Below are 54,720 nucleotides of genomic sequence, written 5' to 3' on the forward strand. Positions count from 1 at the left end.
CGGTCAAGCAGTTCTGCGGACTCGCCCTGGTGACCATCGGCATCCTCCTGGGCCAGCCGGTGCTCCGACGATGGGGGCGCTCGCACGGCGCGACATCCACGGCTCGGAACCAGGGCGGTCGGCCGGGCGTACGTGCCCCGGAATCCGCCTGCAAGGTGCCCCCTGCGTGATCTCCTCAGGACTTGGGCGACCGAGCCACAACTTGGCGGCGCCACCGTTCGGGTGAAACGACGGAACTACGTCGGCGATCGGTAGTTGAGCAGCATGTTCTTCCCTGTGCTGCCCGCTTCATCTCCAAAGGATTGCAAATGCTCAAGAAGTTCCTCGGCACCGCCGCGGTGGCCGCCTCCATCGTCGGCGTCTCCGCTGCGTTCGTTTCCCCGGCCATGGCCATCGGCAACGACGAAGGCGCGTCCACCACCAACGGCAACGGCGCCGAGCAGTCGTACGGCAACACCCACACCGGCGGCACCCTCAGCCCGCAGGTCGGTCTGGTTCAGGGAACGCTGAACAAGCCGTGCATCGGCCTGCCCGTCAAGGCGAACGTCGGTTCCCTCGTCGGCGCCGTCCCGATCACGGTGCAGGACATCAACGTCCTGTCCTCCCCGCAGAACCAGCAGTGCGCCGAGAACTCCTCGCAGATCAAGGGCGACGAGCCGCTGTCGCACATCCTGGACCAGATTCCGGTCCTGTCCGGCAACGGTGTCGCCAACCACTGACACTCACGTCCGGCAGTACCCCAAGGGCCCCGAAACCGCACAGGTTTCGGGGCCCTTGGGGCGCTTAGGGCGCTTGTGCACGGAGCCGGTCGGCTGGGACCGGAACACCGTCAGGAATCGTCGTCGACCGTTCGCGGCTTCTGCCTGCGCATCAGCACCGCTCCCGCAAGGACGGCCGCGATGACACCGCAGGCCACCGCGAGCGCGGCCGCGCCCGCGAACAGGTTGCCCAGGCTGTCCCTGAGCAGATGCACGGAGTTGCTTCCTGCGGCGATGGAGTGCACCGCCACGATGCCGACGGCAGCGGCCGCGGCGGCCGCCCAGATCCACACCGTGTCCCGCGCGGCCAGCAGGTACGCCAGCGCCAGGCTGAGGACGGCGATGACCGTGGACGCGACTGCCGCCGGTCCGCCGGAACGGAGGCCCGCGATGTCGGTCGGCAGGTGGAGCGCGCCGATCATCAACAGCGCCATGGCGGCGGGCCAGCGCAGCGGGGATCGCAGGGACGACGACGCCGAGCGCTCCGGCGACACACCTTCGAACCCGACGGTGGCCGCCGGGGCTCGTCGGCTGACGGCCTGCGCGGCGCGCGGGACGGCGGCACTTGCGGCAACGGTGGCACTCGCAGCGCTCGGAGTGGCGCTCTCCGAAGCGCCGACGACGGTCCCCTGCCGCTGCGGCCTGTCCTCGACCGGGCCGTACTCCTTACCCGGGCTGTTGTCCTTGCCCGGGCTGTTGTCCTCGCTGGGGCCGTTGTCCTTGCTGGAGCCGTTGTCCTTGTCCGGGCCGAAGACGGCCACCAGCTCGGCCACGTCCTCGATGGGCCGACCCATCGCTGCCGCGAGCAACGCCGTATCGGCGTCGGCGATCGTGTGAGGGGGATTCTTCAGGAGGGTGACCAACTGAAGGACCTCGTCCACCGGGCGGGAGACGGCGGCCATGCGCAACGCCTCGTCCCCCGGGCGTGGCGACTCACCGGTCCGGTTGAGCAGGGCCACCAGTGAGGCGACCTCGTCCAGCGGCCGGGCGGTAGCGACCGCCCGGAGAAGGGTGAGCCTGGGCTCATCGTCTGGGCCTATGTGGCTGGGGTCGTGCTGGGTGGTGCTGAGATCAGATGTCATGACGCGACTTTCTTTGCCGAACCTTCGAGGCCGGGCTCTTTCCCGAAGGTCACCGTGTGTCACAGATGGCACACTGTTGGTCCCATCTCAGCCGATAGGTGCGCCTTCCGCCATTCGGAGCCCCGCACCCGGTCCGATCACGACCGAGGGTGGAAAGCCGGCACCGATGGAGCGCGAGGACACGCACCCTGTCGCGAGATGATGCGGCCGGACCTGGCAGAAGAAAGGCGAACTGCCAGGCCCGACCGGACCTCGATGTCGCACTTGGGCAACGAAGGCGCACGGCCCAGGACACGGACGACGCCCCCACCGCGGACCCGTATTCACCCGGACGGCCCCTCCGGCCGGAGTCCCCGGCGCGCGCGGTACGGAAGGCCGGTCGGCCGTCGGGGCGTCCGTTCGGTGGAACACCCGTGACCTGCCGAGGAGCAGACCCGTTGGTGGGGTCAACGCCGTGATCCCTACGGCGGACTCAACCCTTCCAAGGAGACTTCGATGTCCCGTATTGCCCAGGCAGCCGCCATCACCGCCGCCGCCGGCGCCGTCCTGGCCGCCGGCGCCGGTATGGCCGCCGCCGACGCCGGAGCCCACGGCGCAGCCGTCGGCTCGCCCGGCGTCCTGTCCGGCAACCTCCTCCAGGTGCCCGTCCACGTGCCGGTCAACGTGTGCGGCAACACCGTCGACGTCATCGGGGTCCTCAACCCGGTGTTCGGCAACACCTGCCAGAACATCAGCGGTCACCACGACACCGACGACGACAAGGGCTACGGGGCCGGCGACAACGGCTGACCCGCACCCCACGACCCCCGGGCCGCCGCGGCCAGGACGCCAGCCCGCACATGATCAGGCACGTGAGACGCCCTGATCCTGTGACGCGTCCTCCCGGCGGCCCGGGTTTCGCCCGTACAGGCCCCTGGCGTGCTCGTTCCCCGAAGGGGCCGGGTGCGCGACCATAGTGCGATGCCCGACCACAGCACAGCGCCCGTTCCGCAGCCGGTACAGATCCCTGAACGGGCTGACACGGTGGGGCCTGGCTGGCAGGAGTTGCTGGGCCGCCTGCACCGCCAACTCCGCGCGATGGCCCCCGGATACCGTCTCGTGGACCTCGGGGAGAAATTCGGCGGCCTGCGCATTCACGTCGAGTCCGTGGGCCACGACGGCAACTCGGCGCGCGCCCTGATCACTGCCGCAGAGGCGGAGTCGATGCGCACCTGTGAATTCTGCGGCGCTCCCGGCCGCGTCCGGACCCGCGAAGACACTCCGCGAGGGTGGCGCAAGACCGTGTGCGACACCTGCCACGGCCCGTAGTCCGCCCACCACCTCATGATCGTCAATGGTGTGGTGCGCGGCCGACCGCATGAGGCGTGACCTTCCGGTGCGGCGCCGGGCGCGGAGACAGGAAGTCCCCACCGGGAAATCAGCAGCGTTGTGACAGATTTGCCAAGTTCACAAACCGGGCAGGCGCGCATACTGGGAGGACCTGTCAGTCAGCCTGCCTGAATGCTCGGTCAGTCCAGACCCTGCCGGTCCTGCGATCCGTCTCGCTGATGTCGTCCGTGGCGAGGAGAGAGTCATGACCGAGCTCGGGGTCGCGCCCGCGACCCGATCCCAGGGAAGCGACTACGCGGAACTCATGAGGCAAGTACGGGGCGCCGGACTGCTGGAGCGCCGGACCGCGTACTACTACGTCAAGATCGGTGTGACGGCGGCGCTGCTCGCCGCCGGGATCGCCGTGTTCGTCGTCATCGGCGACTCCTGGTGGCAGCTGGGCACCGCAGCGTATCTGGCCGCGGTCTTCGCCCAGCTCGGCTTTGTCGCCCACGATGCCGGGCACCAGCAGATCTTTCGCCGCCGACCGGCGAACGCGGTGGTCGGCCTCGTCCACGCCAACCTGCTCATCGGGTTCAGTTACGGCTGGTGGGTGAGCAAGCACAATCTCCACCACGCGCATCCGAACGAACCCGGCCGCGACCCCGACGTCGCCCCGGGCGCCGTCGTGTTCACCCCGCAGGAGGCCCGCACGCTGCGGGGCCCGGCCAGGCTGCTGGCCCGCTGGCAGGTATGGCTGTTCTTCCCGCTGCTCCTGCTGGAGAGCGCCAATCTGCACGCGCTGAGCGTGGGATCGCTACTGCGGCGGCGGAACAGGCACAACAGCCTGGAGTTGGGGTTGCTGCTGCTCCACGCCGCGGGATTCCTGGCCGTGGTCCTGCTCGTTCTGCCGCCCGTGAAGGCCCTGGTGTTCGTGGTCGTGCAGCAGGGTCTGTTCGGGCTCTATCTGGGGTGCGCGTTCGCCCCGAACCACAAAGGCATGCCGATGCCGGAGTCGGGCAGCGCGGACTATCTTCGCCGACAGGTCCTGACCTCGCGCAACATCCGCGGCGGCACGGTCACCGACTGGCTCCTCGGCGGGCTGAACTACCAGATCGAGCACCACCTGTTTCCCAGCATGCCCCGACCCAACCTCTCCCGAGTGCAGCCGCTGGTACGGGAGTTCTGCGTGCGGCACGGGATCGACTACCTCCAGTGCGGCGCCGTGGACTCGTACCGCCAGGCGCTGCGCCACCTGCAGAGCGTGGCGAACGCGACGCTGCGCGTCCCCGTCACGACGACGTGACGGTCACGTCGGGGCGCGGGGCCGGCGTCGCGGCATGATCGTGCTTCACATCGCGGTGCCGGCGACGCCATGGGGGATGGCGTCGGTGTCGAAGGTGCCGTCGGTGATGTCGCGAGCCAGGGCGGCGAGCTTCAGGTTGTGGTTGCGGGCGTAGCGGCGGAACGCGGCGAAGGCGTCGTCGACGGAGAGCTGCCAGCGTTCGGCAAGGATGCCCTTGACCTGCTCCAGGACGATGCGGCTGGTCAGCGCGTATTGCAGTTGGCCGCGTTCGGTCTCGCTCTGGGCCAAGGTGCGCTGCTGCAGGATCGCGATGGTCGCGATGTCCGCCATGGCCTGGGCGAGCGAGACGTCCTGATAACTCAGGGGGGCGGGATCGGTCTGGAACAGGCTCAGGGCGCCGATGATGCGCCCACGCAGCCGCAGCGGCAGCGCGTTCGTGGCCACGAAGCCGATGTCCTGGGCCTGGGTGGCGAACTGCGGCCAGTCGTCGGTGATCCGGGAAGCGGTGAGGTCGATGTTGGTGCGGGGCTGCCCGCTCTGGAAGCACTCCACGCACGGGCCCTGGTCGTGCTGCGTGGCGAAGAACTCCAGCAGCCGGGTGCGCTCGTCGGAAGCGGCCAGGACCCGCAGGATGCCGTGTTCGTCCGCGAGGAGGATCCCCACGGCGGCCACGTCGAGGAGTTCCATGCAGCGGACGGACAGCTGCTGCAGGAAGTCGATGACGTCGAAATCATCGATCAGGGAATCGGCGATCTCGACGAACACCTGGGAGAGTTGCTGTTCGCGGGGCATGGCGATCAGTCCTTGTCTGCGACAGCAGGCTCAGTGCCGTCGGTGTTGGGGTCCAGGCGCAACCGCCGGGCCACGATCTCTCGGGAAATGTCGGTGATGGTGCGGCCACTGCCATAAGCATGACCCCGCAGTCGCAGCAGAGCTTGGGGCAGGGACAGGCTGAGCTGGACGCTGATCATGCCGGTCGCCTGGTGCACGACGGCCTGCTGCAGTTCGTGGGCGGAATCCCGGGAGACGCGGTCGTCGGGGTCCTGTCGGCGGGGTTCGCCGCCCCCCAGACAGCGGGCGGTCAGTGCGCGGGCCAGGACCAGGGCATCGTCGGCCTGTCCTGAGCTCAGGGGGCCCGGAGTGCGGCGCACCGCGGTCAGCACGCCGACACGGATGGCGCCCAGGCCGATCGGGAAGCAGAACACCGCCCGAACCGCCAGGCCCGCGCTCTCCATGGCCAGGGCGGGCCAGCGGTCGGGGCGCACTCCCGCCAGATCCGGCACCCACACCATGATGCCGGCGCGTACGGTGTCGGGGCCCGGCCCTTCCCCGAGGGTGAACTGCAGATCCTCGAAGGTCTGCGCGCTCTCGTCCGAGCAGGCCACCAGTTCGATACCGGAGTCCTCCATCAGCAGGGACACCGCGAGGCCGTCCACACCCAGCGCGACCGCACCCGCCGTCATGGCATGCGCGATCCCGCCGGGCCCGTCGTCGCGCAGCCGGCGCAACACGTTCGCCATGCGATCACTGATCACCCGGGGTCACCTGGCGCCGTGCCGCCCAGGCCGGAGTCGCCCGCTTGCCGGCAGGACAGGTCGCCTGAGGGTTGGTGCGCGTTCCACGGTGCTGATGTGGTCACAAGACCGACTTTAGAGGTATGGAGAGTGCTCTTTGCGGAATCCGCCGGACCACGCAGCAGATGGCTGCTGCCGGCCAGGGGTCACCCCGGACGTGGGGTGGTTCAGGCGAAGTTGCTTTCCGGCCGCTGTGGCGTACTGGCTGACGGCGAGGAAGAGGTTCAGACCGCTGACGTCGCAGAAGGAGACCGCCGTCAGGTCGATGTCGGCATGCCCGCGAAGGCGAACACCACGGGTGCGCAGCGGCACCTCAGGACGACTGCGGTCGCTGCAGTCCCGCAAGGAGCAGTCCGACCAGTCGTCGGGGGTCGTAGCGGGGGTCGCTGTCCCGACCGATGCAGAGGTTGCCGATGCCGCGCATCAACTCGTAGGCCTGCATACCGGTTCTGATCTCGCCGGCGTCGGCCGCGGCGTCGAGCAACTGCGCGCAGACGGGTACCAAGCGGTCGAGGAAGTAGCTGTGCAGCGCCTCGAACCCGCTGCTGTCCGATTGCAGCGCGTTGGCGAGTCCGTGCTTCGTCACCAGGAAGTCCACGAAGAGGTCGACCCACTGGCGGAGTGCCGTGAGCGGGGAGTCGGCACCGGCCAGCAGGCTCGGTCCGGCCTCGGCGCATGCCTCGACCTGGTGGCGGTAGACGGCGACGACGAGATCCGCCCGGGTCGGGAAGTGGCGGTAGATCGTCCCCATCCCGACGCCCGCTCTGGCCGCGATCTCGCGGATCGGCGCATCCACGCCGGAGGTGACGAACACCGCGGCGGCGGCGGTGAGCAGCGTCTGACGGTTGCGCTGCGCGTCGGCCCGCTTGCCTCGGGCCGGCACCTCCCCGGAGGGGCTTGTCGTGGGCACCGCGCTCTCCTTCCGGCCGCTGTTGACAAAACGGAACAGCGCTCCGTATATTAATCGGAACGTCGCTCCGTTTTCAGTGTAGCTGAATCGGACGCTCCCGACCGCCTCCCCCGCCGCTGTCCGAAGAGACCGGCGGCAAAGGCCATAGAAGGGACCTACGCAGCATGAACGCATCGGCTCACCCCACCGACACCCTCAGCTCACCCACTCCGGTCCTCTCGGTCGCCCCGGTGGTGCTGCCGGCTCCCGGCCGGGTCGTGGACCTGGAACTGCGCGTCTCCGCGCCCGTGACCGGGAGCGAGCTGCCGGTCATCCTCCTCTCCCACGGCCAGGGCTACTCGAACCACCTCTCCTCGCTCAACGGCTACGCCCCCCTCGTCAACTTCTGGGCGGCGCACGGCTTCGTCGTGATCCAGCCCACCCATCTGAGCTCCAGGACGCTGACCCTGGATCCCGCCACCCCCGGCGCACCGCTGTTCTGGCGATCGCGCGCCGAGGACATGAAGCTCGTCCTCGACCGGCTCGACGCGATCGAGGCCGCCGTCCCGCAGCTCCGCGGGCGCCTGGACCACAGCAAGGTCGCCGTTGCCGGGCACTCGATGGGCGGGCACACCGCGAGCCTGCTGCTGGGCGCCCGGCTCACCGATCCACAGGACGGAACGGAGGTGAACCTGGCCGAACCCCGGATCAAGGCCGGTGTGCTGCTTGCCGCGCCCGGCCGGGGCGGCGATGCCCTCACCGAGTCCGTGGCCGAGAATCTCTCCTTCTTCGTGACCACGGACTTCTCCGCGATGACGACGCCCACGCTGGTCGTCGCCGGTGACAAGGACGCCTCTGCCCACCTGACGGTCCGGGGCCCGGACTGGCACGCCGATCCGTACGTCCTCTCCCCCGGCCCCAAGGCCCTGCTCACCCTGTTCGACGCGGAGCACGGGCTCGGCGGGGTCTCCGGATACGACGTCGCCGAGACCACGGACGAGAACCCCGAGCGCGTGGCCGCGGTCCAGCGGCTCACCTGGGCCTATCTCCGCACCGAGCTCTACCCCGGGGATTCCGCCTGGAAGACGGCGTGCGACGAGCTGACGGCCGGCCCCGACCCGCTCGGCCGCGTCGAATCCAAATGAACGGCCACGGCACGAAGCCGTCAGTGGCCGGACAGCGCGGCGCTGAGTGCGGCGTCGAGCTGGGCGGCGGTCGCATCGACATCGGGTCGGTCCGCGGTGAGCCAGGCGTGGACGGACGACTGGAGGACCTGGGTGAACGCGCCGTAGTACGGGGTCCGGGGCCGCTGGACCGCGCCCTGCAGCGCCTTGAGCACGGTCGCCCGGTACGCGGCTCTGTCCTGCGTCGACGGGGTGCGCGCCGGGTCCTCGCCCGCCGTCGCCGCGCGGTGCAACGTCTCGGCGACCTTCGGCCAGCAAGGGCGGGCGCTTCCGTCGTAGGCGGAGACGCGGGTGGCGGCGAACCCGGCGTCGAGCAGGCAGCTTTCGCTTTCCGGGGAGGTCAGGAAGTCGATCAGCGCGCGGGCGTGCGCCGCGCGCGGGGAGTCCGCCGTGACAGCGAGGTTCTGGCCGCCCAGGACCGCATTCCCGGGCAGGCGCGTCACGCCGTACGAGGTGGGCGGCAGCAGCGCGGCCAGTGAACCGTAGCCGTACGGCCAGAAACGCAGGAAAGCCGTCTGGCCCGCGCCGAACTGGGTGAGGCTGGCGCTCTCGTCCGAGGACCTTGCCGCGGGCAGTACGTGCCCCACGCGGGCACCGAGTTCGACGAGCCCGGCCTTGAGCTGCTGCTGGTCCGCCGTGTAATGCCCCTCTTCGTCGGTGAGATGGACACCCACCGACTCGAACGCCTCGATGACGTTGACGGTCAGCCCTTCGTACGCGGCGAGCTGGGTGGTCCAGCCGCCGAGGTACCCGCTCTTGCGGGGGCCGGAGGGCGAGGCACTGTCGAGCTCCTCGATGATGGCGCCGAGGGTGGACCACTGCCATGTCGACACGGCCGACGGGGACAGGTCCACCCCGGCCTGCCGCAGGTAGTCGGGCCGGTAGAAGAGCAGTCCGACGTCGCTGTTGAAGGGCTCGGCGTAGGTACGGCCCTTCCAGTCGGCGGTCTTGGCGACCTGCCCGATCAGGTCCGGGTCCTTGGCCTCCGTCGCGGGGACGGCCCGGATCAGACCGGCCGCCGCGAACTCCGGTATCCAGGTGATGTCCAGGTTCACCACGTCGTAGTGGGCGCTGCCGGACTGCAGCGCGCCGAGCAGCTGGCTGCGCTGCTGATCGGCGGCGCCCGGCAGTTCGACCAGCTCGGCCTGGAGGTCGGCGGAACCCGCGTGCCGCCGATTCCACTCCTCGATGAGGTGCTGGCGCACCCCGCCGGATCCGGTCACGTCCAGACCTGAGGCGACGACGATCGGACCGCTCGCCCCCACGGCGTCGTCGTCGGGCGGCGGTCCTGGTGATCCTCCGGACGAGCAGGCGGCGGCCGCACAGACGAGTAGGGGAAGGAGTGCGGCGAGGGCGCGCCGCCCGGTCCGGCTCATTCGGCGTCTCCTGTCCCGGTCTTCGCGACCTCGGCCGGCAGCTCCGTCGCGAGTTCGACGGCCGGGTCCAAACAGCGGCCACCGGTGGCCGCCGTGATCTGCTGGTTGAGCGGGACCGCGGTGCAACCGCCGCTGTGCAGCGAGACGGTGACGACGCGGCTGGGGGCGCCGGCCACCGCGTCCTGGACCAGCGATGTCAACGCGGCGGGCGGGATGCCCGTCGAGTCCTCGTCGTCCGTGATGAGGACGATCAGCTGGGGCCGGTCGCCGTCCTTCGCCCGGCCGCGCAGTTCGGCCAGTGCCTCGTGCAGCGCGAGGTCCGGTCTGGCGTCCTGGGGGACGGTTCCGGCCTCCGCCACCTTTGCTTCGGCGGCTTTCCGGTCGTGGGTGCCGAACGACAGCAGCTCGCGATGGTGCGCGCTGCCGTCCTCCACGACGGACCAGACCCCGTACTCGTCCTTCGCCCCCAGCGAGCGCAGCGACCGGGCGAGCAGATCCTTGGCGCGGCCCGGGCCGGTCCAGAAACCGTCCATGGACGAGGAGCTGTCGAGCAGGTACAGGACACGGCCGGGACCCAGCGCCTGGCGATACCTCTGCAAGGTCTTGTCGAGCGCGGCGGTGGAGACCTCCGGCGCGACCGACGGCAGGAGGTCGGTGCGGACGGCACGGGAGTTGGCGGGGTCGGTGAGCAGCGATCCGGGGCCGGGGGTGGCGGGATGCCCGTCGCTGACGCCGCGATAGCCGTCGCCGGTGAAGAGTTTCTGGGCGTCGGGCCGTGTCAGCCAGGTGTAGAGATCTCGTACCGCCTGGGCCCGCTCGTCGCTGTGCCGGTCGGCGCCCTTCCATGTGACGTGGATGAACGGCAGATCGGCCATGGGCAGGTCGGCGGGATAGTTGGCGATCCGCTTCGACAGCGTGGCGGACGTGCACGTGGGGTGTCCGGGGTCGGCCGGTCCGAGGTTGAACTGGGCCATGGTCTGCTCGGGGACCAGCACGGCGGCCCGGTCCTCCAGGGCGTTGTTCGTCCCCCGCGCCAGGGCGCACATCAGGTCGTGGGCCGTCGAGGGGGACGGGCTGAGCGCCTGCACCATGCCCTGCTCGATCTCCGCGGGGGACTGTCCCGAGCCGCCGAGCGATGTGTACAGCGCGACCGTGCCGAGCAGTGCGGCGTCGGTGTACTCGGGGTCGGGGCGCAGCAGCGCCGCCTGGGACTGGGGCGCGCGCAGATGGCCGATGATCGCGCTGAGCGCCGTGCCGGTCTGGTCGGCGGCCGGCAGCGAGACGGTCCCGGGGACGGCGAGCACCAGCGGGGAGTAAGCGACCGGGCCGAGCCGGTCCAGGGTGACGGCCTGTCTGCCTGCCTCCCTGGCGCGCTCCCAGGTGCTGCTCGCACCCGGAATCCAGATGTCGGGCTGCGCCCCGAGGTCGCGCTGCGGGCGCAGGCAGTCGCCGGTCGCGGGACAGATGGCGGGCGGGGACTGCCAGACCGCGGAGTTGCGGAAAGCCGTGACGGCGTCCGTGCCCTTCCCCGCGTACACCGTGATGCCGACCGCCCGGCAGCCCCCGGGCCGTTGGAGGTACGCGTCGACGGCCTTCTGGACGGTGGGCAGCGCGTCCGGGTCGGCGAGCAGTCGCAGCTCCGTCGGGGGCGCGCAGGCAGCCGCCTGACCGGAGGTGAGGGCGTACACACCGCCCGCGGCGGCCAGGGCGAGAACCGTGAGGACGACGGCCGCGGTGCGGGTGAACGCACGGTTCTTCAGCCGGTGCCTCAATCGACCGCCGGACCGGGCAGGCGCCGGGACCGGAGGCGGGCCCTGCACCGGCGGCGGGGTGGCCGGGGGCGCAGCTGCCGGGAGATTCGCGGACGCGGCGTGGGAGAGCACCACGTCGTCACCGCGGCGGCGCTCGTCAGGGAGCCAGCGGTGTTCGTCCACCGCGCGGACCGGTTCCATCGCCTCCCGGACGGCGGCCACCAGTCCGGTGAAGGTGACCATCGGCTGCCCGGGAATGCCGTTGGTCAGCAGCCGGTGCACTTCACGGGTGAAGGGGGTGCCGTCCGCCGGACTGCCCTCGGGGATCTCCACCCCGGCCTCGGCGGCGGTGAGCACCGCGAAGTTCTGTTCGCCGTCCGGGGTGAAGTCGCGCAGGGCGTTGCCCGCGTAACAGCAGTCCAGGATGACGACGACCCAGTCGGCCTTGGCGTGGATGAGCGAGCCCATGACGTCGTGCTGCCAGGAGATGGCGTCCACGAAGGGGTGCTCACGGTTATGGGTGACGCGCGAGCCGCTGACCATCAGGTGCAGGTCCGTACCGTTGCTGCGGACCAGGCCGTGCCCCGCGAAGTAGACCAGCAGCAGTCCCTCGGCCTGGTCCCTGGCATCCGAGAGCGCGGCCCGGAACGCGGTATGGCCCAACTCCCCCTCGGGCACGATGAGATCACCCGGATCCAGTACCCCGGTGTCTCCGGCCGTGAGCGCCTGCCGCATCAACTGCACACTGCGCGCAACGGGAAGCAGCGGAGGCAGGTGCTCGTAGGTGTCGACGCCGAGCAGTACGGCACGGTGCCGTTTTCCGCCGGCCCCAGCGTCGTTCCCCCGGCCGCGCGGATCGTACGGCGGCACAGCGGCTACGCCTCCTCCACCTCGTCGGTCGCACCGGAGGTATCAGGATTCTGGTCGCTGTCCAGGCGGATCTCCCGGCCGGGGCCGAGGTCGCCGCCGTCCAGGGTGACACGGGGCTCCTCACGACGGTCCGCGAGCCGGCGGCGGTTGCGTACCCAGGTCAGCACGGACCGCCAGGCGCTCTCGGCGACCGGGCGCACGGCCTCGGCGACCACGACCAGGATGATGTCCTGCAGGATCTCGCCCGCCATGGAGTCGCGCTGGTCACGGGAGGCTCTTCGCACGACGGTGAACTCGCCCCGGTCACGGGCCTCCTTGAGGGAGGAGGACGTGTCCAGCCACTCCTGGAGCGCTTCGAGGTCGAGGTGCCGGTTATGGGTACCGGTGACGCTGATGCGCAGTTCCGTCCGCTCCGCGCCGCCGGAACCGTCCGCGTCACGGGAACCGTCCGCGATACCGTCTGCCATTGCTCTGCCTCCGTCGGGCGCCGTTGCCCATCACCGCAGTGCCGCTCCCTGCCGAAGTGCCCATTCTTTCATGGTCGTTGGCGCCCGGTGGGGGATTGCCGAGGATCCCGGTCACCGCCGGAGACTGTGCGCGCACCGTACGGAGCGCAACCGTCTGTGGCAGCGGGTATGCGAGGGGGTCGCGGGATGGTGCCTGAGGAACCGGAACCGGCGCCGCGGCGGCGGCTCTCGGTTCGGCCCGCGCCGACACTCCACTGCTCCTGGTCACCGCTGTCGCGCTCGGCTGTCTGATCCCGCTGTGGTACCGGTCCACCGTGGTCGCCGTCGACGAATGGGCCGCAGCCGTACGCGCCCTGGTCAACGTCGGGCGCAAGCCGCTCGCGGAATCGCTCGGGCTGGCGCCGCCCTCCGGCCTCGAGGCGGAGCGCACCATGTGGGGGCTGGTCACCAAGCTCTCCCGGCTGCCCTGCAACGAACGCCGCGCCGCCCTGGACCCCTACCGGAGCGGCGGCGGCCCCGGCGCATGACCGGCATCCCGCCGGTCACCCGAGGAGTGGCTGGGGGCAGCCGGTTCGCGGCGACGCCGAGCCGAAGTGCAATCTGCGGGTTGCACGTCATGAGATGTCGTGCAACCCTGGAGTTGCAAGTCAATGGCAGCGATGCAGCGATGAACGGAGTCACCTCATGAGCGAGGACCGGATCGAGCGCGAAACCCTGATCTCGGCACCACTGGGGCGCGTCTGGTCGCTGGTGGCACAACCTGGTTTCTGGGTGGCCGACAAGGCGAGCCTGCCCGGCACCGTGGCCAAGGAAGGTGAGTCGATGGTGGCGAAGAACTCCGAGCACGGCGACTTCCCGGTCCGGGTGGAGAAGGTCCAGCCGCCGACTTACCTGGCGTACCGCTGGACCAGCGCTTTTCCCGGAGAGGAACTGCGCGAGGACAACAGCACCCTTGTGGAGTTCACCCTCACCACGGAAGGCGACCAGACACGGCTGCGCGTCGTCGAGAGCGGGTTCGCGACGCTCGCCGGGTCCGAGGAGCTGCGCAGTGAGAACCACAAGGACCACAGCCAGGGCTGGCCCCTGGAACTCGACGCGCTCAAGAAGCGCGCCGAAGAGCCCTCCGCATGACAGAAGGACCTCCCGGCGCCGCCGAGGTCGTCGACAGCGTCCTCGGGGCGCTGGCCGACCCGACACGGCGGCAGCTGCTCGATCTGCTCGCCGCGCGAGGAGAGGCCACCGCGACGACGCTCGCCGAACGCCTTCCCGTCTCACGGCAGGCCGTGGTCAAGCACCTCGCCGTCCTCGACGCCGCCGGGCTGGTTTCCGGCGGCCGCGTCGGACGCGAGGTGCGGTACACGGTGCGGCCGGCCGCGCTCAACGCGACGGCGCGGTGGATGTCCGCGCTCGCGGCCGACTGGGACCACCGGCTGGCGAACATCAAGCGCGTCGCAGAAGCAGCGGAACGGGATGCGGATTCGGCACGACCCGACTGACGCGGACGACGCCCTCTGTTGTCCGTCGGTCAGTTGTCGACCTGTTGCCCGTCGATCAGCGGTCGACGTTCCGGTAGTGCGTCGTCAACCGTCCGTCGTCGTCCAGGACATGGAAGGCGAGGGCGGGCGGCTGGTCCAGGTGGACGTGGTCCTGGGGGTGCGACCGGTGCTCCCAGGGGAGGCGCAGCGTGGAGACGACTCCTGGTGCCACCAGTACCGGGCGCCCGGCGAAGGTGGTCGCCGCCGGTGTGTGGGCGTGCCCGCACAGGAACGCCGTGATGCCGGGGTGCCGGTCCGTCAGCGCGGCCAGCCGCTCTGCACCGAACTGGCGGATGCCGTCGACGAAGGGGACGTGCAAGGTGGTCGGTGGGTGGTGGAACCCCACCAGGACCGGCACCCCGTCCGGGGTCAGGGTCAGGGTCTCCTCCAGCCACGCCAGCGTCCCGTCGTCCAGGAAGCCCTCGTCCTTGCCGGGCACCGAGGAGTCGCACAGGGCGATGACGACACCGGCGGCGCGGCTCACCTGGTTGACCGGTGCCGCCGAGCCGGGTTGCCCGAGCAGGTGCTGCCGGAACGCGGTGCGCTCGTCGTGGTTTCCGGGGCAGACCATGACGGGGTGCCGGGAGGTCAGCAGCCGGCGGGCCTGCTCGTACTCGGCGGGCAGGGCATGGTCGGCGATGTCCCCGGTGACCAGGACCGCATCGAGGTCGTACGGCAGCTCCTCGAGATAGTCCATGACAGCCCTGGTGCGCTCGACGCTCCGCTGTCCGCTGTCGATGTGGATATCGCTGAGGTGGGCGATCACGATCACGGCTGTGGTCCCTTCGTCGCTGCGTACCGGAGAGGAACGAGAACGGCCAGGGGGTGCTGGCCGGCCCGCCCCTCGAACCTAGAGCGCCATCGGACCAGGAATAAGATCCGGTCTCATGCCGAATTCTTGGTCCAGTTCCCGGCTCGATCTGCACATCGACCTCGACGCCGCCGGTGGGCGGCGCGCCGGCCTGGAGTCGGCTCTCCGGACGGCGATCCGGCAGGGGCGGCTGCCCGCCGGGGCGCTCCTGCCGTCGACCCGCGGGCTGGCCCAGGAACTCGGGATCGCCCGGGGCACCGTCAGCGCCGCCTACGACCAACTGGTCGAGGAGGGCCACCTGACCACCCGCCCGGGATCGGGCACCATCGTCGCCGACACGCCGCACCACACCCCGGCCCCCACGCGCCCCGAACCGGCGCCCACGGCCCCCCCGCCACGACCTCCGCCCCGGGCTCCCCGACATCAGCGCCTTCCCCACCCGGGCCTGGCTCGCCGCCACCCGCCGGGTTCTGACCCACGCCCGCCCCGACGTCTTCGGCGCCGGCGACCCGCAGGGCCGGATCGAACTCCGTAGCGCGCTCGCCGAGTACCTGGGGCGCACCCGTGGGGTGATCACCACCCCGGAGCGCATCGTGATCACCTCCGGGTACTACCAGGGCCTGGGTCTGCTCTGCCGGGTGCTGGCCGCGTCCGGCATCACCACCGCGGCCGTCGAGGACCCGGGCCACAACGTCTTCCGCGCAGTCGTGCAGCGCGCCGGGCTCGCCACTCTCCCGCTGCGCGTCGATGCCCACGGCGCCCGCGTGGAGGCGCTGACATCGCACATCGGGGCCGCGGTTCTCACCCCCTCGCACCAGTACCCGACCGGCGTCCCGCTGCATCCCGGCCGCCGCCAGCAGCTGTGCGGATGGGCCCGCTCCACCGGTGGTCTGATCGTGGAGGACGACTACGACGGTGAGTACCGCTACGACCGCCAACCCATCGGCGCCCTCCAGGGCATCGCCCCCGACCAGGTCGTCCACTGCGGTACCGCGTCCAAGACCCTCGGGCCCGCGCTCCGCCTGGCCTGGATCGTCCTACCGCCCCATCTCGTGTCACCGGTGGTGCGGGCCAAACAGGAAGCCGACCTGTACACCGAGACGCTCGGCCAACTCGTCCTGGCCGACCTGATCACCACCCACGCCTACGACCGCCACGTCCGGGCCACCCGGCTGCGCTACCGGCGCCGACGCGAACTCCTCCTCGACCGGCTGACCGCCACCCCCGGCCTCACGGCCCACGGCGTCCCGGCCGGCCTGCACACCCTCCTCACCCTCCCGTCCGAGGGCCCCACCGAACACGAGCTCCTGACCCACTGCGCCCGCCACGGCCTCGCCCTGCGCGGGCTCACCGAACTCCACCACGAACCGGCCGACCGCCCCCAGGGCCTCCTGATCGGCTTCGCCGCCCCGTCCGAACACACCTACCCGGCCGCCCTCGACGCCCTGTTCACCCACCTGACCACGAGTCGTGGTTCCAGCTGACCCACCGCGTCGGTGAGAGTGCCGCCGGTATCCTGCACGGCATGATCAACTCATCCGCGAGCCTTGACGATGCCGAAGTCGCGATAGCCGCGGCACGCGCCGGCGCGGACGTGGTGCGTGACATGTACGGCCAACGGCTCACCCGCGTCGACAAGGGCGCCGGGGACTTTGCCACCGCCGCCGACATCGAGGCCGAGAAGGCGATTCTCCACGTCATCCGGTCCGCCCGACCCGAGGACGCGGTACTGGGCGAGGAAGGCGGGCAGCAGGGGGCCGCCGAGGCTGCGCGCCAGTGGCTGGTTGATCCCTTGTGCGGGACGCTGAACTACGCCGTCGGCAACATGCTGGTGGCCGTCAACGTGGCGCTGCGTGACGGGGCGGCCGCGGTGGCCGATCCGTTCAGTGGCGAGGTCTTCTTCACCGACGGTGAGACGGCCAGGGTGCGGCACGACGGCGCCGATGTGCGGCTGGCGCCCACGTCCGCCACGCAGTTGGTGGACGTCAACCTGGATCCGCCGTTCCCGAGCGCGCCCGGCTTCCGGGCCGTGGACCTGCTGGCCCACGCCGGGTTCGTCGAGCGGTTCCGGCCGCGGGTCGTGTCCACGACGCTGGCGCTGGCCTGGGTCGCCGCCGGCAAGCGTGCCGCGTACGTCACCGATGGCGGCGACCTGTCGGGGAGCGTGCACTTCGCCGCCGGCATCGCTCTGTGCCGTGCCGCCGGTTGTGTGGTCACCGGGATCGACGGCGCCCCGATCGGTGAGGCGGGCCGCGGACTTGTCGTGGCTGCCGACGCCGGGACCCACGGGCTGCTGATGTCGATGATCCGGAGCCGGGCCGGGGATGCCGGGCAGCGTCCCACCGGCCGGCCGGAGGCCGGGTCATGAGTGTCCACCGCACGCCGTCAGGGTCCGGCCGAGCCCCGACGCCGCAAGCCGCTCCCCCATTCGACCCTGAACTGAGCGTCGCACTGGCCGCCTTGGGCAAGGGGCCGAGGGAGCCGGTCACTCCGGACAATCTTGCGGCCCGGCAGGAGCGGGATGCCGTGACCCGGCCCAGACCGACGGCCGAGGACCTGCGCGCCGACGGCCGTTTCGAGGTGACCGAGTTCTCCGTGCCGGGACCGCCGGACGGACCGGACGTCACGCTCGTGAGCGCGCGGCCGTCCGGACTCGTCGGACCCCTGCCGCTGCTGTACTACCTGCACGGCGGCGCGATGGTCATGGGCAACGCGTGGTCCGTGCTTCCACGGATTCTCCGCGAGTGGGCACTCCCGCTGGAGCTGGCCGTCATCTCGGTGGAGTACCGGTTGGCGCCCATGACGCGCTACCCGGGACCGCTGGAGGACTGCTACGCCGGCCTCGTCTGGGCAGCCGCGCACGCGGCAGAACTGGACATCGACGCGGACCGCATCATCATCGGAGGGAAGAGCGCCGGCGGCGGACTCGCCGCGGCCCTCGCCCTGCTGGCCCGTGACCGGAGCGGCCCCGGGGCACTCGGACAACTGCTGCTGTCCCCGATGCTCGACGACCGCGGCAGCACCTTCTCCAGCCATCAGATGACGGGCCTGGGCGTATGGGACCTCACCTCCAACGCGACCGTGTGGAAGGCGCTGCTGGGTGACCGCTACGGCGCCGCGGACCTGCCGCCCTACGCGGCCCCCTCCCGCGCCACGGACCTCTCCGGACTCCCCCCGGCCTATGTCGAGGTCGGCTCGGCCGAGATGTTCCGGGACGAGGACGTGGCGTACGCGAATGCGATCTGGCAGGCCGGCGGCCAGGCCGAACTGCATGTATGGCCCGGCGCCTACCACGGCTTCGACGGCTTGGCACCGCGAGCGGCCCTCAGTCAGGACGCCCGCAACGCCCGCACCCGCTGGCTCCAGCGTCTTCTCACGCAGTCCGGCACGAGAAACCCGCGGTCAGGGGCGTAACCGGAGGGTGCGGGAACCTCCGGTGGCACGGTTGGACCGAGCGGTTGACCATGGAAGAGGAGCCGGCTGGACGATTCGACTGGATCGGCACGCGAAGGACCCCGGTTCGCAGTCCCGGAACGTCGGACAACGGAGGTTCTGATGACAGCCCAGCCGTCGGGTGGAGTACCCCGCACCAGCGGGCGAACGGACCACGCCAGGGCGCCGGCACCGCGAGGAGCGGCGTTCGCCGGGGTGGTCCTGGCGATCAGCGGCGTCCTCGGCATTCTGCAGGGTGCCTCCGCCATCGCGAAGAACGACCCCTACACAGCGGTCGTCAACTACGCCTACGGGTTCAATGTCACCGCCTGGGGATGGATCCACCTGCTCTTCGGCGCGGCTCTCGTCGTGGTCGGCCTGTGCCTGCTGATCGGGATGCCATGGGCCAAGGGCGCCGGTGTGCTCCTCGCGGCCACGACCATGGCGCTGCAGTTCATCTTCCTGCCGTACTACCCGGTATGGGCGCTGGTTGCGATCGCACTGGATGTCCTCGTGCTGTGGGCGCTGCTCGTCTACTCGAACGAAACCGCCGGCTGACGAGCTGGGCCTTGTGCCGGTAGACGATCAGGTAGGGCACATTGCCCTCTGTGTGGGCGAAGACACCGACCCCGCCGAAGTCCGCGATCGGTACTGACCACTACTGGTGCAGGTCGGCCCGTGGGCGGGATCCCGTCGGGCGTAGGCCACTTGAACCGGGCGGGTCGATGGAGGCGGGCTTCCGCCTGTCCCGGACCGGTTCCATGATCTCGATGTAGCCGCCCTCCGGGGTTCTGACGATCCGTCCGGTCTCGCGGCCGTGCGCGGCCTCGTCGCCTGCTCGCTCCAGCAGTCCGAGGCAGAACCAGCGGGTGAGAACGAACGCGAGTACCGGTCCGGCCAGAACGGCTACCCGGAAGAACTGGGTGACGTCGTTGAGGGACAGATGGAAGTGGACAGCGATCTGGTCGTTGGCAGCGGCAGCCCACAGGAGTCCGTAGAAGGCGAGGGCCCCCGCCCCGACCGCCGTGCGGGTCGCCGCGTCGCGGGGGCGATCCAGCTCGTCGTGCAGTTCCCTGTCACCGGTCAGACGACGTTCGATCAGCGGGTACGCCGCCAGGAAGGTGAAGAACGCGCCGGGGATGATCAGCGCGGGCACCAGCACCGCGAGGGTCAGCGTGCGGCCCGCCACCTCGAACTCCCAGCCCGGCATGAGCCGCACCGCGCCGTCCAGGAAGCCCAGGTACCAGTCCGGAACCGCCCCCGCGGTGATCTCTCCGGGACGATAAGGGCCGAGCAGCCAGATCGGGTTGATCTGGGCGAGTGCGCCGAGCAGCACCAGCACCCCGCAGGTTCCGAAGAACAGCGCCGGTCCGGCGGTCACCGGGAGCGGCCCCAGCCACCGAGGACGGCGGGTGGCTGCCGCCGGCAGCCGGGGGTGGCCGTGCTTCCGCACGAGCCGGTGCCGCAGGACGAACAGGCCGATGATCGCGACCGGCAGCACCACCGCGTGCAGCCAGTAGAAGCGGGGAATGATGGCCTCGCCCGGGAACTCGCCGTCGAACAGCCAGAAGGTCAGACGGGTTCCGATCAGCGGGATCGACTGGAGGATGCCCTGGACGAGCCCCAGGCTGCCGCCGGACAGCATGTCGTCCGGCAGGATCGTGCCGGTCAGTCCGGTTGCCATGGCCAGCACGAGCAGCATCACCCAGATCGACCAGAGCGGCAGGCGTGGCCTGCGGAACGCCCCGGTGAAGAACATGCGAACCAGCTTGAGGCAGATCGCGGCGACGAATATCAGCGTGGCCCAGTGGTGCACCTGCCGCAGCAGGAGGCCGCCGCGCACCTCGAGGCTGAGGCGAAGGGTCGACGCGTAGGCGTGGCTCACGACCACCCCGTGCAGCGGGCGGTAGGAACCTTCGTAGCGACTGCGCGCCATGTCCGGCCGGTAGAACAGGGCCAGAAGGATGCCGGTGACGACGAGTACGACGAACGTGTAGGCGGCGATCTTGCCGAACAGCGTCGACCAGGGGTCCGCCGGTGTACGCCGCCGCGACCACCGCCGCGCCGGCCCGGCCGGGGATACCGCAGCGAGCAGTCTCGTCATGGTGCGTCCTCCGGCGGGTGTCCGCTTGCCCATGCCAGCGCCCTCCTTGGCGGTCGCCGGGCGCCGGCCTCCCGGTCGGCAGCGTCGGCTGTTTTCATGCCTGCGCTACTAAGACACCGGGGGACGAAGAAATGTGACACGACGGCCCGTGAGAAATCCTCGAGTTCTCACGGGCCGATGTCGTGGGTGGCGCGGGGGCTCACTACCGTTCCTGGTGCCGCCCGAAGACCCCGGCCTTCATGGCGTGGGCAGGACGCTGTTCAGCGGCCTTCGCAGGGCGCTGCGGTTGCCGCGCCAAGCATGCAGGAGGTGGGCGCCGAGGCGGTCCTCCAGGAACTTCGTGCTCTCGATACCGAAGGCGATGTCGGCTTCGAGCTGGGGTTCATCGGCCAGCAGACCGCCGATCACGTCGCGGCGCACGATTTGTTCGTGGACGGCGTCGGCTTCGACGTGCTCGTCGTAGAACCGTTCCGCGGCCGGTCCCGCCCCCGTTCGCCGCATCGCCTGGGCCAGGCGGCGGGAGCCCGGTGACGAGGTCGCCTCGACCGCGGCGAAGTGACCTACCAGAGCTCCGCGCAGGCTTCGGTGCAGGCCGAACAGCGACATCTGGTTGACCGTCGCGAGTGCCTCGGCGGGGGCCGCGTCGAGGTAGCGCCCGTATCCGATGTCCAGGGAGAGGTCCTCCATGAGATCGGCATAGAGCCGGGCATGGAGGTCCTGCGCGCGGCCGGCGCCGAACTCGTCGAACTCGACGGCGGCCATCGCTGCCTTGGCACGGCCGTACAACCGGGGAAGCACCCAGGCGTGCGGGTCCGCCTCCTTGAGGTGGTAGAGGGAGCGCAGGGCCGCGTACTCCCGCAGGTTCTCCAGCGAGCCCTCGCGCTGCAGATGGTGGCTGACCCCGGCATCCTCGTGGTCTGCGACGACAGGCTCGACCAGGAGGGCGGCCAACGCTTCCTCCAGGCTGGATGCGGAACGGACCTGGCAGCGAAGGGATTCGAGGAAACGCTGTTCGAGCACGCGCCGGAACTCCAGCAGTTCCGGGTCCCATTCCCGCTCATCGTCCACGCCCGCGAAGCCCTGGTAGTGCAGTTCGTACAGGACGTAGAGGGCGAGTTGCAGATCGTCGCCATAGGGATCCGCCCGCACGGTCTCCGTACCGGCCGCCAGAGGTCGCCCCCCGGCCAACGCCGCGATCACCGCATGGGACAGTTCACCTCGCCCTACCGGCAGGACGGGCCGCACGCTCCGCGACTCCTGATAGGCGGTCATCGCCCGACCCCGCCGGCGGCGGGTTCAGCCGCACCCTCTTGGTCGACCTTCTCGTCCGGCCTGGTGCGGCGCCGGTGACTGGTGTCGCACCAGGGGTAGATCCGGCTGCGCCGACAGGTACAGATCGCGGCGACGAAACGATGTGACGTGGAGACGCTGCCGTCGTCCGCGACGACCTCCACCGGCCCCTCCACCAGGAGTGGTCCTTCCGGGTCGACGGTGATGCGGCGGGGCCGTTCAGGCGTGTTCGGCACGGATGATCACCAGCTCTTCCCGGTCCTGGCTGTCGGCTATCAGTCCCCGTTCGCGCAGCCACGGCAACCGGGAACGCAGCACCGGCCCGAAGGGCACGAGCGCGCGCTCGCTCACCGTTGCCCGCATTCCCGCCAGCGACAGGCGCCGCAAGGTGGCCTCGGTGCCGCACAGATCCGAATGCACCAGGAGCAGCACGCCCTGGGGACGCACGACAGCGGGTGCCACGTCGCAGATGCGGTCCACAAGGGCCCGGCCGTCGCCCCCGGCGTCCCAGGAGCGCGCCTGCCCGCGCCCGGGCGGCAGCCCGCTGGGAGCGGGCACGTAGGGAGGGTTGCTGAGCACGATGTCGTAGGAGCGTCGGGATACCGACGCTGTGAGATCTCCACGCCGGACGGTGACCCGCTGTCGGCAGAGGAAGGCGTTCAGCCGTGCGGTGATCACCGCACGCCAGGCGATGTCGACAGCCGTGACACGCCCGCCCAGTTGTGCGGCCCGCACCGCGAGCGCCCCACTGCCCGTGCCCAGATCCAGGACGTCGCTGCCAGGGCGCATCTCTTCCTGGTCCAGCGCCGCCATCAGGAACTGTGTGTCGTACTGGGGGACGTAGACGCCCGGCAGGGTCAGCATGCGTGCAGGAGGGCCCTGGGCCGGACGTGGCATTTCGACAGTCATGAATATCCTCCGCTCAGGGAGACCACGAGAGCGAAATCCAACTCGCCATCAACTCTCCGCGCACTCATCCCGGACCGCCATGGGAGCCATGACACTCCGTGACGATATGGTGCGCTCGTGCTACGGCGGGGCTCGTGGCCACCGTGATTCCCGGCGCGGAACCCGCGCGGAACCGGCGCGGGGCGGGCCGCCGCCGATCCGGGAGGTTCTCATCCCGGGTACGACGGGAAGGCTCCCCGTGGAGAGGGTGTTCCGTGACGCGGTCCTCGACGTGCGGAGGAGCACCGGCACTGCCCTGTCGGCAGGGCCCGCTCGGCTACCCAAGGGAGTGATCACCATGAGCGTCGCAGAAGAGTCCAACGGCCGGATACGGCAGATGCGAACAAAGGCGCAGGAGCTGGAACAGGCCGCGGAGCGGGCCACTGATCCGGAGCACCGCCAGCGGCTGAAGGACAAGGCCCGTCGGCTGAAGGATCAGAGCGAGCAGGAAAGCAGCATCGCCCGCAGGGACAGCGACCCGATGATGTAGCGCAAGAACAGCGCCTTGCGGCGGCGGCCCCGGACGCGCGGCCACTTCGCCGAAGGCCAGTTCGGTCGGCGGCGTGACGAGCCGGGCTCCCGCCGCGAGGACCTTGTCGACCGCCTCCTGGGCGTCCATGGTGCAGATTCGCAGGCGCGACGGCACGACGAACATGTTCGTTACATGGTCGGGTGACCCCGCGAACCCCCGCACCCCGCAGCCGCCGCGAGCGGCCCGCCAAGCCCGCCCTCACCTACGAAGGCATCGTCGAGACCGCGGTCCGTCTGATGGAAGCCGAAGGGCTGCAGCGCGTCACGATGCGACGTCTTGCCCAGGAGCTCGACACCGGCCCTGCGTCGCTCTACGTGTACGTGGCCAACACCGCCGAGCCGCACGCGGCGATCCTGGACGAACTGCTGGGCTCCGTGGACCTCTCGCCCACTGCCGGCGAAGGCGATGGCGATGGCGACTGGCGCGACCGGCTGACGCAGGTGCTGATCTCCTACACCCGCGTGCTTCTCGAGAATTCCGCGCTGGCCCACTCCGCCCTGGTCGCCCGGCCCTCAGGCAGCAATAACCTGGCCCTGGTCGAGGCCATCCTCACCCTGCTGCACGAAGGCCGGGTGCCCGGACCGCAGGCCGCCTGGGGAGTGGACGTGCTGCTCCAGACAGCCACTGCCACCGCCGCCGAACACTCCACCCGAGCCCACGCCGTCGACAGCGCGGACGAACACAACGCCCTGGTCACCGCAGTGCGGGGGGCCTCCCCGGGCACGCATCCGCGCATTGCCGCACTTGCCGACGACCTCGTCTCCGGAACCCCGGAACAGCGCCTCACCTGGATCTTCCACTCCGTCATCAACGGCACCCTCACCACGGAGCGGCCCGCGCCCTGACCGGCCCGACCGTCCGGCCTCACCCCTCCCCCGAAGAGAATCGAGCTCCGCCATGAGCACCCCTCCGCACCACCCCATCGCCATCATCGGCGCCGGTCTCGGTGGCCTCCCCCTCGCCCGTGTCCTGCACGTCCACGGCATCGAAACGGCCGTCTTCGACCTCGAAGCCTCCTCCCGGACCCGCGCCCAGGGCGGCATGCTCGACATCCACGAGGAGACCGGACAGGCCGCATTGCACGCCGCGCACCTGCACGACGCGTTCCTCGCCAAAGTCCACCGGGGCGGCGAGGCCACACGCGTCTTCGACAAGAACGCCCGCCTCCGGCGCGACGAGGCGGACAACGGCACGAACGGCCGGCCCGAGATCGACCGCGGCGACCTTCGCGACCTGCTGCTCGGCTCCCTCCCGGCGGGCACCGTCCGCTGGGGCACCAAGGTCGCCTCGACCCGCTCCCTGGGCGACGGGCGGCACGAGGTCACCCTCGCCGACGGAACCCTGTTCACCACCGGCCTGCTCATCGGCGCCGACGGCGCCTGGTCCCGCACCCGCCACCTGCTCTCCGACGCGACCCCCGCGTACACCGGGATCTCCTTCGTCGAGGTGGACCTCCTGGACGCCGACGCCCGCCACCCCGGGGCCGCGCAGCTGATCGGCGGCGGCATGTTCTTCGCGCTGGGCGACGACAAGGGCTTCCTCGGTCACCGGGAGACCGACGGCGGCCTGCACATCTACACCGCGCTGCGTGCCGCCGAGGACTGGCTGTCGACCATCGACTTCACCGACACGGCCCCCGCCAAAGCAGCCGTGCTGGAACACTTCGCCGACTGGGCACCCGAGCTGCGACAGCTGGTCGCCGACGCGGACGGCTCACTGATCCCCCGGCTGATCCATGCCCTGCCCATCGGCCACCACTGGAAGCGGGTGCCGGGAGTGACCCCGCTCGGCGACGCGGCCCACTTGATGTCGCCGTTCGCCGGCGAAGGAGCCAACCTCGCCATGATCGACGGCGCGGATCTGGGGCGCTTCCTGGCCGCACATCCGGACGACGTCGAGACAGCTCTCGCCGCCTACGAGGAGGTCCTCTTCCCCCGCAGCGAAGAGACGGCTCAGCAGTCCGCGGAAGGCCTGGACGTCATCTTCAACGACCGCGCCCCGCAGCCGCTGGTGGACATGTTCGCCTCTTTCGACGTCCGGACGGCATGAGCGCCGCCGGTCGCGCCGCCCCGCGGAACCCGTGCCCGGCGATGGCCGGTCCCCGCTCGTAGAGAAGTCTGGCGGCGTGGCCCCGTCCGCCGTGGCAGTGTGGTGTCGTGACCATCGAGGTGCGCCCGGCTTCGGCCTTCGACGATGTCCGCGCCGTGATCGGCCCGAAGTCGCCGACAGCGAACGTCTGCTGGTGCCTGAGCTACCGGATTCCGTCCAAGCTCAACAACGAGCTGCGCGGGCCCGCGCGCGGTGAGTACGTCGCCGAGCTGTGCCGGGCCGAACCCCCGCCCGGTGTCCTCGCCTATGACGATGACGAGCCGGTCGGCTGGGCCGCCGTGGCACCGCGCTCCGACACCTCCTTCGCGCGCAACCGCAAGATCCCGCACGTCGACGAACTGCCGGTCTGGGCGCTGTGGTGCGTCCGGGTCCGCCCCGGCCACCGGAAGAAGGGGATCTCGCACTCCCTCATCGCCGGCGCGGTCGAGTTCGCCCGCGCCCACGGCGCACCGGCTATCGAGGCATACCCTCTCGACAACGGGGATGCCAGGGTCGACCTGACCATGGCGTACGCGGGGATCCGGAAGAACTTCGAACGCGCGGGATTCGCCCACGCCGCCGACACCACCTCGGTACTGGCCGGCCATCCCCGGATCCTGATGCGGCTCGACCTGCGCTGACACGACGCGCTCGGCGTCCTCGACGCCGGGCGTGGGTAGGACACCCACCTGGTGACGACCCCCGTACGTCACCAGGTGGGTAGCTTGTGTGTGCTGTGCCGTGCTGAGCCGTGGACGCGGCGCCGTTCAGGGCGGGCCGGGACCACGCCGGCGACGCCCGGACGAGAGGTCGCCCCCTCGCTCGGTTCGTCGAATCGAAGTTATCTTGATTCAATGAACGGATCAAGTGGTTAAGGTTTTCCTGTCCACGACAACCAGCAGCCGGGGAGCAGCTGAATGCCTTCGCGTCACTTCGACGGCCGCCGCGTCCGCGCGGTGCGCCGTGCTGCCGATCTGACGCAGAGCCAGGTCGCGAAGGCCCTCGGCATAGCCGATCCGACCGTGGCCAGTTGGGAGACCGAACAGTCCTCCCCGGACGGGGACAAGCTGCCCTCCCTGGCCACCGCCCTCAGGGCGGATCTGGACGAGCTGTTCCCGCGTGAGGGGCTGCCCGATCTCGCCGACCTGCGGTGCGATGCCGGCTACTCCCAGTACCAGACCAAGGACATCCTGGGGACCAAGAGCGCCGGGCCCGTCGCCAACGCCGAACGGGGCGTACGCCGCCTTCAGACGGCCTTCGCCGAGGCCCTGGCCGCCGCGTACGGGGTGAGCGTCCAGGAGTTGCTGGCGGCACAGGAACGGTCCTTCGGCAACGACGCCCCCCTCCCCCAGCCGCCGTCGGACGATCGTCGCCGCGACCCGCGCACCCTGTCCGAGAAGATCAGCTTCATGGTCGAGCACACGTACCAGGGTGGGCAGACACCGCCCACCGACGCGGAGATCGCCCGGGTCATCAACGCGCAGGCCGGCAGCACGGTGGTCTCGGAGAGCAGCGTGCGCGACCTGCGCACCGGCGCCCGCACGGACGCGTCACCGCAGATCCTGGACGGCCTCGCGGCGGCCTATCACGCTCCGCCGCAGTTCTTCCGGCCCGACGACGAAGCCGTGCGCGAGCTCGCCGCGAACCTGGAGCTGATCGCCTCGTTCCGGTGCGGCGAAGTCGGCAACATGGCGACACGCGGTGGCGGGGGTGCCCTGAACACCCGGCTGGTGTCCTTCCTCAACGATCTGCTGGACGACATCGAGGACGGCAAACTGCCGGGCGTGGGCACCGACACGGATCTGGACTGACCCGCCGGGCCGACAACGGAAGGGGGGTGACACGGACCCCCGTGGCACCACCCCCTCCGGAATCCGGCCACCGGTCAGACGCTGACCTCCAGGTACGCCACGCCGCCCTCGGTGCGGGCGCGCAGGGCACTCTGCAGGAGGCCGAGCAGATGCGGCGGAGCCACAGCCGGATCGATGTCATCCGTGGGGAAGAAGGCGTGCTCGCTGAGTTCGCTCTCCTGGACGGTGATCGCCGCCTGCTGTTCGGGGCTGAGTTCCCCACCGTCGAAGACGAAGAGCACCTGCTCGCCGCGGCCGGGGACGGTGATCCAGGCGGTGGCGAGCAGCGGCCCGAGCTCCACGTCGATGCCGAGTTCTTCCCGGCCCTCCCGTACCGCCGCGATTGCCGGGGTCTCGCCCTGCTCGACGTGCCCGCCGGGCAGGTTCCAGAACGGCTTGTAGGTCGGGTTCACGAACAGGGCGTGCCCGTGCTCGTTGAAGCACAGCAGACCAGCGGAAACGGTGGGGCGGGCGTTGTTGTCGGTCATGTCGGTGCTGTTCACGCTTTCTCTGACGGTCGGAAGGTCGGCTACACGGTCACGTCGGTCTGGAGCAGGTCCCGGGCGGTCTCCGGGTCGGTCCGGCCGTAGGCCGCCTGGGCCCGCACGAACCGTTCCACCTGGATGTCGAAGTCGTCATCGGCGGGAGGTACGTCGACCGGAGCGCTGTGGGCCACCGCACCGGAGGCCATGGCAACCAGCGCGCTCTTGATCCAGTAGGCGTCGGCGACGGCGCGGGCCTCGTCCTCGGTGTGGCCCTGACCGTCGGCGAGTGCCTTGGCCCGCGTGTACAGACCCGGCGACGCGTAGTGGCTCAAGGTGCGCTGCACGTCGCTGATCTCCGTGATGTAGCGCTCCAGCAGCAGGTAGGGCGGCGGGGAGAGCTTCATGAGGTCCCGGGCCCGGTTCAGACGCGCGGCGAAGCGGTGGCCGGGCAGCAGGTTGCTGGGGGCGCGGAGAACGACCGAGGGGACGGCCAGGGCCAGTTCGCGCCACAGGGGGTAGAGCGCGGTCAGCGTCCGCTTCGCCCTCCTGCGGTCGATGACGGACTGGGTGGCCGGCGCGATCGCGCCTAGGACCCACAGCAGGAACACCAGGTACAGCACGGTGTCCGTCACGTTCTCCTGCAGGTCGACGAAGCTCATGGAGACCGTGTGGACCGTGATGAACGCGCAGTAGGCGGTGCGCAGGAAGGCGTACAGCACGGCCAGGGCCATCGCGACGGCCATCATCGTCAGGCCGATCCTGAGCGTCCAGCGCTGCGCCCGGCGGGCGGAACTGCCCCACTGGTAGGCGCAGACCGCGGCTGCCGCGGCCGTGTAGAGGTAGAACAGGCCCATGTAGAGCGCCAGTCCCACCTCACCGGCATGGCGGGCCATGAAGTACGGGCTCTCGGTGCGCGTGCGGTCCAGGACGATGAAGAACACCGCGGCCATGACCAGCATGGTTGCTATGGAAGCTCTGGTGGCGATGCGGTGCACGGCCGCGGTGATGCGGACGCGTCGCAGGACGGCGCCGTCGGACGCGGCTACGTCGCCGTCGACCGCCGTGACGTATCGGAGCAGCACACAGATACCGGCGATCGTGATGACGTGCTTGAGCAGGGTCGCGAGGTCGACGACACCGAGACGGTCGATGACGGCCCTGCCCAGGCCGGTGCGCAGCAGCCACGCGACGGCGAGCGCCGCGAACGCGCCCCACAGCGACCGTTCCCGGGACTGCCCGCGCAGTGCGGCCGGTACCCGCCACACCGCCTGGAAGAGCAGCAGAGCGATGATTGCGTAAGCGATGACGTCAGTCATGAGGCAGCACCTTCTTGCGGCGCGGGCCCGCGATGGGCCGCGACAGGCTTTCGTCGAGATTTCGCAGGGTCACGTCACCGGTGATCCGGGCGTGCCGGGTCTCGTGATGCAGCAGATCAGCCAGCGTTTCGGCCCGGGCCTCGGCGTGCGTGGCATAGCCGCTGCGGGCCATGACCTGACCGGTGGACAGCAGCCTGTCGATCATTTCCGGGGGCATGCCGGGGAAGAGCAGCGTGAGCTGCTCCCGCTCCGCGCCGGAGCCGTCCTCGCACCACAGATGGCACAGCTCATGGAAGATGATCTTTTTTCGGTGGAACTTCGTCGTCCCCTGCACGTGCAGAATCAGGTCCAGCGGACGCTGACGGTGCTTCACCCACAGGCCGCAGGCTCCGGTCTGGCCCGGCACATCTGCGGGCAACTCGACCAGGCGGATCTCACGGCCGCGCTCCGCCTCGATGTTCTTGATGAACCCGGCCACGGTGAAGGGGTCCGGCACCGGCATCTCCCGCAGGATGCGACGGCACTCCCGGCGCAGCGCGCCCGGCGCCATGGGATCGCGGCGATGCCACCGCATGGCTGCTCCTCCTCGCATGTGCCGTGGGCAGGAGTGGTCGGATCCTGTCGGCGGGCACGCTCAGGTCGCAGCGGCCGTTCGGTTCGCCTGTTCGAGCAGTAACGGTACGCCACCCCACGGACACCCCACGCACCGGCCGCCCTTGCGGCGACTCGGGGATGCGACCCGTCGCGTTCAGATCTTCGGGAAGGCCGGTGCGATCCCCAGCGCGGCGGCGATCGCCCGCCAGACGGCGTCCAGCGCGCTGTCGGAGGTGACCTTCGGATCGCTGAGCATGAGGCGGATGCCGTAGCCGTCGCACAGGGCGAGGACGTGGGTGCTGAGCGCGGCGACGTCGGTGTCGGTGAATTCGCCCGCCTGGATTCCCCGGTTCAACGCGCCGGAGACCCACTCCTGGAGCTGGTCGTACAGGTCGACGGCGAACCGCTGCGTCTCCTCGTCGCGCAGCGCCCGCACCCACAGTTCCCGCCACAGCCGCCAGTCCTGGCGCAGCTCGGGGTCCATGGGGAGCAGACTCCGCACGATGCGGGCCAGGATGACCGACGGTGCCACCGAGTCCGCGTCACGCTCGAGGTCCACAGTGGTGGTGGCGAACGAATGGGTCAGGGCGGACGCCTTTCCGAGCGCGAGTGCGGCCAGGGCGCCGGCGAGCGCCTGCGTACCGGAGACGCAGACGCCGCACTGGCGCGTGCTCTGCGCGGCGAGGAAACCGGCGGCGTCCGCCGCCGCTCCGACCGGGCAGTCCTCTGGGAACAGGAACCGGATCGCGCCGCAGCCGAGCGCCGTGCCCGCTGCCGCGAGTTCGTCGTGGTCGAGCCGCAGGTCCTGCCAGCCGTCGCCGTACAGCCCGCCGAACAGGCCGCCCCAGCCCCGGGCCGCCAGGTCACCGCCTCGCCGGCCCGGGGAGCGCGCGGGCCGCTGAGCCCTGACTCGCCTTCTGAGCGCCGGGTGAACGGGAAACGAACGTTCGTCGCTCAAGGGCGGGTATCCCGCGCGGATGTCGTTCCCGGGCCGTCATCGGCTCCTAAGCTCACGCATGGCCGGCGCCGAAAGCCGCCCTCTACCCGCCGCCAGGAAAAGGTCACTCCCCATGCAACTGCGAAGCGCCGTCGCCACTTCGCCCGTGGGGCTGCAGCCGGAATCGCAGAGAGCGCCGTCGGCCAGGGGGACCGCCGACCGGCTCGCGCGACTGGTGCGGGCGAGCTGGTTCTGGCCGGTCGCCGTCGCGGCCGGCTACGTCGGGCAGGTGGTCTTCCGGCTGGCACTCGTCACCGGCCAGAACTATCCGACGGTGGGCCCCGACGAGCACATGTACCTCGTTCTGGCGCGGCTCCTGGCGGGCGGCTCCGCGACCGAGATCCCCAGCGACATGGTGATCCCCGGCGGCTACCCGCTGTTGATCTCGCCGGCACTGCGGATCACCCACGATCCCGTCCACGCGTACCACCTCGTCCTGGGGATCAACGCGCTGCTGAGCTGCCTGGTACTGCCGCTTGCCTACGTCGCGCTGCGAAAGCTGGACGTACCGCGTCCGGTGTCGTACGTGCTGGCGACCGTGGTGGTGATGCTGCCTCCGGTGGTCTTCTACTCGCAGTTCGCACTGGCCGACACACCGCTCCCGGCGCTGGTCCTGGCCTGGCTGATCGGTGTTCACGGGCTGCTCTCGGAGGGTCCGTTCCGCCGCAGGTGCGGCTCGGGGATCCTCGCCGGAAGCGCGGCCGGATTCAGCATGATGGTCCACGACCGTGGTGGTGTGGTCGTCGCGCTCACGTGCCTGGTGCTGCTGGTGGCCTTCGCGCGGAACTGGGCGCCGCGCCCGGCGACCGCCGCGACGCTGTCGGCCCTCGCGCTCATGTACGCCACACAGCGGGAGTTGGACCGGTGGCTGCTGTCCCGCCTCGACGGCACCCACCCCAGCCAGGTGGGAAACGCCGTATGGCAGACGCTGCGCACCCCGGAGCTGTACCAGCGCACCGTCATGCGGTGGATCGGTCACACCTGGTACTTCGTCACCTCGACCTGGGGCATGGGCGCCCTGGGCCTGGTGGTCTGCTGCGCCTGCCTGGCCGGCACCAAGGCACCGCGCGCGGACCGCGTGGTCGCCTTCCTGACCGTGGCACTGCTGCTCGGCGTATCGCTGGCCGCCGCGGCCGCCCTGCCCACGGACCGCCGTATCGACACGATCGTCAACGCCCGCTATCTGTCACCCCTGGTTCCGGCACTGTTCCTGGCCGGCACCGTTGCTCTCCACCGGATCAAGGGCCGCAGAGCGCTCGTTCGGGCCACGGTGGCGGCGATCGCGCTGACCGTGGCGCTCACCGCGGCGCTGACCGTCCTCGCGGGAGATCGCTTCCACAAGCTGAACTTCATTCTGTGGGCCCTTCCGGACACCACGTTCCTGTCCAGTCGCTGGTCCGGCGACTGGGGTGTCTTCTCGGTGCCGCTGACCACCGCGACAGCCCTGACGGTCTTCACCGCCACCGTCCTGCTGAGAGGGTTGCTGAGCATTCGGCGTCCCGCTGTGGCGATGATCGCGGTCGGCATGGCGCTGACGCTGTTCGCCGGATGGGCGACGGTGACGATCGCCCAGCACGTCTCCCGGCCGACTGCCGCACACGGGTACCCGGACGCCACCGGCTTCATGGAACAGGCACGGATCCGGCCGGGCGACCGGCTGGTGATGGATCTGGGCCTGGGATGGCGCACCCGGTTCACGATGGCGTACATGGTTCTCGACGGCCGGGTCTGGACGCGCGACCTGACCGGCCCCGACACCCCGCCGGACGGCGCGAACGTCGCCGTGACGACCGTTCGCACGGCGTCCGCCCCCGCTACGGACAGCTGGCCGAAGGCTCCATCGGGCTGGCATGTCGCGGTGGTGATCCCTCAGCGCGACCTGGTCATCTGGCGCCGCGACGGCTGACCCTCCACTCGTCCGCCCCACCGATGGCCGTTCAGCTCCGGGGGTAACCGGGTAGTCAGCCGTCCATGAGACGTTTCGAGGGATACGGAGCACTGATCACGGGTGCGGGCCGCGGCATCGGCGCGGCCACCGCCCGCCGGCTGGCCGATGAGGGCGCACAGGTGCTGGTCACCGATCTGGAGGGGGACCGTGCCGAGAAGGTGGCGGCCGGGATCCGGGAGTCCGCAGGCTTGGCCGAGGCGCTGCCCTGCGACGTGGCCGACCGCACCTCGGTCGAGGCGGCCGTCGCCTACGCGGTCCGGCGCTTCGGCACGCTGGACGTGCTGGTCAACAACGCCTGCGCCTGCCATCCGGACGCCCCGTTCTTCGAGGACGAGACGGACGAGGCCTGGCACCAGGACCTCGACATCACCCTCACCGGCGCCTATCGCTGCGCCCGCGCGGCCCTCCCCCACCTCGCGGCCGCCCCCGACCGCCGGGGCGCGATCGTCAGCATCGGGTCGGTCAACGGCGAGCAGGATTTCGGCAACCACGCCTACAGCGCGGCCAAGGCGGGCCTGGCCAGCCTGACCCGCACCCTCGCCGGTCACGCGGCACCCCGTGGCGTCCGTGTGAACCTGGTCGTCCCCGGCACGGTCCACACCGAGGCCTGGGCGGGGCGCGAGTCCGCCTTGCGGGCCGTCGCCCCCCACTACCCGCTCGGCAGGGTCGGTCTGCCCGATGACATCGCGGCCGCTGTAGCGTTCCTGGCGTCCTCGGACGCCGCCTGGATCACGGGCGTGACGCTCCCGGTCGACGGGGGCATCCTCATCGGCCAAGTGGGCCTGCGCCGCGCGCTGAGCGGGGAATGACAGGTCCGCGAGATGGACGTGGCCGGCCGAAATCCAGTTTCGTTGAACGGGTGTGGTGATGATTGACGTGATCGTGGTCGGCGCCGGGCCGACCGGTTTGATGCTGGCCTGCGAGTTGCGGCTGCACGGCGTGCATGTGGTCGTGCTGGAGAAGTTGACCGAGCCGGCCAAGGAGTCCCGCGGACAGGGCCTGCACACGCGCAGCGTCGAGATCATGGACCAGCGCGGCCTTCTGGACCGGTTTCGCGCGGTCAGTGAGACGTTCCAGGCCGGCGGTCTCTTCGGCGGCATCATGAAGCCGTGGCCGCACGGGCTGGACACGGCACACCCGTACGGCCTGGCTACTCCGCAGCCGGTCAGCGAGCGGCTGCTCAGCGAGCGTGCCGTCGAACTCGGCACCGACATCCGACGCGGTTGCGAAGTGGTCGGGCTGAGCCAGGACGAGGACGGCGTGACCGTCGAGATGGCCGGTCGGGGCGCGCACCTTCGCTCGCGCTACGTCGTCGGGTGCGACGGCGGCCGCAGCGCGGTGCGCAAGCTGCTCGGCGTCGGTTTCCCCGGCGAGCCCGCCACGATCGAGACGCTGATCGGTCAAATGGAGGTGACCGAGGATCCGGCCACGATCGCCGCCGCCGTCGAGGAGGTCCGCAGGACCCAACTGCGATTCGGCGTCAGCGCCCCCGACGAGGACGGAGTATGCCGCATTGTCGTGCCCGCCGACGGAGTGCCCGAGGACCGTGCGACCGGTCCGACCCTCGACGAGTTCCAGCAGCAGCTGCGGGCCATCGCCGGCACCGACTTCGGCGTGCACTCGCCGCGTTGGCTCTCCCGGTTCGGCAACGCCACCCGGCAGGCCGAGCGCTACCGGGTCGGCCGGGTGCTGCTGGCCGGCGACGCGGCGCACATCCACCCGTCGGCCGGCGGGCAGGGGATGAATCTCGGCGTGCAGGACGCGTTCAACCTGGGCTGGAAACTGGCTGCCGCGGCCAACGGCTGGGCTCCGGAGGATCTGTTGGACAGCTATCACACCGAACGGCACCCGGTGGGCGCCCGCGTGCTGAACAACACCCGCGCGGGGATCACGCTCCTGGGGACCGATCCGGGTACAACCGCGCTGCGGGAGCTGTTCGGGAAGCTGATGGACTTCGAGGAGGTGAACCGGTACGTGACCGGGCTCATCACCGCCGTCGACATCCGCTACGACTTCGGCGAGGGCCACGAACTGCTCGGCCGCCGGATGCGGGACGTCGAGCTGAAGCAGGGGCGCCTGTACGAGCTGATGCACGACGGCCGCGGGCTGCTGCTCGACCGGACCGGCCGGCTCTCGGTGGCGGGCTGGGCGGATCGGGTCGACCACGTGGTCAACGTCAGCGAGGAACTGGACGTGCCTGCGGTGCTGTTGCGGCCCGACGGCCATGTGGCGTGGGTCGGAGACGATCAGCAGGCTCTGCTCGGCCCGCTGGCCGAATGGTTCGGCACCGCCGCCGACTGAGCGACCGGTTGCGGCTCGATGGAAAGTGGGCCGGCCGCTCGACGAGCGGCCGCTGACCGCCGTCGGCCGGAGGCGCGTGGGGCATCCTCGGCCCGAAGTCCAGCGCGGCCCTGGCCAACACCCGGTGGGCGAAACGGTAGTGGTGCGCCCGTCACCCGATGCGCAGCGTCGCGGCGGCCTTGTAGGTGCGCAGGACCGGCGCGGTCTCGATCCGTGCGATCGCGTCCAACGCCACCTTGCGGGTCAGGTAGTGGTGCAGTTCCTCCGCGTCCCGGCACAGCGCGTGCGCGACCAGGTTCGTCGGTCCGGTCGTCGCCGCGACCACCGCCAGCTCCCGGTGTCCGGCCAGCTCGGTGGCGACCGTGTCCAGCTGCGAAGGGGCGACCTGCATCCAGAGAAACGCCGAGACGGTCACGCCCAGCAGCGACGGGTCGATGTCCACGTCGAAGAACAGCGCGCCGCGAGACCGCAGTTCGGCAAGCCGGCGGGACACCGTGGACGCCGTCGAACCGGTCGCCGCGGCCAGCTCGGCGTAGCTGAGGCGGGCGTCGTCGCGTAGCGCGTCCAGCAGGAGGCGGTCCGCGTCGGTGAGCAGATACGCGGGGTCCTCCGATGCGGTTCCCGTCGTGCTCGTGTCCCTGCCCGGTCCTGTTCCGGTGGCGCTTTCTGCGCGCAGTCGTGCCTGCTGGGCGGCGTCGAGGGTGTCGACGCGTCCGCGCCACGCGGTCGGTCCGCCGAGGTAGGTGTGCAACAGGTAGTGCGCGGACACGGCGGTGATCCCGGCGGTGCGCGGGATGTCGCGCAGCAGCAGCGCGTGCGCGTCGGGGCCGGTGGGCGTGGTGTGGATGATCGCGACGATCTCGGTGCCACCCGAGGTCAGCCGCACCCACGACGTGTCGGGGCGGCGGGCGAGCGCGACCGCGATGTCGTGCGCGGTGCGCGTCGCGGCGGTCAGCCGCACGAACCACTGGTGCGTGCCGGAGCTGCGCGGCGCGGGCAGCGCGACCACGCGAAGGCCCGCTTGTGCGGACAGCCGGCGGTAACGGCGCACCACGGTCTGGGTGGAGGAACCGAGGATGTCGGCGACGAGCGTGAACGACGCCCGTGCGTCCACTTGCAGGGCATGGATCAGGCCACGATCCAGATCGTCCAGTACGAGCATATTCACCACGCTAGCCCACCTCGATGGCAGTAATCAGCGAATCCTGCCGCAGGAATGGAACCCAGCACTGGACGAGCGGGACCTTGGTCACAGGTCGCCCGCTCGGCGGACCCCACACCCCAAGCCGCACACCGCACATCCAGGGGGAGACTCATGTCCCACAACACCGGCCACAGCACGCCGATCGACACCGACCCGAATCAGGCGGCGGGCGGGTCCGCGGCGCCGCCCGCATACCGATGGCGGTGGCCCGCGTTGGCCGCGCTGCTGGTCGCCGAGGCGATGAACCTGCTGGACGCCACGATCGTTCAGGTCGCGGGCCCGGTCATCCACACCGATCTGGGCGGCTCGGCTGCCGCCATCCCGTGGTTCAGCGCCTCCTACACGCTCATGTTCGCGCTCGGGCTGCTGACCGGCGCCCGGCTCGGTGACATCGCGGGACGCCGCCGTGTCTTCCGCATCGGCGTCGCGGCGTTCGCCGTCACGTCCCTGGCGTGCGCGCTCGCGCCGACGGCTGAGACGCTGATCGGGCTGCGCGCCCTGCAGGGCGCCGCGGCGGCGCTGGTCATCCCGCAGACGTTCGGTCTGATCCGGGCGATGTTCGACGGTGACGAACTGCCCAAGGCGCTGGGCACGATCGGCCCGGTCATGGGCCTGTCGGCGGTCCTGGGCCCGGTGCTCGGCGGGGTCCTGACGCACGCCGACCTGTTCGGCTCGTCGTGGCGCGCGTGCCTGCTGGTCAACCTCCCCCTCGCCGTCGTCGTCCTGGTCGTCGCACGGCGGCTGCGCGAGGACCGCGCGCCGGTCCGGCCGCGGCTGGACCCGGTGGGGACAGCGCTGGCGATGGCCGGCACCGCACTGGTGGTGTGCCCGCTGGCGACCGGCACGCCGGGACCGGCGGGTTGGGCGGCGGCGGGCGCGGGTGCGGCCGTCCTGGTGCTGTTCGTCGCCCACCAGCGCCGCACCGCGCGCCGCGGCCGGGCTCCGCTGATCGAACCGGCTCTGCTGCGCGGCCGCGCGTTCCCCGCCGCGCTGGCCACGTCCACGCTGTTCTTCGCGGTCATGAACGGCGTCATGATCACCGTGGTCCTGCATCTGGAACTGGGCCTGCACCGCGGCCCGCTCACCGCGGGTCTGACCCTGCTGCCGTGGTCCGCCGGACTGGCCGCCGGGTCGTGGGCCGCGGGCGCATACCTCGTGCCGCGACTGGGGACCCGTGTCATGCACGCCGGGATCGCCGCCCTCGCCGTCGGGCTCGCCGCCGCGGTCCTCGCCTACCGCACCGCCGCGCCCGACGTGTATCCGACGGCGCTGCCGTTCGCGCTCGTCGTCGCGGGCCTGGGCACCGGTCTGTTCACCCCGCCGTTCTTCACCACCGCGCTGCGCGGTGTCGGCCCCCAGGAGACCGGCTCGGCGGCCGGGCTCCTCAACGCCGTCCAGCAACTCGGCGGCACGCTCGGCGTCGCGGTGATCGGCGGCGTCTACCTCGCCGGAGACGGCACCCCGCGCGGCGCCGCTCAGGCCGCGCTCGGCACGGCCGGGGCGATCCTGGTGGCGACCGCGATCGCCGCGGCGGCAATGACGGCACGGCCCCAGGACCAGGACCGGGACCGGACGTGAAACCGACAGGCGTGACGCGATGGGCCGCCGGTGCCACTCCCCCGGTCGACCGCTACGGGCGGCGGCCCCCCGCGGACACCAGCGGGGCCGTTGCCAGGTCCAGAAGTCCGGTGTTGACGTTGGCCAAGTGACGGTCGATTTCCTCATCGGTCGCGAGGCCGGCCGCCACGAGCTGACCGCGGATCTGCCGCAGGTCGAAGCCGCCGGCGGGTGGCGGGTCGGCCGCGACGTCGTGGCGCAGTACCTCGACGACGTCGTCGGCGATGCCCTGGGCCCAGGAGACACGTCGATGTCGGTGGCGACGACCGTTCCGCCGGGCCCGGCCCGCGCGGCGAGCCCGGCGGCAACGGAGGGGCCACCGGCACCGATTCCTCAGCGCCTTTTCGCTGGTGCCGGCGCGTGCCGCCTGGTCGTCAGCATGCCGACCGCACCACGGTCAGCGGTTGTCGCCGCCCTCGGCCACCCAGCGTCCCAAGGACACCAGCGTGGTCTCCACGCTGTCCGCCATACGCGCGAGCAGCGTCTCGAGGTCTGCGCGATTGCTGCCCAGCACCGGGTCCAGGCCCAGCAATTGCCAGGTCTGCTCCGCCACGGTGCCGGTGCCGAGCGGACGGAACGTCCAGCACCACCGAACGAGCCCGTCCACGACGAAGGCGAACGTGTCGCCGGGCTCGGCCCGCACCACCTGCGAGCGGCTGGTCCACTCCCGATCGCCGCGCCGGTTGCGTCCCGTGAACCAGGCGCCGGCCTGTGGGCCGGCGCCGTCGTCATAGCGCACGTCGCTCACGTTCGGACTCCAGGCGCTGATCATCGACACGTCGCTCACCAGGTCGTAGACCTCCGGTGGGGTGGCCGCGATCCAGGCCTTCCTGCTGAAGTGGAAGTCCTCGGGGTTGAGGTGTTCGAGGGTGTTCTGGTTCGGGGTGGTCATGGCATCTCCCTTGGCGCTGGGGGCCCGGCGACTGCCGGACCCCCAGCTGTGACGGATCGTCAGCAGTGCGGCTGAATGCGCACGGTGAGCAGGTTGGGGTCCTGCTGAGTGAGGTAAGCGGCCGAGGTCACGTACACGGTGTCACCGCGTACGGCGACGGCCGTGGGGTTCTGCAGGCCGTCCTGAGCACTGAGCACGATGGTGTGAGTACCGTCGGGCTCCACCAGGGCGACCTGGTCGGACTGGTCGAGGGCGGCGAGAATCCGGTCGCTGCGCCCGATGAAGGCGAAGTCGTCGATTCCGGGCAGCTGATCGGCCATGATCTCGGCAGGACCCGCCGTGCCGTTCTTCTTCAGCGGGAAGCGGAGCACGGTGCCCTTGTCCATGTTGGACGCCCAGACGGCGCCGTTGTGCACCTTCAGGCCGTTGGCGCCGAGGAAGCCGGTCGAGGCCAGCTCATTGCCGCTCGCCCAGACCGTCGCGTCACCACCGCTGGTCGGTACGCGCCAGATGACACCACGGACCGAGTCGGTGACGTAGAGCCTGCGGTCGTCCAGAGCCAGCCCGTTGGGCAGGCCGTCGGCCGGCAGCGCGGCGATCCGCTCAGGGGTGCCGCCCGGGGTGAGCCGCCAGACACCGGTGAGATCGCTGGTGCCGGTGGCGTACAGGAAGTACAGCGTGCCGTGTGCGTCCCTGACCAGGCCGGTGACCAGCGGAAAGCCAAGAACCGGAGTGTGCACGCCGCCGTCGGCCGGTGCGGGCAGGGTTGCCAGCACACGGACCGCGCCGTGGCGGGTGACCTGGGCTATCTGGCGAGCGGCGGAGAACGACACGTCGACGCTGCCGTTCGGTTCCCAGGCGATGTTCTCCGGCATCTGGCCGCCGGCCAGATCGAAGTGCTGAGCGATCCGGGCGTGGGACAACGGCGCTGTGGCCGCTGTCGCCGAGCCGGGCCAGCCGACGGAGAGGGAGGCCACCGCGATGGCGGCGACCAGGATGTTCCTTGCGAACTTCTTCGACACGTTCTTCCCTGCGTCGTGGGTGGTGTTGCAGGTCTGCCCTGCACGAGGCCCCACTGTGGGTGCGGTCGGCAGTGGGCAACCAGCCCCGGCTCTGCCTATCCCTGGCTGGGGCAGGCTGCATGTGGCGTCGTCGCCGCATACTCGGGGCCATGGACGCACACGGACAGCTCGGCACCTTCCTGCAGGCGCGTCGGGCCCAGCTGCAACCGCAGGACGTCGGCCTGCCGACCTACGGCGACCGCCGCCGGGTTCCGGGCCTGCGACGTGAGGAACTGGCGCTTCTGGCGGGCGTGAGCTCCTCCTACTACACGCGTCTGGAGCAAGGGGCCTCCTGCCACGCCTCCGTGGAGGTGCTGGACGCCATCGCCCGCGCGCTGCGCCTGGAGGAGACGGAGCGGCTTCACCTGCGTGACCTGGCCACTGCCTGCCGACACCGGCGCACGGTCCGCCGCCCTCCCGCCGAGCGGCTCGCCCCGGCCGTCCGCGACCTGGTGGGTGCCCTGGACGAAGTACCCGTCGTCGTCACCGGGCGCCGCAGTGACGTGCTGGCCTGGAACACGCTGGGACACGCACTGCTGGCCGGGCATGTGGACCCGACCGGCCCCGAGCGCCCGGCGGACCGTCCGAACATGGCGCGGCTGGTCTTCCTGGACGCTCACATCCGCGAGCTGTACGTCGACTGGCCGGCGAAGGCCCGAGCCGTGGTCGGCAATCTCCGGCTGGTGGCGGGACGGCATCCGCAGGACACCCGACTCACCTCGCTCATCGGTGAGCTGACCACGCGGAGCACCGATTTCGCGGGCATGTGGGCCGACCACCGGGTGCGCGCCTGCGACACCGCCGAGTACGAGCTACGGCATCCGCTGGTCGGCACCCTGACGGTCAGACAGCAGACCCTGACCGGGGCATCCGAACCCGAGCAGTCCGTGGTCATGGTCACCACCGCCCCCGGCTCGGCCTCCCAGGCCGCCCTGAAGCTCCTCGCCCAGGCCACCGCGGCCGAAGCCAGGGAAGTACCCTCACGGCGAAGCGCCCTCGCGAGCTACCGGCCGGATCCGGACGCCAACAGGTTGGACCCGTAGCCGATTCCGAACTCCCGAAACCAGGCCCCCCACCTGGGTCCGGGTCAGCCCTCCGAGGCCAGGCGGTCCAGCCACTCGCTCAGGAGATGCTGTTCCCCGCTGCTGAGGGTCGTCTGTTCGGGGAGCGCGGCGCGCAGGGCGCGGGCGGCGCCGGCTGGGCCGGCGTCCTGCACGGCCGGCTCCTGGTTGGTCACGGCGGCGACCACGGACTCCCGCAGGGTGGTCAACAGAGCGGGATTGCGCCGGTCTTCGGGCAGGGAGAGCCACGTCAGAACAGCTCCGCGTGCCGTGGCGTGGATGAGTGTGGCCGCGAGTTCCTCATCGACGCGCAGCCAGCCGCCGGCGGCGAGCCGGCGGATCCGGCCCATGAGGATCTCCATACCGGCCTTGAAGGCGGCCGACGTGGCTCTGGTGGGCTCGCTGTACATCAGCGTGTACAGCGCGGGATTGTCCAGACCGAACTCCACCGCCAGGTCCCAGCCGGACCGCAGGTCCTCGATGAGGTCCGGCGGATCGGGGTCGACGTGCTTGGTCGCGAGGAACGCGGCGAAGCCGTGCTCGGCCACCGCCTCGAGCAGCCCGTCCTTGTCGCCGAACAGCCGATAGATGGCCGGTGGCTGCAAGCCTGCCGCGACCGCGACCGCGCGGGTGGTGACCGCGTCGCGGCCCTCGCGCGCCAGCAGGTCGGCGGCGGCCTCGATGACCCGCTGCCGGGGCTCCGCTGCGGCTGCGGTGTCGGGTTCGACGGCGGGAGCGCTGTTCCGGGCGCGTGGAGGCGGTGGCATATATCAACGATACACCACTGATGGTTCCGTCGTTATTATCAGTGATACGCTCAGTGTGATTCCACTGGAACCACATCACACTGGGAGTGCATCATGATCATCGTGACCGGAGCCACCGGACAGCTCGGCCGTCAGATCGTCGAGAGGCTGTTGACGCGCGTGCCGGCGGCCCGGATCGGCGTCAGCGTCCGCGATCCGCAGAAGGCACAGACGTTCGCCGACCAAGGGGTACGGGTACGGCACGGCAGCTTCACCGACGCCGACAGCCTCGCCCACGCCTTCGAGGGCGCCACCCAGGTACTGATCGTCTCCGTCGACAAGATGGGAGAGGAGGCCGTGCGGCAGCACCGCGCCGCGATAGACGGGGCCGTCGCGGCCGGTGCCCGCCGCATCCTCTACACCAGCCACATGGGCGCCGGCGCCGGATCGCAGTTCCAGCCCTGCCGCGACCACGCCGCCACCGAGGAAGCACTGCGCGCCTCCGGCGTGCCGTTCACCTCGCTGCGCAACGGCTTCTACACCGCCAATGCGTTGCAGTTCCTCGGCCAGGCGCTGGAATCCGGCCGCGTCGAACTCCCGGCGGACGGGCCGGTCAGCTGGACCGCGCACGCCGACCTCGCCGACGCGGCCGCCGCGATCCTGGCTGACGAAGGCTGCTTCGACGGCCCGACGCCGCCGCTCACCGCGGCCCAGGCGCTCACCTTCGACGACATCGCCGGCATCGCCACCGATGGCACGGGCCGCACCTTCACCAGGATCACCGCGACCGATGACCAGTTCCGGGAGCAGTTGTCGGGGCACGGCGTCCCCGCCGAGGCGGCGGACCAACTCCTGGGCGTCTTCACCGCCAGCCGCGCCGGCGAATTCGCCGCCGTCGACCCCACATTGGCCACCTTGCTCGGCCGCGAACCCGTCGCCCTGAGCACGGTCCTGCACGAGCAACTGGCCGCCACCGCGCGCTGAGCGCTTCGACGGCCAACGCGAGCCCCTCCGGGTCAGCTCGTGGCCGGGACGGATCCGTCCAGGCCGCCAACGTTGATCGTGCAACTGTTATCGACCGGAAATCTTGTGGCTCATCGCGAGCACCGGGGCACGTCGGTCGGCGACCCCGCCACCGCGCTCTCGCCGCCCGAGCCCTCCTCGGGGCCCGACGTCGTACTCTGCGCTACGAACCCGACTCCCCAGGTTCGCTCTTGGTCCGATCGTCTGAGGTGGACACCATGGGACCGCTCCTCCCCCGGCTTCCGGCCCACTTCTGGACGGTTCCGTACGTGGGCTCCCGCTTCCCGGGATCGACGGCCGTCGCCCGCGAGCCCGGCCTCGCGGCGGGCGCCAACTGCCAGTTGTTCGCCTACGAGGTACTCCGGCACTTCGGCCTGACCCCGCCTGCGCTGCGCTCCAGCGACCTCTGGGACGACACGGAATCCACCGTGCGCGCCCAGATCGCCAAACCGCTCGACCTGCTCCTCTTCAACGGGACCGACGATCCCTACGGCGCCCACGTCGGCGTCTGGATGGACGAGGACACGGTCCTGCACCTCTGCGCGGAGGTCGGCCGTCCGGCCGTTTGGAGCCTGGCCGACTTCGCGGCCCGGGAGCGCTACCGAATCCTCATCGGGGCCAAGTCGGTGACCGCCCCGCACCGCGCTTGAGACCGCTGCACGGCGTTCTTGATGCGACGCGCCGGCAATCGTCGTCGAGTCGGCAAGACACCGTCACCAAGCTGTGAAGGTTCTGCGGGAGGGTTGTTCTCAGCCAAGCGCACACTCGCGCTTCTCATCGGGGGGAACACCACATGAGCACCGTTCGCAGAGCCGCCGTCGTCCTCGTCGCCGTATCCGCGCTGGCTCTGACCGCCTGTGGGCCCAGCGACGACGACGCGGCGGGTGGAGCCGACGGGCCCAGCGCGAGCCCGACGAAGGCCGCGAGCCCGACGAAGCCCGCGACGCCGTCCAAGCCGGCGAAGCCCGTTGCGTCCCCGAGCAAGGGCTCGACCGGCGGCGGCTCGTCGTCCGACCCCGATTACGACGTCTTCCCGTGCAGCACGCACGACCTCAAGTTCACCGCGACCCTGGCGGAGCCCACGACCAGCAGCTACCTGCTGAAGATCACCAACAAGGGCACCAAGGCCTGCAAGGCACTCGGTCACCCGAGCGTGACCTTCGGCGAGCTGGACGGGCAGGCCAACCAGCGCGGCACGGCCCCCGCCATCGAGAAGGCGATCCGGCTCGAGCCGGGCAAGTCCGCCTACGCCGGGCTCATGGGCGGCGCGAACGACGGCAAGGGCAAGACCGTCAACTCGATCGCGATGACCATGGACACCGAGTCGGATGTGGCACAGACGCCGCTCAAGGCAGCGACTCCCAAGCTGTACGTCTCACCCAAGAACTCCGTGACCGCGTGGATGGACAACGCGGAGGACGCGCTCAGTCTGTAAGCACGCCGCGCTCAGGGAAACTCTGTGCGGCGGTGGATTCCACGAGCGGCCGCACCCAACAGCACGCGGCCGGAGCCCCCCGTTGGGGCTCCGGCCGCCGGCCTTCGCGCTGACCGGTCCCGGCCAGGCAGTCCCGACTATCCGAACTGGCCGGGCTGGTAGTCGCCGGCGGGCTGCTGGACGAGCACGTTCACGCGGTTGTAGGCGTTGATGAGGGCGATGAGGCACACCAGTGCGGCGAGCTGGTCCTCGTCGAAGTGCTTGGCGGCATTCGCCCACGCGTCGTCCGGCACGCCTCCGGCCGCGTCGGCGATGCGGGTGCCCTGCTCCGTCAGCTCCAGGGCGGCGCGCTCGGCATCAGTGAACACCTTCGCCTCCCTCCAGGCCGCGACCAGGTTGAGACGGGTCGAGGTCTCCCCGGCGTGCGTGGCGTCCTTGGTGTGCATGTCGGTGCAGAAACCGCAGCCATTGATCTGACTGGCACGGATCTTCACCAGTTCCTGCGTCGCGCCCGGCAGCGTCGAGTCCGAGATCGCCTTGCCGGCCGAGTTGATGTACTTGAAGAACTTGGCCGCGCCCGGGTTGCCGTAAAGGTTCAAGCGAGCATCCATGATGCACTCCTATGCCGTTCCTGCTGGTGACAACTACTTGACGGATCAGCTCGGCCGGATGTGACAGGGCCGAACGTGACGTGCGTCACTTACCTTGTGCGCGGCGAGGGGGCGGCGATGACAGGGGGCCGGCATGCGGTTCAGAGCGCCTGGAGCTGAGTGAGCCAGAGCAGGGTGTCGGTATTGACCCAGTACTCCACGAACTTGCCGTCCTGCATGCGGAGCGTGTCGGTGCCGGTGAAGGTCACCACCGTTCCGGGTTTGGCCTTGGCCCCGGGGAAGCCGCCGGCATAGGTGCCCGTGGCCTTCCAACGCACGGAACCGTAGCGGCCGTCGACCAGCGGGCCGACCTCCGTGGTGAAGCGCAGATCCGGGAACGCCGCGCGCGTCTGCGTGATCCAGTTCACCAGGCCGTCGACGCCTCTGATGGAACTGCCGTCACCGCCGTCGAGCAGGGCGGCGTGCACCCGGAGGCGAGGAGAGATGATGCGCGGCGCCTGTGCGAGATCGCCGTTCCAGAGGCGCAGCCATGCGTCGAGCATCACCTGTGGCTTGTTCGCGGCCCCCCGGTGGTCCTGGGCGGAGACGGTCCGCTCGGCCGCGGTTGTCGGCGAGCTGTCCGCGGCGGCGGCCGTGGCGGTGAAGGCCAGCGCGGCGACCGCCGCGGGTATGAGCAGCCGCGCCCGGCGGAGCCTGGTGGTGGAGATGTGCGTGCGGGTCGGCGTGGTGGTCATGGCGGTTCCTCGCGTTCTCTCTTGGGTCTGCAGGGACGGCGGCGTGCGATCAGTGGCGGCGGACCGGATGCGTCAGGGGTTCAGCACGATCTTTCCGGCGACGGTGCCGGATTCGGCCAGCCGCATCGCGTCGGCGGCCCGGGAGAGGGGCAGTTGGGCGGCGATCTGAGCGGTGATGTCGCCGCGCTGCAGGGCGGCGAAGACCTGAGTGAGGTCGGTGTGCAGCCGGGCCCGGAACCGGTTCTTGGACAGGGCCCGGCCGGCCCAGACGTTGAAGAAGTAGGCGCGGCGGCGGTTCGGCAGCGCGTTCCACAGCCACACCCGGCCGAGCAGCTTGAGCACGGGCCACTGCTTGGATCCCTCGTCGTCCCGGGTGGAGGCACTGCCGTAGGCGACCAGCGTGCCGCCGGGTGCGAGAAGGCTCCAGGAGTCGACAACGCTGCGGCCGCCGATGTGGTCGAAGACGGCGTCGACCCCGCCGGGAGCGAGTGCGCGGACCCGCGTCGCGACGTCCTGGTCGCGGTAGTCGATGGGGGTGACGCCGCGTTCCCGCAGGGCGTCGTGGTGGCGCGCGGAGGCCGTACCGATCACCTTCACGCCTGCGGCGAGGGCGAGTTGGACCAGGACCGAGCCGACACCGCCGTTGGCGCCGTGCACCAGGACGGTCTGTCCTGAGCGGATGCGTGCCGTGCGGTGCAGCATCTGCCAGGCGGTGATGCCGTTGACCACCACGGTCTCCGCCTCCGCCGCGTCGATCCCGTCGGGCACCGGCACCGCGTCCGCCGCGTCGACGAGCACGTGACTGGCCCAGCCGCCGACCTTGACCAGTGCGGCCACCCGGGTGCCGGCCAGGCCCGGCTCGACGCCTTCGCCGGTCGCGAGGACGGTGCCGACCAGGTCGTAACCGGGCACGAACGGGAAGGGAGGCTGGTCGTAGTACCGGCCGCGGCGCATCTGCTGCTCGGCGAAGGAGATCCCGGTGGCCTCCATCCGGATCAGGACCTGGCCCGGACCCACGGTGGGGACGGCTCCGTGCCGGATCTGCAGCCCTTCCGGCTCGACCTTGCCCGGCAGCACTACTTCGACGAGTCCCTGAGCGTTCATGACGACCTCCACTGCGCTTCGGTTGGTTACGCTGTTTCGCGTTCGTTAGACGTTGTAACGCAGATCGAGAGGGAACGTCAAGAGCTTTCGTGATAGGTTCTCACTAAACATTGAACATATAACCTCGGCAGACAGTGCGGACGGTGGCAGGCATGACGGAAACGAGCACGACGACCCCGCGCGAGCGCTACCGCGCCCAAGTGCGTGCGGACATCAAGAAGCACGCGTGGGAACAGATCGCCACGTCAGGCGCGACCGCGCTCTCGCTCAACGCGATCTCCAAACAGATGGGCATGAGCGGACCCGCGCTCTACCGGTACTTCGCCAGCCGCGACGAGCTGATCACCGAGCTCATCCGGGACGCGTACCAAAGCCTCGCGGACACCCTCCGCACGGCCTCCCGCCCCGGCCCCGACGCGGCCACGCTGGCCCAGGTCCTCCGCGGATGGGCGCTCGACGACCCCCACCGGTACTTCCTCATCTACGGCACACCCGTGCCGGGCTACCACGCGCCCGACGACATCACCGCGATCGCGGCTCTCACGATGACGATGGTGCTCGACGCCGTCAGCGCGCTGCCCGCGAACGGCCCCGCGACCTCGTTCGACACGCACCTCGAAGAGCACCGGCAGTGGGCCGACGGCCACCCCGCCCCCGCCGCCGCCCTCCACCGCGGCATGAGGTTCTGGACGCGGCTGCACGGCGTCCTGTCCCTCGAACTCGCCGGCCACTTCACCGGAATGGGATTCGACCCCGCGCTGCTCTACGCCGCCGAGCTGGACGACCTGCTGAACCGCTGAGCACGCCTCCTACCGGCGCGGTCCCGAGCAGAGCGATCCGGTGCGCTGCTCAGTGGGACGACGCGGCGATCCGTACCCGGTCGCTGTCGTCGTCGGAGAGGAACGACGCCAGCGCCTGCCCCTGTTCGGCGACGGCGGTGCGGTCCGCTCGGGCGAAGCGGCCCAGCGGGGTGACGACCACGGTGCCGGCCTCGACGCCCCAGGTCGCTGCGGCCCGGCCGTCGACCAGGACGACGCGAGCGCCGGTGACCGACAAGCCGCGATGGACGTCATCGATGATCCGGCTGCGGTCGTGGTAGCCGAGGATCACGTTGTCGAACGCCGGCAGGAACCGTACCGGGGCCGGTGTGCCGGGATCGGGGAAACGGCACCGACGCGGCGCCCCCGTGGTCAAATGAGTGATCATTTCACTCAGGGGGCAGCTCGATGACCACGTTGCGGACGGATGCCACCGCATCCGCACCCGGCCTGCTCCTGCGCCCCTGGAACGACGGTGACGTCACCTCCCGCGACGCGAACCGAGCACGAGACCGCCCGCAAGAGCGGACCAGCTCACAACGAACGGACACCCCGTGCCCCAGTACCGGCGCCGACGTACCCCCGCCACAGTGGCGCTGCTCCTGAGCGTGCTTGCCCTGGCCTCCTGCTCCGCCGGCCCTGACAAGCCCGCAACTCCCATACCAGCGGCCACCAGCACCGGTGCAGGGACAACCTCGACTCCCCCGGATTCACCGGCCCAGCAGCCGGCCGATCCGGGCACCGCCTCATCGGAACCACAGGCCGAGAAGGTTCGCGACGCCTTCGCGGGACTCCAAGCCACCTTCCAGGACGGCTGCACGCCAGGGAACTGCGCCTACTTCCTGGGCCGCGTGAACGACGAACTCACCCGCATGGAAAAGGCCATGAAGGCGGACCCCCAGGGCCCCGGCCATTTCACCGCACCGCTCGCCCGGACCAAGGAACTCTGGGACACGCTGGGCACGGACCGCTCCTACGCCAACCTCAAGAAGCACCAGGCCCTCCTCCTGGCCACCCGCGACAAGATCAACACCTGGATGCAGGGCCACCCCGAGGACTACCGATAACCCCACTTCCCCACCATCCGGCGGCCCTTCTCAGCGCGGCGCTCCGACCAGTAGGTTCGTTCCCAAGTGTGAGTCGGCAGGTCCTGGACCGGGCGCGACTCCCAACGTCGACTCCAGGGGGATCCCATGCAGCAGCACCATCTCCGACCGGACGGTCTGCCACCGGTCAACGGGTACAGCCACGCCGTCTCTTTCAGCGGGCGCATGGTCGTCATCTCCGGTCAGGTGCCGCTGGACGGGAAGGGGCAACTGGTCGGGGACGGCGACCCGGAGGCCCAGGTACGGCAGGTTTTCGAGAACCTCAGGACGGCTCTCGCTGCGGCCGGCGCCGATATGGAGCAGCTCGTCAAGCTGACGTACTTCTTGACCGATCTCGCGGACCTGGACGTTGTGAGGCGGGTGCGTGACGAGTACATCTCGCTGGAGAATCCGCCGGCCAGCTCGCTGGTACAGGTCAGCGGTCTGGTGAATCCGGCATTCCGGGTCGAGATCGAGGCACTGGCGGCGGCCTGATCAGGCGGGGCCGCCGAGGTTGAGGCCCAGCGCCTGCGACCCTTCCTCGCCACAAGGGCACGCACAACGGGACAGGCCGGCCCGACGCCCTTGGCGCCTGGCCGGCCTGTCCGGTGGTGCGTGCCCCTCACGTGCCGAGCCTTCGGCTCGACGGCCCTCCGCTCGACCGGACCGGTTAGTCCGTGCCGAACTCCATCGCGGCGCGGTCCAGCATCTCGTCGTCGTCGGAGACCTCGCCGCGGGAGGCGATGGCCTCGGCGCCGCCCTCCGGCATGCTGCCGATCAGCCCGGTCGCGGCCGCCTGGGCGGCACCGATGGCGGGATTCGCCGTACCGATCAGACCGAGCGCGGCGTACTGCTCCAGCTTGGCGCGCGAGTCGGCGATGTCGAGGTTACGCATGGTGAGCTGGCCGATCCGGTCCACCGGGCCGAACGCGGAGTCCTCGGTGCGCTCCATGGACAGCTTGTCCGGGTGGTAACTGAACGCCGGTCCCGTGGTGTTGAGGATCGAGTAGTCCTCACCGCGCCGCAGTCGCAGCGTCACCTCACCGGTGACGGCCGTGCCGACCCAGCGTTGCAGGGACTCACGCACCATCAGCGCCTGCGGGTCCAGCCAGCGGCCCTCGTACATCAGCCGGCCGAGGCGCCGTCCCTCGTTGTGGTACTGGGCGACGGTGTCCTCGTTGTGGATCGCGTTCACGAGGCGCTCGTACGCCGCGTGCAGCAGCGCCATGCCGGGCGCCTCGTAGATACCGCGGCTCTTGGCCTCGATGATCCGGTTCTCGATCTGGTCCGACATACCCATGCCGTGCCGGCCGCCGATGGCGTTCGCCTCCATGACCAGGTCGACAGCGGAGGTGAACTCCTTGCCGTTGACCGTCACCGGGCGGCCCTGGTCGAAGCCGATCGTCACGTCCTCGGTGGCGATCTCGACCGTCGGGTCCCAGAACCGCACGCCCATGATGGGCTCCACGGTCTCCACACCGGTGTCCAGGTGCTCCAGCGTCTTGGCCTCGTGGGTGGCACCCCAGATGTTGGCGTCGGTGGAGTACGCCTTCTCCGTGCTGTCGCGGTAGGGCAGGTCGTGGGCGACGAGCCACTCCGACATTTCCTTACGACCGCCGAGCTCGGTCACGAAGTCCGCGTCCAGCCAGGGCTTGTAGATCCGCAGGTGCGGGTTGGCGAGCAGGCCGTAGCGGTAGAACCGCTCGATGTCATTGCCCTTGAAGGTCGAGCCGTCGCCCCAGATCTGCACGTTGTCGTCGAGCATCGCCCGGACCAGGAGCGTGCCCGTGACGGCGCGGCCCAGCGGCGTGGTGTTGAAGTAGGCACGCCCGCCCGAGCGGATGTGGAACGCCCCGCAGGTGAGCGCGGCCAGGCCCTCCTCGACCAGCGCGGCGCGGCAGTCGACCAGGCGCGCGATCTCGGCACCGTAGGTCTTCGCACGACCGGGCACCGAGGCGATGTCCGGCTCGTCGTACTGACCGATGTCGGCGGTATAGGTGCAGGGGACGGCGCCCCTGTCGCGCATCCACGCGACCGCGACCGAGGTATCGAGGCCGCCCGAGAAGGCGATGCCGACGCGCTCGCCGGCGGGGAGAGAGGTGAGGACCTTAGACATAGGAAGATTATGCATCATCCCGCATGGCCATGCAAGAACGGCCGGGATCCCGTCTCCCGACCGGTGTGGCGGCGGGGCGGCGGGCCGGCCATGGGGGTCGGACGAAGATCACCTTCGCAACATTCCCCGCGGGGCGCACGCCCGACCCGAGCGCCGGCGCCCGCCAGGCGCGACCTGGGAGGAAACCGCACAATGGGAAACTGAGCCGAGGGGTGATCATGGTTGTTTCCGGTGCCACGAACGGCGGCAGAAGCAAGAATCTCGTTCTCACAGCGATGATTTTCGCTGTGGCGATGACGTTCATCGACCAGACCATCGTGTCCATCGCGGTGCCCGAGATCCAGAGCGAACTGGGGCTGACCAGCACCGGGGTGCAATGGGCCGTCAACGCCTATCTGCTCTCCCTCGCGGCGCTGTTCGCCTTCGGCGGCCGGCTGGCGGACACTCTGGGCCACCGCAAGATGGTCGTGCTCGGCGTGATCATCTTCGCCGGTGCGTCGGCCATGTGCGGGCTCACGCCGAAGGGCGGGGCGGCCCAGACGTGGATCGTCGTCTTCCGGGCCCTGCAGGGCGCGGGCGGAGCGATCATGTTCCCTGCCGCGCTCGCGATCGTCGTCCAGACGTTCCCGCTGCGCGAGCGCGGGCGCGCGCTCGCGTTGTTCTTCGGCATCGCCGGCGGGCTGACGGCCATCGGGCCGATCCTGGGCGGATACCTCACCGAATGGACCTGGCGGGCGATCTTCTGGGTCAACATTCCGGTGGCGCTGATCGCCCTCCTGCTGATCCTGTGGTCCCGCCCGCAGACCGATCACCGCCCGGCGCCGATGGACTACCGCGGCCTGGTGCTGATCGCGAGCGGTGTGGCCCTGAGCGTGTTCGGCTTCCAGCAGGCGCCTATCTGGGGTTGGGGCAATCCCGGCATCTGGCTGTGCATCGTCGGTGGCGCCGCACTGCTGGTGATCTTCGTCCAGGTGGAGCGTCGGACCGAGTCGCCGCTGATGCAGGTGCGGATCTTCCGCATCCGGGCGTTCCTGGTGGAGAACCTCGTTCTGGGCATCTCGATGCTGGTGTTCGTCCCGGTGTTCTTCTTCGCCAGTGAGTACGCCCAGATCTCGCTGGGAGAGTCGTCGCAGCAGACGGGTCTGTACCTGCTCTACTTCTTCCTCGGCTTCGCGGTCGCCGCACAGCTCGGCGGGCGGATGCTGGACCGGGGCGGCGCCAAGCGCCCGGTGGTCCTGGGGTGTGTGCTGGCCGCTGTCGGCTTCTACTGGTGGGCCGGAAAGGTCGTCGACCTGCACTTCGGCTCGCAGGTGTGGAGCGTGGTCCTGGGGGGCGCGGGCATGGGATTCATGCTCGGCCCGGCCAGTACGGACGCGGTGAACCGCGCATCACGCCTTTCGTACGGCGAGGCGACCGGCATCACGCAGACCGTGCGGAACTACGCCGCCAGCCTGGGCCTCGCCATCCTCGGCACGACCCAGGTCTCCCAGTTCCGCTCGCACATCACGTCCTCCCTCGTCGCGCAGGGCACGCCGCACGATCAGGCGACGGCGCTAGCAACGAAGTACTCGCAGTCCCAGGGCCCGGGCACCGGAACCATCCCGGCCTTCATCCGTCTGGACTTCGCCTACTCCATTCGCACGGTCCTCTACTCCATGTCCGGGATCATGGCCGTCGCGGCAGTCGTCGCCATCCTGGGTCTGCAGCGCGGCCTGCAGCACGACCCGGACGAGGACGTGGCGGCCACGGAGACCTCGAAGACGCCACTGTCCTGACGAACCGCACGGGCGCGGTTCCGGGATGTCTCGTATCGGCGGTGCTGGCAATTCAGTGACCTAGCTTGCTAGCATACTCATGTGGGAGACAAGGATGTGAAGCAGTTCAACGTGTACCTGCCCATCGGGTTGATCAAGCAGGTCAAGCACCGCGCCATCGAGTCGGAGCTGTCGCTGTCGGCGCTGGTGGCCGAGGCACTGCGCGCCTACCTCGATGGCCCCGATCCACGGCAAGAGCGACCGCCCGACAAGGAGAGCTGACATGACGACCGAAGGCATCGAAGCCGTGTTCATCGAGACCCACAACTGGGGCAGGTCGGCGAAGTTCTTCCAGGAACTGGGCTACGAGTTGGACTTCGAGACGGATCACAACTCCGGCCAGCTGCGCAACGGCGACGGTCCCTACCTGTTCATCGCCGAGGTCCCCCAGGACAAGGAGCCCGAGACGCGGCTCGTGCTGAAGGTGCCCGACGCGGAGGCGTTCCAGCCCGCCCCCGGTGTCGAGGTGGTCACCCCGTTCGAGGACACCCACTTCGGGACCAGGGAGATGACCGTCCGCGACCCCGACGGGCGCCTGTGGAGCCTCCAGGCCCCGGCCCAGCAGTGATCATGGGACACGGAGCGGGAGTGCGTCATGGCTGACGAACAGACGGCGGCGCCGGACAGCACGGCAGTGCGGGTGGCTTTGTGGCGGGCCCTGCACGTCCAGGTCGATCCGCCGCCTCATGTCCTGGAGGACGAGATCGGCCTGCAGTTGGCCGACCCCGGAGACGGGTGGCGCCACCGCGGGGACATGGACGCCGACGCGACCAGCTGGTTCCGGGCGTCGATCGTGGCCCGGGCCCGCTTCATCGAGGATCTGGTCGTCGAGCAGGCCGGCAACGGCGTCGGGCAGTACATCGTCCTGGGTGCCGGCCTGGACACCTTCGCCCAGCGCCGGCCGGAGATAGCCTCCCGCTTGCGGGTGTTCGAGGTCGACCGGCCCGAGCCCCAGGCCTGGAAGCGCCGACGTCTGACCGAGCTCGGCTTCGGCGTCCCGGACTGGCTGCGACTCGTGCCGTTCGACTTCGAGGCGGGCGGGTCATGGTGGGACCGGCTGACAGCCGCCGGATTCGACCCGGACCAACCCGCGGTGGTCGCCTCCACCGGAGTCGCCCTGTACCTGACGAAGGAGGCGAACGCGGCCACGCTGCGCCGGCTCGCGTCGCTCGCCCCGGGCTCCACGCTGGCCATGACGTTCCAACTGCCCCTGGAGCTCCTCGAAGAGGAGAACCGCCCAGGACTCCAGGTTGCGGTGAACGGGGCCAGAGCTGCCGGGACGCCGTTCCTCAGCTTCTACGCGCCGCAGGAAATGCTGGCGCTGGCCCATGACTCCGGATTCACCGAAGCCCGGCACGTGTCGGCGTCCCAGCTCAACCAGCGGTACTTCGCCGGCCGGGAAGACGGCCTTCACACGTCGAGCGGGGAGGAGCTGCTGGTGGCGACCACCTGACCCGGCCCCTGACCCTTACCCTTCTCAGCCGGGGCCGGGGCCGGAGCCGGGGCCGGAGCCCGGTCCCAGGTGCCTCAGGCGGTCCGGTCCCGGACGGCCGAGGCAGTCCCCATGCGCCGATCCGAGGGCCACCGATAATGGATGCATGGGTGTCCGGCACTGGTCGGGGAACCGCCTGCTGGTGGAGCCATGGAGCCGCTGCCTGGTGGCGATTCCACTCGCGCTGATCTTCGTGATCACCGTGGTGGACCTCCAGGCTCCGACGGAAGTCCATCTGGGCCCGCTGCTGGTGATCGCCCCCGCCCTCACCGCCTCCCTGGCCGGGGCCCGGCTCACCGCGGTGGCCGGGGTCCTCGCGGTGGCCGCTCAGATCGTCATCGCCGTGTTCCACGGCGGACTGACCACTACGAACCACATCGCCCAGCTCATCGCCCTGACGGCCCTTTCCACCCTGGTGGTCTTCCTCCGCCACATTCGCGAGCGGCAGGAACGTGCGCTGGTCCAGGCGCGCTCGGTGGCGGAGACAGCGCAGCGGGTTCTCCTGCGGCCCCCGCCACGCCGGGTCGGGCCCTTGCGGATCGCGTGGCTGTATCTGTCCGCCGAGGAGGAGACGGAGATCGGGGGCGACCTGTTCGCCGTCGCCCGCGCCGGACATGCCGCGACCCGGGTGGTGATCGGCGATGTCCGAGGCAGCGGTCTGGCCGCCATCGGTGAGGCGTCACTGGTGCTCGGTGCCTTCCGTGAGGGAGCCCACCGCTACGGCACCCTGCCCGAGCTGGTGGCCGTCCTCGAGGACAGCGTGTACCGCAACGTGGACGACGTCGCGGACACCGAGCACGATCCCGGCGAGCACTTCATCACCTGCCTGGTCCTGGAGATCCCCGACGAAGGACCGCAGGGCGAGATGATCAACTGCGGGCATCCCCCGCCGCTGCTGCTGCACGGCGGGCAGGTCACCGCGATGTACGCCCGCCACTCAGCACCCCCGCTGGGCATGTGCGAACCGCCGGTCCCGGTCCACCCCACCGACCCCTTGACCTTCGAGGCCGGCGACATCCTCGTCCTGTACACCGACGGGGTGATCGAGGCCCGCTCACCGGCCGGAGCGTTCTATCCGCTCGCCGAACGCGTCGCCTCCTTCCCCGCCGGC

Annotated in this window: 60 protein-coding genes and 2 pseudogenes (2 of these 62 only partly in view); 35 read left to right on the top strand and 27 right to left on the bottom strand. The window is 70.4% G+C overall.

What is annotated here, in order from left to right:
- Both O3W51_RS03225 and O3W51_RS03230 read left to right on the top strand, forming a co-directional pair.
- Positions 1-170: the final stretch of a DMT family transporter gene (locus O3W51_RS03225; RefSeq protein WP_138352303.1), read on the top strand. 778 nt of this gene lie to the left of the window's left edge; 170 of the gene's 948 nt are visible here — the last part of the coding sequence; its start codon lies off the left edge, out of view; its stop codon occupies positions 168-170.
- A 138-nt stretch (positions 171-308) separates the two neighbouring features.
- A complete protein-coding gene (locus tag O3W51_RS03230) occupies positions 309-719 on the top strand; it encodes a rodlin (RefSeq protein WP_138352302.1) in 411 nt (136 codons plus the stop codon).
- Between the two features lie 110 nt (positions 720-829).
- Here the strand turns inward: O3W51_RS03230 and O3W51_RS03235 are convergent, their stop codons facing one another.
- Complete coding sequence (locus O3W51_RS03235; RefSeq protein ID WP_138352301.1) at positions 830-1,840, bottom strand: hypothetical protein; 1,011 nt, start codon at positions 1,838-1,840, stop codon at positions 830-832.
- Positions 1,841-2,335: 495 nt separating this feature from the next.
- Between O3W51_RS03235 and O3W51_RS03240 the strand changes: the two genes are divergently transcribed.
- The 3 genes from O3W51_RS03240 to O3W51_RS03250 all read left to right on the top strand — a co-directional run bounded on the left by O3W51_RS03240 (position 2,336) and on the right by O3W51_RS03250 (position 4,454).
- The gene (locus O3W51_RS03240; RefSeq protein WP_138352300.1) at positions 2,336-2,629 is read left to right on the top strand and encodes a chaplin; all 294 of its coding nucleotides are present in this window, start codon (positions 2,336-2,338) and stop codon (positions 2,627-2,629) included.
- Positions 2,630-2,800: 171 nt separating this feature from the next.
- Positions 2,801-3,148 carry a TraR/DksA family transcriptional regulator gene (locus O3W51_RS03245; RefSeq protein ID WP_187144712.1) on the top strand — a complete coding sequence of 116 codons (348 nt, stop codon included), beginning with the start codon at positions 2,801-2,803 and terminating at the stop codon, positions 3,146-3,148.
- A 265-nt stretch (positions 3,149-3,413) separates the two neighbouring features.
- Positions 3,414-4,454, top strand: coding sequence for a fatty acid desaturase family protein (locus O3W51_RS03250; RefSeq protein WP_138352299.1), 1,041 nt, complete (start codon positions 3,414-3,416; stop codon positions 4,452-4,454).
- A gap of 45 nt (positions 4,455-4,499) precedes the next feature.
- Here the strand turns inward: O3W51_RS03250 and O3W51_RS03255 are convergent, their stop codons facing one another.
- From O3W51_RS03255 to O3W51_RS03270, 4 genes are all read right to left on the bottom strand, one after another.
- On the bottom strand, positions 4,500-5,246 hold the full coding sequence (locus O3W51_RS03255) for a GAF and ANTAR domain-containing protein (protein WP_187144713.1): 747 nt from the start codon (positions 5,244-5,246) through the stop codon (positions 4,500-4,502).
- A gap of 5 nt (positions 5,247-5,251) precedes the next feature.
- Positions 5,252-5,989, bottom strand: coding sequence for a GAF and ANTAR domain-containing protein (locus O3W51_RS03260; protein WP_138352297.1), 738 nt, complete (start codon positions 5,987-5,989; stop codon positions 5,252-5,254).
- A 114-nt stretch (positions 5,990-6,103) separates the two neighbouring features.
- Entirely contained in the window at positions 6,104-6,340 is a 237-nt protein-coding gene (locus tag O3W51_RS03265) for an STAS domain-containing protein (RefSeq protein ID WP_269283630.1), read from the bottom strand.
- A gap of 1 nt (position 6,341) precedes the next feature.
- Entirely contained in the window at positions 6,342-6,938 is a 597-nt protein-coding gene (locus O3W51_RS03270) for a TetR/AcrR family transcriptional regulator (protein WP_138352296.1), read from the bottom strand.
- 164 nt (positions 6,939-7,102) lie between these two features.
- Between O3W51_RS03270 and O3W51_RS03275 the strand changes: the two genes are divergently transcribed.
- Positions 7,103-8,062 carry an alpha/beta hydrolase family protein gene (locus O3W51_RS03275; protein WP_138352295.1) on the top strand — a complete coding sequence of 320 codons (960 nt, stop codon included), beginning with the start codon at positions 7,103-7,105 and terminating at the stop codon, positions 8,060-8,062.
- A gap of 20 nt (positions 8,063-8,082) precedes the next feature.
- Here O3W51_RS03275 and O3W51_RS03280 read toward each other — a convergent pair whose 3' ends face one another.
- From O3W51_RS03280 to O3W51_RS03290, 3 genes are read right to left on the bottom strand one after another with little or no spacing between them, the layout of a single operon-like run.
- Positions 8,083-9,477: an extracellular solute-binding protein gene (locus O3W51_RS03280; RefSeq protein ID WP_138352294.1), complete on the bottom strand. Its 1,395-nt coding sequence runs from the start codon at positions 9,475-9,477 to the stop codon at positions 8,083-8,085.
- Positions 9,474-12,098: a VWA domain-containing protein gene (locus tag O3W51_RS03285; RefSeq protein WP_138352293.1), complete on the bottom strand. Its 2,625-nt coding sequence runs from the start codon at positions 12,096-12,098 to the stop codon at positions 9,474-9,476. Before O3W51_RS03285 ends, O3W51_RS03280 begins: the two co-directional genes overlap by 4 nt.
- Positions 12,099-12,103: 5 nt before the next feature.
- The gene (locus tag O3W51_RS03290; RefSeq protein WP_198357721.1) at positions 12,104-12,565 is read right to left on the bottom strand and encodes a hypothetical protein; all 462 of its coding nucleotides are present in this window, start codon (positions 12,563-12,565) and stop codon (positions 12,104-12,106) included.
- A 314-nt stretch (positions 12,566-12,879) separates the two neighbouring features.
- Here O3W51_RS03290 and O3W51_RS03295 point away from each other — a divergent pair, with 314 nt between their 5' ends.
- The 3 genes from O3W51_RS03295 to O3W51_RS03305 all read left to right on the top strand — a co-directional run bounded on the left by O3W51_RS03295 (position 12,880) and on the right by O3W51_RS03305 (position 14,061).
- A complete protein-coding gene (locus O3W51_RS03295; protein WP_187144714.1) occupies positions 12,880-13,092 on the top strand; it encodes a hypothetical protein in 213 nt (70 codons plus the stop codon).
- A 157-nt stretch (positions 13,093-13,249) separates the two neighbouring features.
- A complete protein-coding gene (locus O3W51_RS03300) occupies positions 13,250-13,696 on the top strand; it encodes an SRPBCC domain-containing protein (protein WP_138352291.1) in 447 nt (148 codons plus the stop codon).
- Positions 13,693-14,061 carry an ArsR/SmtB family transcription factor gene (locus O3W51_RS03305; protein ID WP_138352290.1) on the top strand — a complete coding sequence of 123 codons (369 nt, stop codon included), beginning with the start codon at positions 13,693-13,695 and terminating at the stop codon, positions 14,059-14,061. The genes O3W51_RS03300 and O3W51_RS03305 overlap by 4 nt, the downstream gene beginning before the upstream one ends.
- 55 nt (positions 14,062-14,116) lie before the next feature.
- On the opposite strand, the gene O3W51_RS03310 is transcribed toward O3W51_RS03305, so the two are convergent.
- Positions 14,117-14,872 (bottom strand): metallophosphoesterase, encoded by a 756-nt coding sequence (locus O3W51_RS03310; protein WP_138352289.1) that lies wholly within the window; start codon positions 14,870-14,872, stop codon positions 14,117-14,119.
- 115 nt (positions 14,873-14,987) lie between these two features.
- Between O3W51_RS03310 and O3W51_RS48390 the strand changes: the two genes are divergently transcribed.
- The 5 genes from O3W51_RS48390 (at position 14,988) to O3W51_RS03330 (ending at position 18,901) form a co-directional block, all read left to right on the top strand.
- Positions 14,988-15,446 (top strand): winged helix-turn-helix domain-containing protein, encoded by a 459-nt coding sequence (locus O3W51_RS48390; RefSeq protein WP_306664978.1) that lies wholly within the window; start codon positions 14,988-14,990, stop codon positions 15,444-15,446.
- Positions 15,382-16,395, top strand: coding sequence for an aminotransferase-like domain-containing protein (locus O3W51_RS03315; RefSeq protein ID WP_306664981.1), 1,014 nt, complete (start codon positions 15,382-15,384; stop codon positions 16,393-16,395). Before O3W51_RS48390 ends, O3W51_RS03315 begins: the two co-directional genes overlap by 65 nt.
- 41 nt (positions 16,396-16,436) lie before the next feature.
- A complete protein-coding gene (locus O3W51_RS03320; protein ID WP_198357720.1) occupies positions 16,437-17,279 on the top strand; it encodes an inositol monophosphatase family protein in 843 nt (280 codons plus the stop codon).
- Entirely contained in the window at positions 17,276-18,325 is a 1,050-nt protein-coding gene (locus tag O3W51_RS03325) for an alpha/beta hydrolase (RefSeq protein ID WP_138354661.1), read from the top strand. The genes O3W51_RS03320 and O3W51_RS03325 overlap by 4 nt, the downstream gene beginning before the upstream one ends.
- Positions 18,326-18,466: 141 nt before the next feature.
- Entirely contained in the window at positions 18,467-18,901 is a 435-nt protein-coding gene (locus tag O3W51_RS03330) for a DUF7144 family membrane protein (protein ID WP_138354660.1), read from the top strand.
- A 100-nt stretch (positions 18,902-19,001) separates the two neighbouring features.
- Here the strand turns inward: O3W51_RS03330 and qcrB are convergent, their stop codons facing one another.
- The 4 genes from qcrB to O3W51_RS03350 form a co-directional block, all read right to left on the bottom strand.
- On the bottom strand, positions 19,002-20,447 hold the full coding sequence (gene qcrB, locus O3W51_RS03335) for a cytochrome bc1 complex cytochrome b subunit (protein WP_187144715.1): 1,446 nt from the start codon (positions 20,445-20,447) through the stop codon (positions 19,002-19,004).
- Positions 20,448-20,684: 237 nt separating this feature from the next.
- The gene (locus tag O3W51_RS03340; protein WP_138354658.1) at positions 20,685-21,719 is read right to left on the bottom strand and encodes an iron-containing redox enzyme family protein; all 1,035 of its coding nucleotides are present in this window, start codon (positions 21,717-21,719) and stop codon (positions 20,685-20,687) included.
- The gene (locus O3W51_RS03345) at positions 21,716-21,973 is read right to left on the bottom strand and encodes a CDGSH iron-sulfur domain-containing protein (RefSeq protein ID WP_138354657.1); all 258 of its coding nucleotides are present in this window, start codon (positions 21,971-21,973) and stop codon (positions 21,716-21,718) included. The genes O3W51_RS03340 and O3W51_RS03345 overlap by 4 nt, the downstream gene beginning before the upstream one ends.
- Positions 21,957-22,601 (bottom strand): HemK2/MTQ2 family protein methyltransferase, encoded by a 645-nt coding sequence (locus tag O3W51_RS03350; RefSeq protein ID WP_306664977.1) that lies wholly within the window; start codon positions 22,599-22,601, stop codon positions 21,957-21,959. The genes O3W51_RS03345 and O3W51_RS03350 overlap by 17 nt, the downstream gene beginning before the upstream one ends.
- A 382-nt stretch (positions 22,602-22,983) precedes the next feature.
- On the opposite strand from O3W51_RS03350, the gene O3W51_RS03355 reads away from it, so the two are divergent.
- The 5 genes from O3W51_RS03355 to O3W51_RS03375 all read left to right on the top strand — a co-directional run bounded on the left by O3W51_RS03355 (position 22,984) and on the right by O3W51_RS03375 (position 27,116).
- A complete protein-coding gene (locus tag O3W51_RS03355; RefSeq protein WP_138354655.1) occupies positions 22,984-23,175 on the top strand; it encodes a DUF6381 family protein in 192 nt (63 codons plus the stop codon).
- A gap of 182 nt (positions 23,176-23,357) precedes the next feature.
- Entirely contained in the window at positions 23,358-24,062 is a 705-nt protein-coding gene (locus O3W51_RS03360; protein ID WP_138354654.1) for a TetR/AcrR family transcriptional regulator, read from the top strand.
- Between the two features lie 52 nt (positions 24,063-24,114).
- The gene (locus tag O3W51_RS03365; protein ID WP_269283649.1) at positions 24,115-25,266 is read left to right on the top strand and encodes an FAD-dependent oxidoreductase; all 1,152 of its coding nucleotides are present in this window, start codon (positions 24,115-24,117) and stop codon (positions 25,264-25,266) included.
- Positions 25,267-25,373: 107 nt separating this feature from the next.
- Positions 25,374-25,946, top strand: coding sequence for a GNAT family N-acetyltransferase (locus tag O3W51_RS03370; RefSeq protein ID WP_164292450.1), 573 nt, complete (start codon positions 25,374-25,376; stop codon positions 25,944-25,946).
- 276 nt (positions 25,947-26,222) lie between these two features.
- Positions 26,223-27,116 carry a helix-turn-helix transcriptional regulator gene (locus O3W51_RS03375; RefSeq protein ID WP_138354651.1) on the top strand — a complete coding sequence of 298 codons (894 nt, stop codon included), beginning with the start codon at positions 26,223-26,225 and terminating at the stop codon, positions 27,114-27,116.
- A gap of 74 nt (positions 27,117-27,190) precedes the next feature.
- On the opposite strand, the gene O3W51_RS03380 is transcribed toward O3W51_RS03375, so the two are convergent.
- The 4 genes from O3W51_RS03380 to O3W51_RS03395 form a co-directional block, all read right to left on the bottom strand.
- Positions 27,191-27,658 carry an NUDIX domain-containing protein gene (locus O3W51_RS03380; protein WP_244808955.1) on the bottom strand — a complete coding sequence of 156 codons (468 nt, stop codon included), beginning with the start codon at positions 27,656-27,658 and terminating at the stop codon, positions 27,191-27,193.
- A gap of 26 nt (positions 27,659-27,684) precedes the next feature.
- Complete coding sequence (locus O3W51_RS03385; protein ID WP_138354650.1) at positions 27,685-28,956, bottom strand: MAB_1171c family putative transporter; 1,272 nt, start codon at positions 28,954-28,956, stop codon at positions 27,685-27,687.
- Positions 28,949-29,530: a hypothetical protein gene (locus tag O3W51_RS03390; protein ID WP_164292454.1), complete on the bottom strand. Its 582-nt coding sequence runs from the start codon at positions 29,528-29,530 to the stop codon at positions 28,949-28,951. The genes O3W51_RS03385 and O3W51_RS03390 overlap by 8 nt, the downstream gene beginning before the upstream one ends.
- A gap of 174 nt (positions 29,531-29,704) precedes the next feature.
- Positions 29,705-30,508 (bottom strand): TetR family transcriptional regulator C-terminal domain-containing protein, encoded by an 804-nt coding sequence (locus O3W51_RS03395; protein WP_232485266.1) that lies wholly within the window; start codon positions 30,506-30,508, stop codon positions 29,705-29,707.
- Positions 30,509-30,620: 112 nt separating this feature from the next.
- Between O3W51_RS03395 and O3W51_RS03400 the strand changes: the two genes are divergently transcribed.
- The 3 genes from O3W51_RS03400 to rox all read left to right on the top strand — a co-directional run bounded on the left by O3W51_RS03400 (position 30,621) and on the right by rox (position 34,796).
- Entirely contained in the window at positions 30,621-32,453 is a 1,833-nt protein-coding gene (locus O3W51_RS03400; protein WP_198357717.1) for a phospholipid carrier-dependent glycosyltransferase, read from the top strand.
- 65 nt (positions 32,454-32,518) lie between these two features.
- Positions 32,519-33,304 carry an SDR family NAD(P)-dependent oxidoreductase gene (locus tag O3W51_RS03405; RefSeq protein ID WP_269283659.1) on the top strand — a complete coding sequence of 262 codons (786 nt, stop codon included), beginning with the start codon at positions 32,519-32,521 and terminating at the stop codon, positions 33,302-33,304.
- A gap of 58 nt (positions 33,305-33,362) precedes the next feature.
- Positions 33,363-34,796, top strand: a complete 1,434-nt coding sequence (rox, locus tag O3W51_RS03410) for a rifampin monooxygenase (protein ID WP_269283661.1) — start codon at positions 33,363-33,365, stop codon at positions 34,794-34,796.
- Between the two features lie 151 nt (positions 34,797-34,947).
- On the opposite strand, the gene O3W51_RS03415 is transcribed toward rox, so the two are convergent.
- A complete protein-coding gene (locus O3W51_RS03415; RefSeq protein WP_198357763.1) occupies positions 34,948-35,958 on the bottom strand; it encodes an Lrp/AsnC family transcriptional regulator in 1,011 nt (336 codons plus the stop codon).
- 153 nt (positions 35,959-36,111) lie between these two features.
- Here O3W51_RS03415 and O3W51_RS03420 point away from each other — a divergent pair, with 153 nt between their 5' ends.
- Positions 36,112-37,578: an MFS transporter gene (locus O3W51_RS03420; RefSeq protein WP_198357715.1), complete on the top strand. Its 1,467-nt coding sequence runs from the start codon at positions 36,112-36,114 to the stop codon at positions 37,576-37,578.
- A 52-nt stretch (positions 37,579-37,630) separates the two neighbouring features.
- Here O3W51_RS03420 and O3W51_RS03425 read toward each other — a convergent pair.
- The 3 genes and pseudogenes from O3W51_RS03425 to O3W51_RS03435 form a co-directional block, all read right to left on the bottom strand.
- A pseudogene (locus O3W51_RS03425) lies at positions 37,631-37,947 on the bottom strand (hypothetical protein); the annotation flags it as partial.
- Positions 37,948-38,014: 67 nt separating this feature from the next.
- The gene (locus tag O3W51_RS03430; protein ID WP_138354642.1) at positions 38,015-38,509 is read right to left on the bottom strand and encodes an SRPBCC family protein; all 495 of its coding nucleotides are present in this window, start codon (positions 38,507-38,509) and stop codon (positions 38,015-38,017) included.
- A gap of 59 nt (positions 38,510-38,568) precedes the next feature.
- The gene (locus O3W51_RS03435) at positions 38,569-39,531 is read right to left on the bottom strand and encodes an SMP-30/gluconolactonase/LRE family protein (protein ID WP_269283665.1); all 963 of its coding nucleotides are present in this window, start codon (positions 39,529-39,531) and stop codon (positions 38,569-38,571) included.
- Between the two features lie 149 nt (positions 39,532-39,680).
- On the opposite strand from O3W51_RS03435, the gene O3W51_RS03440 reads away from it, so the two are divergent.
- Complete coding sequence (locus tag O3W51_RS03440) at positions 39,681-40,613, top strand: helix-turn-helix domain-containing protein (RefSeq protein ID WP_269283668.1); 933 nt, start codon at positions 39,681-39,683, stop codon at positions 40,611-40,613.
- 44 nt (positions 40,614-40,657) lie between these two features.
- Here the strand turns inward: O3W51_RS03440 and O3W51_RS03445 are convergent, their stop codons facing one another.
- Positions 40,658-41,398 carry a TetR/AcrR family transcriptional regulator gene (locus tag O3W51_RS03445; RefSeq protein WP_138354640.1) on the bottom strand — a complete coding sequence of 247 codons (741 nt, stop codon included), beginning with the start codon at positions 41,396-41,398 and terminating at the stop codon, positions 40,658-40,660.
- Positions 41,399-41,491: 93 nt separating this feature from the next.
- On the opposite strand from O3W51_RS03445, the gene O3W51_RS03450 reads away from it, so the two are divergent.
- From O3W51_RS03450 to O3W51_RS03460, 3 genes are all read left to right on the top strand, one after another.
- Positions 41,492-42,361: an NmrA family NAD(P)-binding protein gene (locus tag O3W51_RS03450; protein WP_138354639.1), complete on the top strand. Its 870-nt coding sequence runs from the start codon at positions 41,492-41,494 to the stop codon at positions 42,359-42,361.
- A gap of 257 nt (positions 42,362-42,618) precedes the next feature.
- A complete protein-coding gene (locus O3W51_RS03455; RefSeq protein WP_269283672.1) occupies positions 42,619-43,050 on the top strand; it encodes a hydrolase in 432 nt (143 codons plus the stop codon).
- 143 nt (positions 43,051-43,193) lie between these two features.
- Positions 43,194-43,835, top strand: a complete 642-nt coding sequence (locus O3W51_RS03460) for a DUF4232 domain-containing protein (protein ID WP_138354637.1) — start codon at positions 43,194-43,196, stop codon at positions 43,833-43,835.
- Positions 43,836-43,972: 137 nt separating this feature from the next.
- Here the strand turns inward: O3W51_RS03460 and O3W51_RS03465 are convergent, their stop codons facing one another.
- The 3 genes from O3W51_RS03465 to O3W51_RS03475 all read right to left on the bottom strand — a co-directional run bounded on the left by O3W51_RS03465 (position 43,973) and on the right by O3W51_RS03475 (position 46,284).
- A complete protein-coding gene (locus tag O3W51_RS03465; protein ID WP_138354636.1) occupies positions 43,973-44,446 on the bottom strand; it encodes a carboxymuconolactone decarboxylase family protein in 474 nt (157 codons plus the stop codon).
- 140 nt (positions 44,447-44,586) lie between these two features.
- On the bottom strand, positions 44,587-45,180 hold the full coding sequence (locus tag O3W51_RS03470; RefSeq protein WP_198357712.1) for an ester cyclase: 594 nt from the start codon (positions 45,178-45,180) through the stop codon (positions 44,587-44,589).
- 72 nt (positions 45,181-45,252) lie between these two features.
- On the bottom strand, positions 45,253-46,284 hold the full coding sequence (locus O3W51_RS03475; RefSeq protein ID WP_138354635.1) for a medium chain dehydrogenase/reductase family protein: 1,032 nt from the start codon (positions 46,282-46,284) through the stop codon (positions 45,253-45,255).
- 152 nt (positions 46,285-46,436) lie between these two features.
- Here O3W51_RS03475 and O3W51_RS03480 point away from each other — a divergent pair, with 152 nt between their 5' ends.
- Positions 46,437-47,084 carry a TetR/AcrR family transcriptional regulator gene (locus O3W51_RS03480; RefSeq protein ID WP_138354634.1) on the top strand — a complete coding sequence of 216 codons (648 nt, stop codon included), beginning with the start codon at positions 46,437-46,439 and terminating at the stop codon, positions 47,082-47,084.
- A 49-nt stretch (positions 47,085-47,133) separates the two neighbouring features.
- Here the strand turns inward: O3W51_RS03480 and O3W51_RS03485 are convergent.
- Positions 47,134-47,466: pseudogene (locus O3W51_RS03485) on the bottom strand (DNA glycosylase AlkZ-like family protein); the annotation flags it as partial.
- Between the two features lie 190 nt (positions 47,467-47,656).
- Here O3W51_RS03485 and O3W51_RS03490 point away from each other — a divergent pair.
- Both O3W51_RS03490 and O3W51_RS03495 read left to right on the top strand, forming a co-directional pair.
- Complete coding sequence (locus tag O3W51_RS03490; RefSeq protein WP_138354633.1) at positions 47,657-48,169, top strand: hypothetical protein; 513 nt, start codon at positions 47,657-47,659, stop codon at positions 48,167-48,169.
- Between the two features lie 126 nt (positions 48,170-48,295).
- A complete protein-coding gene (locus O3W51_RS03495; protein WP_138354632.1) occupies positions 48,296-48,682 on the top strand; it encodes a RidA family protein in 387 nt (128 codons plus the stop codon).
- Positions 48,683-48,857: 175 nt separating this feature from the next.
- Here the strand turns inward: O3W51_RS03495 and argG are convergent, their stop codons facing one another.
- On the bottom strand, positions 48,858-50,303 hold the full coding sequence (gene argG / locus O3W51_RS03500; protein WP_138354631.1) for an argininosuccinate synthase: 1,446 nt from the start codon (positions 50,301-50,303) through the stop codon (positions 48,858-48,860).
- Between the two features lie 293 nt (positions 50,304-50,596).
- Here argG and O3W51_RS03505 point away from each other — a divergent pair, with 293 nt between their 5' ends.
- The 5 genes from O3W51_RS03505 to O3W51_RS03525 form a co-directional block, all read left to right on the top strand.
- On the top strand, positions 50,597-52,078 hold the full coding sequence (locus O3W51_RS03505; RefSeq protein ID WP_443048237.1) for an MFS transporter: 1,482 nt from the start codon (positions 50,597-50,599) through the stop codon (positions 52,076-52,078).
- Positions 52,079-52,159: 81 nt separating this feature from the next.
- Positions 52,160-52,339, top strand: coding sequence for a CopG family transcriptional regulator (locus O3W51_RS03510; RefSeq protein WP_269283685.1), 180 nt, complete (start codon positions 52,160-52,162; stop codon positions 52,337-52,339).
- A 1-nt stretch (position 52,340) separates the two neighbouring features.
- Complete coding sequence (locus O3W51_RS03515) at positions 52,341-52,685, top strand: VOC family protein (RefSeq protein ID WP_198357709.1); 345 nt, start codon at positions 52,341-52,343, stop codon at positions 52,683-52,685.
- A gap of 27 nt (positions 52,686-52,712) precedes the next feature.
- On the top strand, positions 52,713-53,570 hold the full coding sequence (locus O3W51_RS03520; RefSeq protein ID WP_138354627.1) for a class I SAM-dependent methyltransferase: 858 nt from the start codon (positions 52,713-52,715) through the stop codon (positions 53,568-53,570).
- A 145-nt stretch (positions 53,571-53,715) separates the two neighbouring features.
- Positions 53,716-54,720 carry the 5' portion of a PP2C family protein-serine/threonine phosphatase gene (locus O3W51_RS03525; RefSeq protein WP_138354626.1) on the top strand. Its footprint extends 207 nt past the window's final position, so the window shows 1,005 of its 1,212 coding nt (coding positions 1-1,005); its start codon is at positions 53,716-53,718; its stop codon lies off the right edge, out of view.

Source organism: Streptomyces sp. H39-C1, assembly GCF_027158125.1.
Classification (GTDB): domain Bacteria; phylum Actinomycetota; class Actinomycetes; order Streptomycetales; family Streptomycetaceae; genus Actinacidiphila; species Actinacidiphila fildesensis.

Coding starts and splice junctions, on each gene's coding strand:
- O3W51_RS03230 (WP_138352302.1), top strand. CDS start 309: ATGCTCAAGAAGTTCCTCGGCACCGCCGCGGTGGCCGCCTCCATCGTC.
- O3W51_RS03235 (WP_138352301.1), bottom strand. CDS start 1,840: ATGACATCTGATCTCAGCACCACCCAGCACGACCCCAGCCACATAGGC.
- O3W51_RS03240 (WP_138352300.1), top strand. CDS start 2,336: ATGTCCCGTATTGCCCAGGCAGCCGCCATCACCGCCGCCGCCGGCGCC.
- O3W51_RS03245 (WP_187144712.1), top strand. CDS start 2,801: ATGCCCGACCACAGCACAGCGCCCGTTCCGCAGCCGGTACAGATCCCT.
- O3W51_RS03250 (WP_138352299.1), top strand. CDS start 3,414: ATGACCGAGCTCGGGGTCGCGCCCGCGACCCGATCCCAGGGAAGCGAC.
- O3W51_RS03255 (WP_187144713.1), bottom strand. CDS start 5,246: ATGCCCCGCGAACAGCAACTCTCCCAGGTGTTCGTCGAGATCGCCGAT.
- O3W51_RS03275 (WP_138352295.1), top strand. CDS start 7,103: ATGAACGCATCGGCTCACCCCACCGACACCCTCAGCTCACCCACTCCG.
- O3W51_RS03280 (WP_138352294.1), bottom strand. CDS start 9,477: ATGAGCCGGACCGGGCGGCGCGCCCTCGCCGCACTCCTTCCCCTACTC.
- O3W51_RS03290 (WP_198357721.1), bottom strand. CDS start 12,565: ATGGCAGACGGTATCGCGGACGGTTCCCGTGACGCGGACGGTTCCGGC.
- O3W51_RS03300 (WP_138352291.1), top strand. CDS start 13,250: ATGAGCGAGGACCGGATCGAGCGCGAAACCCTGATCTCGGCACCACTG.
- O3W51_RS03305 (WP_138352290.1), top strand. CDS start 13,693: ATGACAGAAGGACCTCCCGGCGCCGCCGAGGTCGTCGACAGCGTCCTC.
- O3W51_RS48390 (WP_306664978.1), top strand. CDS start 14,988: ATGCCGAATTCTTGGTCCAGTTCCCGGCTCGATCTGCACATCGACCTC.
- O3W51_RS03320 (WP_198357720.1), top strand. CDS start 16,437: ATGATCAACTCATCCGCGAGCCTTGACGATGCCGAAGTCGCGATAGCC.
- O3W51_RS03325 (WP_138354661.1), top strand. CDS start 17,276: ATGAGTGTCCACCGCACGCCGTCAGGGTCCGGCCGAGCCCCGACGCCG.
- O3W51_RS03330 (WP_138354660.1), top strand. CDS start 18,467: ATGACAGCCCAGCCGTCGGGTGGAGTACCCCGCACCAGCGGGCGAACG.
- qcrB (WP_187144715.1), bottom strand. CDS start 20,447: ATGACGAGACTGCTCGCTGCGGTATCCCCGGCCGGGCCGGCGCGGCGG.
- O3W51_RS03340 (WP_138354658.1), bottom strand. CDS start 21,719: ATGACCGCCTATCAGGAGTCGCGGAGCGTGCGGCCCGTCCTGCCGGTA.
- O3W51_RS03350 (WP_306664977.1), bottom strand. CDS start 22,601: ATGCTGACCCTGCCGGGCGTCTACGTCCCCCAGTACGACACACAGTTC.
- O3W51_RS03355 (WP_138354655.1), top strand. CDS start 22,984: ATGAGCGTCGCAGAAGAGTCCAACGGCCGGATACGGCAGATGCGAACA.
- O3W51_RS03365 (WP_269283649.1), top strand. CDS start 24,115: ATGAGCACCCCTCCGCACCACCCCATCGCCATCATCGGCGCCGGTCTC.
- O3W51_RS03375 (WP_138354651.1), top strand. CDS start 26,223: ATGCCTTCGCGTCACTTCGACGGCCGCCGCGTCCGCGCGGTGCGCCGT.
- O3W51_RS03385 (WP_138354650.1), bottom strand. CDS start 28,956: ATGACTGACGTCATCGCTTACGCAATCATCGCTCTGCTGCTCTTCCAG.
- O3W51_RS03390 (WP_164292454.1), bottom strand. CDS start 29,530: ATGCGGTGGCATCGCCGCGATCCCATGGCGCCGGGCGCGCTGCGCCGG.
- O3W51_RS03400 (WP_198357717.1), top strand. CDS start 30,621: ATGCAACTGCGAAGCGCCGTCGCCACTTCGCCCGTGGGGCTGCAGCCG.
- O3W51_RS03405 (WP_269283659.1), top strand. CDS start 32,519: ATGAGACGTTTCGAGGGATACGGAGCACTGATCACGGGTGCGGGCCGC.
- rox (WP_269283661.1), top strand. CDS start 33,363: ATGATTGACGTGATCGTGGTCGGCGCCGGGCCGACCGGTTTGATGCTG.
- O3W51_RS03415 (WP_198357763.1), bottom strand. CDS start 35,958: ATGCTCGTACTGGACGATCTGGATCGTGGCCTGATCCATGCCCTGCAA.
- O3W51_RS03420 (WP_198357715.1), top strand. CDS start 36,112: ATGTCCCACAACACCGGCCACAGCACGCCGATCGACACCGACCCGAAT.
- O3W51_RS03430 (WP_138354642.1), bottom strand. CDS start 38,509: ATGACCACCCCGAACCAGAACACCCTCGAACACCTCAACCCCGAGGAC.
- O3W51_RS03440 (WP_269283668.1), top strand. CDS start 39,681: ATGGACGCACACGGACAGCTCGGCACCTTCCTGCAGGCGCGTCGGGCC.
- O3W51_RS03445 (WP_138354640.1), bottom strand. CDS start 41,398: ATGCCACCGCCTCCACGCGCCCGGAACAGCGCTCCCGCCGTCGAACCC.
- O3W51_RS03450 (WP_138354639.1), top strand. CDS start 41,492: ATGATCATCGTGACCGGAGCCACCGGACAGCTCGGCCGTCAGATCGTC.
- O3W51_RS03455 (WP_269283672.1), top strand. CDS start 42,619: ATGGGACCGCTCCTCCCCCGGCTTCCGGCCCACTTCTGGACGGTTCCG.
- O3W51_RS03460 (WP_138354637.1), top strand. CDS start 43,194: ATGAGCACCGTTCGCAGAGCCGCCGTCGTCCTCGTCGCCGTATCCGCG.
- O3W51_RS03465 (WP_138354636.1), bottom strand. CDS start 44,446: ATGGATGCTCGCTTGAACCTTTACGGCAACCCGGGCGCGGCCAAGTTC.
- O3W51_RS03470 (WP_198357712.1), bottom strand. CDS start 45,180: ATGACCACCACGCCGACCCGCACGCACATCTCCACCACCAGGCTCCGC.
- O3W51_RS03475 (WP_138354635.1), bottom strand. CDS start 46,284: ATGAACGCTCAGGGACTCGTCGAAGTAGTGCTGCCGGGCAAGGTCGAG.
- O3W51_RS03480 (WP_138354634.1), top strand. CDS start 46,437: ATGACGGAAACGAGCACGACGACCCCGCGCGAGCGCTACCGCGCCCAA.
- O3W51_RS03495 (WP_138354632.1), top strand. CDS start 48,296: ATGCAGCAGCACCATCTCCGACCGGACGGTCTGCCACCGGTCAACGGG.
- argG (WP_138354631.1), bottom strand. CDS start 50,303: ATGTCTAAGGTCCTCACCTCTCTCCCCGCCGGCGAGCGCGTCGGCATC.
- O3W51_RS03505 (WP_443048237.1), top strand. CDS start 50,597: ATGACGTTCATCGACCAGACCATCGTGTCCATCGCGGTGCCCGAGATC.
- O3W51_RS03515 (WP_198357709.1), top strand. CDS start 52,341: ATGACGACCGAAGGCATCGAAGCCGTGTTCATCGAGACCCACAACTGG.
- O3W51_RS03520 (WP_138354627.1), top strand. CDS start 52,713: ATGGCTGACGAACAGACGGCGGCGCCGGACAGCACGGCAGTGCGGGTG.